Source organism: Streptomyces sp. NPDC032472, assembly GCF_040636955.1.
GTDB lineage: Bacteria > Actinomycetota > Actinomycetes > Streptomycetales > Streptomycetaceae > Streptomyces.
The window spans coordinates 1-55,465 of sequence record NZ_JBEZVK010000040.1; the positions used below are offsets into that span (position 1 = coordinate 1).

Sequence of the window (55,465 nt, forward strand, 5' to 3'; positions counted from 1 at the left end):
AAGCCCTCCGGGCAGGTGAGAGGGGGTTTCCCGGCGACCCGGGGACCTACTATCCGGGCGCGAATGTGACGTACGCCCTGTGGGCCGCCTCACCGGCCAGGGGCCCGAATGTCACCTTCCGTGCCCGCTTGTACCCTTTTCGGGCTGTGTCCCAGGCCACTTCCGACCCCCGAATCGAAGGAAACCGGGGCGTCGAACGCCGCTTTCCGCGTCGCCCGGCGCAGCGCCTTGAGCAGCGTGCCGCCGAGCGCGAGGGTCAGGACCACCGTCAGCACGGCCCGGCCCAGGTCCCAGCCCAGCGAGGTCGCCAGGCAGTACGCGGCGAACCGCGCCAAGTTGGCCCCGACCGGGTCCCCGGGATGGAAGGAGACGCCCTGCCCCATGCCCTGGAGCAGCACCCAGCCCTGGAGGTTCATGACCGTCCCGTACGCGAACGAGCCCGCGCACCCGTACGCCGCCAGCATCAGCAGCTCCGCCCGCCCCCGGATCCGCTCCGGGCCGGGCAGCAGCCCGGCGCCCAGTGCGAACCAGCCCAGGGCCAGCATCTGGAACGGCATCCACGGCCCGACCCCGCCCGTCAGCAGGGCGGAGGCGAACATCGTGACCGAGCCGAGGACGAAGCCGAAGCCCGGCCCGAGGACGCGGCCGCTGAGCACCATCAGGAAGAACATCGGCTCCAGGCCGGCCGTCCCCGCGCCCAGTGGCCGCAAGGCCGCCCCGACCGCGGCGAGCACGCCGAGCATCGCCACCGCCTTGGCGTCCATGCCCTGGTCGGCGATGGTCGCGACGACGACGGCCACCAGCAGCGGCAGCAGGGCCGCGAAGAGCCAGGGGGCGTCCTGGGAGTGGGCGAGCCCGGACTGCCGGTCGGCCAGCAGCGGCCAGCCGAACGCGGCGATGCCGATGAGGGTGACGAGGACCATGGCGGCCGCGGCTCGCGGACCGATCCGCAGCGGGCGGCCCGACGCGCGGCTCATGACGAGGCCGCCGGCCGCAGCGCGCGGGCGACCTGGGACACGGTGAGCCAGTGGTCCGGCGCCAGGACCTTGGCCACCTGCGGGGCGAAGGCCGGCGAGGACACCACGACCTCGGCGGTCGGGCCGTCCGCGACGACCTCCCCGCCCGCCAGGATGACGACCCGGTGCGCCAGTTCCGCGGCCAGCTCCACGTCGTGCGTGGCCAGGACGATCGCATGCCCCTCGGCGGCCAGCGCGCGCAGCACCTCGATCAGCCGGGCCTTGGCCGCGTAGTCCAGGCCGCGCGTCGGCTCGTCGAGCAGCAGCAGGCCCGGCCGGCCGGTGAGCACCAGCGCCAGGGCGAGGGCCAGGCGCTGCCCCTCGGAGAGGTCGCGCGGGTGGGTGCCGTCGGCCACCTCGGGCAGCAGCGTCGAGACCAGGGTCCGGCAGCTGCCCGGCTCCGCCCCGGCATCGGCGTCGGCCGCCGCGCACTCGGCGGCGACCGTGTCCGCGTACAGCAGGTCGCGCGGCTCCTGCGGGACGAGGCCGACGCGGCGCACCATCTCCTGCGGCGGGGTGCGGTGCGGGGCCCGGCCGCCGACGCAGACCTCGCCGGCGGTGGGGGCGAGCGTGCCGACGAGGGAGGCGAGCAGGGTGGACTTGCCGGCGCCGTTGCGGCCCATCAGCGCGACGGTCTCGCCGGCCGCCACCGTCAGGTCGATGCCGTGCAGCACCTCGACGCGGCCGCGCCGCACCGACAGGCCGCGGACCAGCGCCACCGGACCGCCGACGGCGTCGGCCGGTGCGGCGGAGCCGCCGCCGCGGACCGCCGGCCCGGTCCGCCGTAGCAGCCGCGCCAGCAGCCCGCGCCGGGCAGGGTCTGCGGGCGGCCCGGCGGCCGGCACCTGCCCGGAGCCGGATGCCGGGCCGGGGACCGCGCCGGCCGGCGGGCCCGCGGCGGGGGCTGCAGGGCCGGAGCCGCCGTTCGGGATCCCGGCCCGGCCCTGCGCGGGGACCGTCGGTTCCGCGCAGGCCCCGGCCAGGCGGGTACGGAGCGGCGGGGCCAGGCGGCGGGCGTCGCGCACCGAGAGCGGAAGGGGGGACCAGCCCGCGAGCCGGCCCAGGGAGACCACCGGGGGATGGACCGGCGACAGGGACATGACCTCGGCCGGGGAACCCAGGACCGCGGGCGAGCCCGGCGCCGGCAGCAGCAGCACCCGGTCGGCGTACTGGACCACCCGCTCCAACCGGTGCTCCGCCATCAGCACGGTGGTCCCCAGGTCGTGGACCAGGCGCTGGAGCACCGCGAGGACCTCCTCGGCGGCCGCCGGGTCCAGTGCGGAGGTCGGCTCGTCCAGGACCAGCACCTTGGGATGCGTGGTCAGGACCGAGCCGATGGCCACCCGCTGCTGCTGGCCGCCCGACAGGGAGGCGAGGGGCCGGTCGCGCAGCCCGTTCAGGCCCAGCAGGTCCAGGGTCTCCTCCACGCGGCGGCGCATCACGGCGGGGGCGAGGCCCAGGGACTCCATCCCGAACGCCAGCTCGTCCTCCACGACGTCCGTCACGAAGTGGGCGACGGGGTCCTGGCCCACCGTCCCGACGACGTCGGCGAGCTCGCGGGGCCGGTGGGTGCGGGTGTCGCGGCCCGCGACCGTGACCCGGCCGTGCAGGGTGCCGCCCGTGAAGTGCGGGACCAGCCCGGACACCGTCCCGAGCAGCGTGGACTTGCCCACGCCCGACGGGCCGACCAGCAGCGTGAGCTCCCCCTCGGGGACGACCAGGTCGACGCCGTGCAGCGCGGGCCGGCCGGCACCGGCGTACGTGACCGACATCTGCTCGAAGCGGATCACTGCGGGGACTCCTCGGTCGGTACGGGTGCCACGAAGGCGGGGAGCAGGCCGACGAGGACGGCCGCCGCCGCCCCCGGCGGGAACGCCGGCGGTACGAGCGGCACGACCCCGGGCCGCAGGGCCTCCGGATCGGCGCCGGAGGCGTAGACCAGCGCGGCGGCGACGACCGCGCCCGAGCCGGCGACCAGCCAGGCGCGCACCCCCCAGCGATCGGGCCGGTACCGGGTCCGGACGCTGCGCCGCCCACCGAGTCGCAGGCCCGCGAGGGCCAGGGCGAGCCCGATGAGCAGCACGGGCAGGCCGTACGCGGCCCCCTCGGCGGCGAGCAGCCCGTACGTGCCGGCGCAACAGCCGAGCAGGCCGCCGAGGGTGAGGGCGTTGGTGGTGTGCCGCACGGCCGGCGGGACCTGCGCCGTACGGCCGTAGCCGCGCGCGTCCATCGAGGCGGCGACGGCCACGGAGCGTTCGAGGGCGCCCTCCAGGACCGGCAGGCCGATCTGGAGGATCGCCTTCACCCCGCCGGTGGGGCGACCGCGCAGCCGGCGGGCGGTCCGCAGCCGAGCCACGTCCGCGACCATGTTCGGGGCGAACGTCATCGCGACGACCACGGCCACACCGGCCTCGTAGAGCGCGGCCGGGAGCGACTTCAGCAGCCGGGCCGGGTTGGCGAGGGCGTTGGCGGCGCCGACGCACACCAGCAGCGCGGCCAGCTTGGCCCCGTCGTAGAAGGCGAAGACGAGTTGCTCGGCGGTGACGCGGCCGCCGAGGCGGATGCCCTGCGCCCAGGCGGGCAGCGGGACCTCCGGGAGGGCGAACAGGACGTGCGAGCCGGGGATCGGGGAGCCCAGAAGCACGGAGAACAGCAGCCGCAGGCCGATGACGAAGAGGCCCAGCTTCAGGAACGCCCCGTACGAACGGGCCCACGGGGCGGTGGTCCGGCGCGCGGTGACGACGTAGCCCGCGACGGCGACGATCAGCGCGAGGAGGAGGGGGTTGGTGGTCCGGGAGGCGGCGGTGGCCAGCCCGAGCGCCCACAGCCACCACGCCCCGGCGTGCACCGCATTGCCCCGCCGGGCCTGCGGTGCGGCGTACCGGCGCTGCGGGCGCGGATGCGCCGCACCCGGCGTGGTGGCGGGGGCGGGCGTCATCGGGAGCGGCGGCGGGACTGCCAGACGATGGCCGCCCCGACGCCCGCGAGGACGGCCAGGCCGACCAGGGCCCCCGTCCAGTCGGTCCCGCTGTCTCCATCTTTCTTGTCCTCAGCGGACTTCTCGTCCTCAGCCGACCCGGATGCGGGCGCGGATGCGGGCGCAGAGGCGGCCGCGGAAGCGGATCCGCCGTCCGTGATCTGCTCGCCGCAGCCCTGCTTCGGGTAGCCCGAGATCGCGCACAGCAGGGCCGCGCTGTTGTACCGCAGCGGCTTGGCCACCTCCGCCAGGGCCTCCGCGGCCGTGGCGTCCGGCGCCACCTGGGCACAGGCCGTACGCGGGGCTTCCTGCGGCGGGGCGTCGCCCGCCGGGGCGTCCGCCGGGACGCCGAAGTCGACCACGACGGCGATCCGCTTGCGGCCCGGCACCGCCGGGGTGGCGGAGCAGACGGCCTCGAAGTCGGCCGCCGCCCTCGGCCGGGCGGCCTCGGCCGCCGCGTCCTTGCTGACCGCGAAGCGGAACCCCTGCACGGAGCCGTCGGCCGGGCGGGCGGTCGAGGGGCCCTGGGTGGCGTACGCCCACTGGCCGCCCGCACCGTCCCAGAACGACCAGTACCGGTAGCCGGCCGCCGCCGCCGGGAAGGCGGCGAGCAGGGTCAGCAGGAGGCCGGCGACGAGTGCCGCCGAGGCCGGACCGCGGCGCATCACAGCTGGTTCTTCTTGCGGCGTCCGCTCAGCAGGAAGCCGATGCCCATGCCGGCCGCCGCGCCCGCGCCGAGCATCCACCAGATGTCCTGGTCGTCCTTGTCTTCCTTCTTCTCGTCCTTCTCGTTCGCGGAGTCGGCCTTCGCCTCGGCCGCCTGCGGGGCGGGCCCGGTCGCGTTCAGGGCCGCGACCAGGTCCGTGCCGCCGAACGCCTTCGGGTCGGTGCCCGTGGCGTGCGCGGCCAGGACCAGCGTGCCGAGCGCCGCCGGGCTGCCCTTGGCCCACTCGGCCGAGTTGGCCTTCAGCCACTCCAGGGCGCCCGCCGCCGACTGCCGGTGCCCGGCCGTGGCCAGGGCGATCACCGCGTCGGCGGTGTTGCCGGTGTCCGCGGTCGGCTGGTCCGCACCCGGGGTGACGGCCATGAGGTGGCCGTCCTTCTTCAGCGCCTCCGCCAGGTGGCCGGCCGCGGCCTGGGCGGCGGCCGCAGGGTCGCCCGCCGTCGCGGCGCAGCCCGGTGCGGCCGCGGGGGTGTCCGCGCCGCCGGGGGCGGCGACCGCGCCCTTGCCCAGCCCGGCCAGGACCGCCGCGGCCGTCGCGTCGCCGTTGGCGGCCAGCTTGCCGTCGGTCGGCTGGTACGCGAACGCGCCCCGGTCGGCGGCCGGCTCGGCGGTGCAGCCCAGCTGGAAGGCGAGCAGGCCCTCGTACGCGGACTTGCCGGCCTTCGACTTCACCTCGGCCGGCTTCTCGCCGGCCACCGCCAGCGCGCTGATCACCACGGCCGTGGAGTTGGCGTCGCTGGGGGAGCCGGGGACGAAGGACCAGCCACCGTCCTCGTTCTGCACGGACTTCAGCCAGTCCACGCTCTTCTTCACCGCGGCGTCCTGGCCGCCCACGGCCTTCAGGGCCTGCACGGCCATCGCGGTGGCGTTCGTGTCGAGCATCGTCGTCGCGTCGCAGGCCGCGCCCGCGTCCGCACGGAAGGAGGCGAAGGCGCCGTTCGCGCAGCTCTGCCCGGTCAGCCAGCCGACGGCCTCCTTGGCGGGCTGAACGCCGACCGTGCGCTGGGCGAGCAGGGCGACCGACTGCCGCCACACGCCGTCGTACGTCGGGTCCTTCTTGCCGTACAGCCCGGACGGGGTCACGGGCGGCGTCGAGGCGGCGGGGGAAGGCGCGGCGAGGGCCGCGGGGGCGGCGCCGACGCAGAGCACGGCGGAGGCGGCGAGCGCGGCGGCGCTGCGGCGGACGTTCATGGGGGCGGTTGCCTCTCCTGCTGGGGAGCAGGAGGCAGGCGCGCGCTGGCACCGGGCTCCGGCTCCGTTGACCTCGACGGTGCCGGCCGCCGGGGGCTCCCGGCGGCACGAGCTGCGCCCTTTGCCGGTACGGGGCGATCCGGCTGGCGCCCGGCGGGGCCGGGCGGGACACGGTTGCGGGTCAGCGCCGGAATCGCACCGGCTTCCCCCCGTACGGAAGGGTGGACGACGGCCCACACTGTACCGGCCGGTACGCGGCGGCCGGGTGGCGCCGCCGCCCTGCGCCCCTTACCCCCGCCGCCAGCGCCCCGTACCGCCGCCGCCCAGCGCCCCGTACCGCCGTCACACCGCCCGGTACGCGACCGGGTCGCTGCCCGGTACCGGCTCGGCCCGGCCCTGCTTCACCAGGCGCCGCAGATGCGCCTCCGCCTCCGAGACGGCGATGTTGCGGGAGCCGTACGGGATCTGCTCCCAGGGCCGGTTCCACTGCATCCGCTCCGCCAGCCCCCACGGCGTCAGCGGCTCGGCGGCCAGCAGCTCCCGCAGCCCGGCCAGCCGCTCCTCGTGGTGGAGCAGCAGCGCGCGGACCCGGGCCGGGGCGTCGGTGAAGGCGTGCTGGTGGGCCGGGAGCACCTCCGCCGGCTCCAGGCGGCCGATGCGTTCGAGGGAGTCGAGGTAGTCGCCGAGGGGGTCGGCGGCGCGGGTGTCCTCGGGATCCTCGTACAGGCCGATGTGCGGGGAGATACCGGGCAGGAGGTGGTCCCCGGAGAAGAGGCGGCCGTTGCCCGGGAGGTTCGCCGGGTGCCGCTCCTCCAGGTGGAGGCAGACGTGGCCGGGAGTGTGGCCGGGGGTCCACACCGCGCGGAGCCTGCGGCCGGCCAGCGGCAGCAGCTCCCCGGGGACGATCTCGCGGTCGGGGACGGCGGCGCGCAGGCCCGGCAGGGTCCGCATCCGGCCGCCGGCCCGGGCCGCCCGCAGCGGGGCGATGTGCTCCTCGGGGGCGCCGGCGGCGGCGAGCTTGCCGCTCATGTAGTCGAGCCAGACGGCGGGCTCGGCGGAGCGGGTGCGCAGCACGACCTCGGTGTCGGCGGCGTGCATGGCGATCCAGGCGCCGGAGGCCTCGCGGACCTTGCCGGACAGGCCGTGGTGGTCGGGGTGGTGGTGGGTGATGACCACGCCGTGGACCTCGCCGACCGCGGTGCCGAGGGCCGACAGGCCGGCCGTGAGGGCGTCCCAGGACTGCGGGTCGTCCCAGCCGGTGTCGATGAGGACGGGGCCGCGGTCGGTGGCGAGGACGTGGACGAGGGTGTGGCCGAGGGGGTTGTCCGGGATGGGGACCTTGATGCCCCGGACGCCGCCGCCGTGGTCGGTGACCTCGGGTGCGGGCGGCCGTACCGCGTCGGGGGTGTCCTGTGGCATGGGGACTCCTGTCTCCTGCGACGGTCCGCCTGTCTGCTGTCCGCGTCAGCTGCGTGCGGCCGTCAGCGAGAACATGTTCCAGTGGTAGCCCAAGTCGACCATTTCCCGGACCTTCTGGCTAGTCGTTGGATCTTCCGAGTGTTCCGTCCCGGCCGTGGACTCCTGGAACTAGAACTGGTATCAGTTCCGGAAAGCCGAGCCGCAGGAGGCATCAGCCATGACCGAGCGCGTGGATCACGGACAGCTGTTCATCGGCGGGGAGTGGACGGATCCGCTGGGCACCGACACCATCGAGATCGTCTCGCCCCATACCGAGCAGGTCATCGGCAGCGTCCCGCACGCCTCGCGCGCCGACGTGGACCGCGCCGTCGCCGCCGCCCGCCGGGCCTTCGGCGCGGGCCCCTGGCCCCGGATGTCCCTGGACGAGCGGATCGCGGTCGTCACCCGGATCAAGGACGCGATCGCCGTCCGGCACGAGGAGATCGCCCGCTCGATCAGCTCGCAGAACGGCTCCCCCTACTCCTGGAGCATCCTCGCCCAGGCCCTCGGCCCGATGATGGTCTACGACGCCGCGATCCAGGTCGCGCGCGCCTATCCGTACGAGGAGCACCGCCAGGGCGTGCTCGGCCCCATCCTGGTGCGGCGGGAGCCGGTGGGCGTGGTCGCGGCCGTCATCCCGTGGAACGTGCCGCAGTTCGTGGCCGCCGCGAAGCTCGCGCCCGCGCTGCTCACCGGGTCCGCGGTCATCCTGAAGCCGTCCCCCGAGTCGCCGCTGGACTCGTACATCCTCGCCGACATCGCCCGGGAGGCCGGGCTGCCCGAGGGCGTGCTGTCCGTCCTGCCCGCCGACCGCGAGGTGAGCGAGTACCTGGTCGGCCATCCCGGCGTCGACAAGGTCGCCTTCACCGGCTCGGTCGCGGCCGGCCGGCGCGTGATGGAGGTGGCCGCGCGGAACCTGACCCGGGTCACCCTCGAACTCGGAGGCAAGTCCGCCGCCGTCGTGCTGCCCGACGCCGACCTGGAGGCCTCCGTCGCCGGAATCGTCCCGGCCGCCTGGATGAACAACGGCCAGGCGTGCGTGGCGCAGACCCGCATCCTCGCGCCGCGCAGCCGCTACGGCGAGGTGGCCGAGGCGCTCGCGGCCGCGGCCGGGGCGCTCGTGGTCGGCGACCCGCTCGACCCGGCGACCCAGCTCGGCCCGTTGGTGGCGAAGCGGCAGCAGCAGCGGTCGCTGGACTACATCCGGATCGGGCAGGAGGAGGGCGCGAAGGTCCTGGCGGGCGGCGGCCGCCCGGCCGCACCGGAGCGCGGCTGGTACGTGGAGCCGACGCTCTTCGGCGACGTGGACAACGGGATGCGGATCGCGCGCGAGGAGATCTTCGGCCCGGTGGTGTGCCTGATCCCGTACGGGGACGAGGAGGAGGCGCTGCGGATCGCGAACGACTCCGAGTTCGGGCTGAGCGGGAGCGTCTGGACGGCGGACGTGGAGCACGGCATCGACTTCGCCCGGCAGGTGCGGACCGGCACCTTCAACGTGAACACCTTCAGCCTGGACATGCTGGGGCCGTTCGGCGGCTACAAGAACAGCGGCCTGGGGCGCGAGTTCGGGCCCGAGGGGCTGGGCGAGTACCTGGAGCACAAGATGATCCACCTGCCGGCCGGGTACGGGGCGGGTGCCTGAGCCATGGGCGACCGGTGGCAGGTGGAGGTGGACCGGGGGGTCTGCATCGGCTCCGGGATGTGCGTGAACCACGCGCCGGAGGGGTTCGTCCTGGACTCGGCGCGCCAGTCGCACCCGCGGGAGCCGCAGACGGACGCGAACGAGCCGGTCCTCACGGCGGCGGAGGGCTGCCCGGTGGAGGCCATCATGATCACGCTGGCGGGCACCGGGGAGGCGGTGTTCCCGCCGGAGGAGTAGCGCCGGCCGCTGCCCGGCCCTGCCGAGGCGGGGCGGGGCAGCGTCGGCAGCGGCGGGATCAGGCCTTTTCCGGAGACGGCGTGGCCGTCAGGTCGATCAGCCGGCACACCGTCTCGATGTCGATCTTGACCTGGGCGATCGAGGCGCGGCCCGACAGCCAGGTGATCAGCGCCGAGTGCCAGGTGTGCTCGATGACCCGCACCGCCGACAGCTGCTCCGCCGTCGGCGGGGCCGTCAGGCCCATCGCGTCCAGGATGATCGCCGTCGTCAGCCGGGAGACCGTGTCCACCTCGGGGCTCACGCTGCGGTCCGCGAAGGTCAGGGCGCGCACCATCGCATCGGCGAGGTGCGGCTCGCGCTGCAGGGCGCGGAAGGCGCGCATCAGGGTCTCCGCGACGCGGGCCGCCGGGTCCTCGGAGGCCGGGGGCCGCTTGCGCAGCGTCGTGTGCATGTGCTGGAGCTGGTCCTGCATCGTCGCGACGAGCAGGTGCACCTTGGAGGGGAAATAGCGGTACAGGGTGCCGAGGGCGACACCGGCCGCCTCGGCGACCTCCCGCATCTGGACGGCGTCGAAGCCGCCGCGGCCGGCCAGCTGTGCGCTGGCGTGCAGGATCCGGCGGCGCCGCGCCTCCTGGCGCTCCGTCAGGGGAGAGGATGCCGATGTGCCGACGGCCTTCGCTTCCGCTGTCATGTGCCCCGTTCCGTGGTGTGGCCGCTGCTGTTTCCGGGCTGGTGCGGGCCCAGCATGGCAGGCGCTCCGTCCGTGGCGCGAATCACCTGCTCCGCCTCTTACGGTGTGGTTTCCGGCCGGTAGATTCAATGGCCTGACGGATCAAGTCTGAAACTTGTTCTACATTATCCGAGCGGTTACGCTCCGGCGAACGTTGCAGGGAGAAGGGGGCCGAGAGTGACCGCTGAGGCCATGGTGACGAGCCCTTTCGCAGGGTCCGTGACGGATGGTGACCGGCCGTTGCGCATTGCGCTCCTCACCTACAAGGGGAACCCGTTCTGCGGGGGCCAGGGCGTCTACGTACGGCACCTCTCCCGCGAGCTCGTCGCGCTCGGGCACTCCGTCGAGGTGATCGGCGCGCAGCCGTACCCGGTGCTCGACACCGGAGCCACCCTCACCGAACTGCCGAGCCTCGACCTCTACCGCCAGCCCGACCCGTTCCGCACGCCGAAGCGCGAGGAGTACCGGGACTGGATCGACGCCCTCGAGGTCGCCACCATGTGGACCGGCGGCTTCCCCGAGCCGCTCACCTTCTCGCTGCGGGCCCGGCGCCACCTGGCCGCCCGCGCCGGCGACTTCGACGTCATCCACGACAACCAGACCCTCGGCTACGGGCTCCTGGCCGACCTCGGCGCGCCGCTGGTCACCACCATCCACCACCCCATCACCGTCGACCGGCAGCTCGAACTGGACGCCGCCAAGGACCGCAAGAAGCGGGCCTCCGTGCGGCGCTGGTACGCCTTCACGCGCATGCAGGGCCGGGTCGCCCGGCGGCTGCCGTCCGTCCTGACCGTGTCCGGGTCCTCCAAGCAGGAGATCGCCGAGCACCTGGGCGTGCAGGGCGAGCGCATCCACGTCGTCCACATCGGCGCCGACACCGAGCTGTGGTCGCCCGACCCGTCGGTGGCCGAGGTGCCCGGGCGGATCGTGACCACCTCCAGCGCAGACGTCCCGCTGAAGGGGCTCGTCCACCTCGTCGAGGCGCTCGCCAAGCTGCGCACCGAGCAGCCCGACGCCCACCTGGTCGTCGTCGGCAAGCGCGCCGAGGAGGGCCCGGTGGCCAAGGCGATCGAGTCGTACGGGCTCCGGGACGCGGTCCGCTTCGTCAAGGGCATCACCGACGCCGAACTCGTCGACCTGGTGCGCAGCGCACAGATCGCCTGCGTGCCCTCCCTGTACGAGGGCTTCTCGCTGCCCGCCGCCGAGGCCATGGCCACCGGCACCCCCCTCGTCGCCACCACCGGCGGTGCCATCCCCGAGGTCGCCGGACCCGACGGCGAGACCTGCCTCGCGGTGCCGCCCGGGGACGCGGGCGCGCTGGCCGCCGCCCTGGGCCGGCTCCTGGACGACCCGCAGCTGCGGGCCCGCCTCGGCGCCGCCGGGCGCGAGCGCGTGCTGTCCCGCTTCACCTGGGCCAAGGCCGCCGAGGGCACCGCCGCGCACTACCGGGCCGCCATCGAGCAGGCCCGCCGCAGCCGCCGAGCCGGGTGACCTCCCGGACCGCCCGCAAGCCCGTACCGACCCCGCCCCCGTACGCCCCCCGTACGTCCCCGTTGATGTCCCGTCCCCACCCCCGCGACTGCGAAGGCAGGATCCCGTGCTGACCGTCGATTTCTCCCGGTTCCCGCTCGCCGCAGGCGACCGCGTGCTCGATCTGGGCTGCGGCGCAGGCCGGCACGCCTTCGAGTGCTACCGGCGCGGCGCCCAGGTCGTGGCGGTCGACCGCAACGGCGAGGAGATCCGCGAGGTCGCCAAGTGGTTCGCCGCCATGAAGGAGGCCGGCGAGGCCCCGGCCGGCGCCACCGCCACCGCGATGGAGGGCGACGCGCTCGCGCTGCCCTTCCCCGACGAGTCCTTCGACGTCGTCATCATCTCCGAGGTCATGGAGCACATCCCCGACGACAAGGGCGTGCTCGCCGAGATGGTCCGCGTGCTGAAGCCGGGCGGCCGCATCGCCGTCACCGTGCCGCGCTACGGCCCGGAGAAGGTCTGCTGGGCGCTGAGCGACGCCTACCACGAGGTCGAGGGCGGCCACATCCGCATCTACAAGGCCGACGAGCTGCTGGGCAAGATGCAGGCTGCGGGCCTCAAGCCGTACGGCACCCACCACGCCCACGGGCTGCACTCGCCGTACTGGTGGCTCAAGTGCGCCTTCGGCGTCGACAACGACAAGGCACTGCCGGTGCGCGCGTACCACAAGCTGCTGGTCTGGGACATCATGAAGAAGCCGCTCGCCACGCGGCTGATGGAGCAGGCGCTCAATCCGGTCATCGGCAAGAGCTTCGTGGTGTACGCGACCAAGCCGCACCTGCCCGTCGGCGCGGCCCAGTGAGCTCCACCGGGCGCACCGAACGCCTGGCCCTGGAGGGTGTGCTGACGGCCGCGCAGGCCGCCGACACGGTGGCCGGCATCCTCGCCGCACAGCGCTCCGACGGGGCCATACCGTGGTTCCGCGGACACCACCTCGACCCCTGGGACCACACCGAGGCCGCGATGGCCCTCGACGCCGCGGGCGAGCACGAGGCCGCCCGCCGCGCCTACGAGTGGCTCGCCCGGCACCAGAACGCCGACGGCTCCTGGTACGCGGCGTACGCCGACCGGCCCGACGGCGTGGACACCGCCGAGCCGCAGGACGCGAGCCGGGAGAGCAACTTCGTCGCGTACATCGCCGTCGGCGTCTGGCACCACTACCTGGCCACCGGCGACGACCCGTTCCTGGACCGGATGTGGCCCGCCGTGTACGCGGCCGTGCAGTTCGTCCTCGACCTGCAGCAGCCGGGCGGCGAGATCGGCTGGAAGCGCGAGGCCGACGGGACCCCCGTCACGGACGCCCTGCTGACCGGCTCCTCCTCCATCCACCAGGCCCTGCGCTGCGCGCTGGCCATCGCCGACCACCGCGAGGACCCGCAGCCGGACTGGGAGCTGGCGGCGGGCGCGCTGGGCCACGCGATACGCCGGCACCCGGAGCGGTTCCTGGACAAGTCCCGGTACTCGATGGACTGGTACTACCCGGTGCTCGGCGGGGCGCTCACGGGCGGGGACGCGAAGACCCGGATCGAGGAGCGGTGGGACGAGTTCGTCGTCCCCGGCCTCGGTGTCCGGTGCGTGCTGCCGAATCCGTGGGTGACCGGCGGCGAGTCCTGCGAACTCGCCCTCACCCTGTGGGCGATGGGCGAGTCGGACCGGGCCCTGGAGATCCTGCGCTCGATCACCCACTTGCGCGCCGACAACGGCATGTACTGGACGGGGTACGTCTTCGAGGACGAGGCGGTCTGGCCCGTCGAGCAGACCACCTGGACGGCCGGGTCGCTGCTGCTGGCCGTCGCCGCGCTCGGCGGGGACGAGGCCACCACGGCCGTGTTCGGCGGGCTCGAACTGCCCTCGGGCCTGGAGCCGGACTGCTGCCGCCACGGCGCGTGAGTGAAACTGCCCGCGAGCTCCTGAGCGCGTGAGCGGATGATGCGGGCGGGGCGGGCGCCCCGCCACCCGGGCGGCCCGAACGGGTGGCTCGGGTGGCGGGGCCCTGTCCCCCGGGTGACGCTGCGGGGGACACCTCGACTCCCCCGGAGGCCACCGTGTCCCGAACCGGAAACCTGCGCGTCCGCCGCGGCGTGACCGCGCTGCTCCTGTCCACCGCACTGCTCGCCGGGGCCGCCGGATGCGGCGGCGGTGGCGGCGCCCGGGTCGCGGGCGCCGCCACCCCGCTGTCCGCCCTCGCAGCCGCGCAGGAGCAGGCCCGGGCCGAGCAGATCGAAGCCGTGCAGGCGCAGGCCGCGCAGGCGGAGGTCGCGCAGCTCGCGGCCGCCGTCGAGGCGGAGCCCACACCGACCACCACGCAGGAGCGCCAGAAGTTCGCCAAGACGCGCTTCGTCGCCAACGCCGGACTCGCGGCCGGGGCGACGTACCAGTGGATCATCAAGCCGTACCGCGCGGGCAAGTTCCAGAAGGGCGCAAGCGGCCGCACCTTCGCGCTGATCAAGGCGGGCCTCGCGGGCGCCTTCGCGTACAACCGGCTGAAGGCGGCCCTGCAGAACGCCAAGGGCGATCCGCTGCTGTCGAAGGCGCTGGCCCCGCTGACGGCGGGCATCGAGTCCCTCAAGGGGCTGGGCACCAAACTGCGCAAGGGCGACGCCGGCGACGCCGACATCAGCTCCTTCGAGAACGTCATCGGCGGCGTCAAGGACGCCGGCAAGAGCGCCGGCGCCCCCGTGACCGACAAGGTCCCCAGCGTCTCCGAGCTGAGCGGCGGATAGCCCGGCCGGCGGTCCGCGCGGTCCCTTCGGTCCGTTCGTTCCGTTCTGCCTGGTTCAATGACCGGATGATCGAGCTCGCCGCCATCCTCGCCGGGGCCGCCGGAGCCGGCTGGCTGCTCCGCCGCGCGCACCTGCGGCGGGTGGCAGCCGGTCCCGCCGCCGGTATCCCGTGCATGGCGCGAACCCCGGCCGGCCAGGGTCGCTGGCGCGTCGGCCGGGTGTTGGCCGGCCCCGGCGGGGCGCAGTGGGTGCCCCGCCGCGGCGAGCCGGTGGACCTCACCGGCGGCCGGGCGACCGGGGTGCGGGCGCCCTCGGTGAGGGAGGGGATGTCCATCAACCCCGGATCGCGGATCGTGGCCTGTGCGTACGGGGGCGGCGGGAGCATCGAGATCGCCGTCATGCCGCCGGACCTGGGCGAGCTGCTCGGGTCCCTGCCGCAGGCCGAGGCCCCGCAGGCGCCCTGAGGCTCAGGCCGGCCGTCAGCCGTTGAGCTCGGCCAGGACGCGCAGGGTGTGCGGGTCCGGTGCCGTGACCAGCAGGTCCGTGACGGGGCCGGCGCGCCACAGCTCAAGGCGTTCGGCGATCCGCTCGGGCGGCCCCACCAGGGAGATCTCGTCCGCGAAGGCGTCGGGGACGGCGAGGACCGCCTCCTCCTTGCGCCCGGCGAGGAACAGCTCCTGGATGCGGCGGGCCTCCTCGGCGTAGCCCATGCGCGCCATCAGGTCGGCGTGGAAGTTGCGGGCCGCGTGGCCCATGCCGCCGATGTAGAACCCGAGCATCGCCTTGACCGGCAGGAGCCCCTCGGCGACGTCGTCGCAGACCTTCGCACGGGCCATCGGGGCGATCACGAAACCGTCGGGGAGGTCCGCCAGCGAGGCCCGGTGGACGTCGGGGCGGGTCGGCGACCAGTACAGGGGGAGCCAGCCGTCCGCGATCCGGGTGGTCTGGGCGATGTTCTTCGGCCCCTCCGCGCCGAGCAGCACGGGCAGGTCGGCGCGCAGCGGGTGGGTGATGGGCTTCAGCGCCTTGCCCAGGCCGGTGGCGCCGTCGCCCCGGTACGGGTGGCTGTGGAAGCGGCCGTCGAGGGCGACGGGCGCCTTGCGGCGCAGCACCTGGCGGACGACGTCGACGTACTCGCGGGTCGCGGTGAGCGGGCTCGACGGGAAGGGGCGCCCGTACCAGCCCTCGACGACCTGCGGGCCGGACAGGCCCAGGCCGAGCATCATCCGGCCGCCGGAGAGGTGGTCGAGGGTGAGCGCGTGCATGGCGGTGGCGGTGGGGGTGCGGGCGGCCATCTGCGCGATGGCCGTGCCGAGGCGGATCCGCGAGGTGTGCGCGGCGATCCAGGTGAGGGGGGTGAAGGCGTCCGAACCCCAGGCCTCGGCGGTCCACACCGAGTGGTAGCCGAGGTCCTCGGCCTCGGTGACGAGGCGGAGGTGGGCCGGGTCGGGGCCGCGGCCCCAGTAGCCGAGTGCGAGTCCGAGGCGCATGTACGGTTCCCTCCGCCCACGTGGTTCGATCTGACGGTGCGTCAGGTGACTGTAGGGCAACGGCCCCCCGCCCGGAAGGGCGGGGGGCCGTCGAGGAGCGTGCGGTGCGTACGCCGCCTGCGTCCGGGCGCCGTGTCAGCCGCGCTGGATGCCGGAGGTGTCGTTCAGGACACCGCGGCGGCCGTCCTGGGTCTGCGCGATGAGCGTCGACGGACCGCGCTGGTCCACCGCCAGGTACCAGGTGCCCGGGGCGAGTTCGGCGATCGGGCTCGGCGAGCCGTCCTCGGCGTAGAGGGGGCGGGCCACCGGGACCGCGAACCAGAACGGGGTGAAGTCCGCCGCCGGGGCGGGCGCCGCGTCCTGCGGGCCCGCGTTCGGCGTGCCGCCGTACGGCGGGGCCGGCTGCGGGGTGGCGCCGTACTCCTGCGGCTGCTGGCCGCCCGGGTAGCCGTACCCGGTGCCGGGCTGCGGCTGCCCGCCGAACGGCGTCGGCGCGGCGGGGCGCGACTCCGGCACCAGCGGTCCGGCCAGCGCCGGGATCTTCGCGCCGGCGAGGGCGACACCGGCCAGCACCAGGGTGGCGAGGAAGGCGATGATGCAGCCGGGGCCCAGGTCGGCGCCGCTCGGGCAGGTGATCAGGGACCACAGCGAGGACCAGGCCGCCGCGACCGAGAGCACGGTGCCCCAGGCCGACAGAGGAAGGCCCGCCAGCTGACGGGACTGCGGCAGGAAACGGCCCCCGACCAGCAGGCCGGCCGCGATGAAGCCGAGCAGGAAGATCGTGGGAAGCGCCAGGCGGTAGACGTCGGTGTCCCACGCGCTCGGCGCATCGATGCCGGTCGCGGAGTAGAAATCGAGGAACGAGGCGATGAACAGCAACGCCGCTGCTCCGATCACCACGCCGTCGCCTCGAGTGAGGGAGCGGATATTCACGTCTCAGGTGTCCTTCTCGGTCTCGGTCGTCTCGTGGTGCCGCGGTCGCGCATCCGTGAGCGGGGGCGGGCTGGACCATGGTACGGAGGTTTCCCGCTGCCGAGAGGATCGGGGGCGGCAGGCTGTCCCGGTGGGACTACCCGCCGAGGAAGCCGACGATGCCGTCCGCGATGCCCTGGGCCGCCTTCTGCCGCCAGTCCGGATTCGTCAGCAGCGCCGCGTCCTTGCTGTCACGCATGTTGCCGCATTCGACGAACACCTTGGGCCGGGTCGAGAGATTGAGGCCACCCAGATCGTCGCGGACGACCAACCCCGTACCGCCGCCAAGGTAGTTGGCGGGCGAGGTGCCGGTGGTCCGGGCGAAGTTCGCGGCGATCTTCTCGCCGAGGCTCCGGGAGGGGCCGACGATCGCCGCGGTGTCCGCGGCGCCGCCCTTGACCTTGGCCGGCAGGATGACGTGGTAGCCGCGGTTGCCCTCGGATTCGCCGTCCGCGTGGACGGAGACCACGGCGTCGGCGTTCGCCTGGTTGCCGATGCGGGCTCGCTCGTCGATGCAGGGGCCCCAGGCGCGCTCGCCGTCGTGCGTGAACACCACTTTCAGGCCCCGGGCTTGGAGGATGGTACGCAGGCGGCGCGAGACGTCGAGGGTGAACGCCGCTTCTTTGTAACCGGCGTTGGTGGTGGTGCCGGTGGCGTCGCACTCCTTGAGGTTGGTGCCGATATCGACCTTCTTGTTGATCTCGGCGGTGTGGTTGAAGTTGCCGGTGTTGTGGCCGGGGTCGACGACGACGGTCTTGCCGGCGAGCTGGTTCTGCGCCGCCGTGTCGGGGGAGCTGCCGGGCGAGCCGCTGGGGGCGGGTGCCGGGGCGGCGCCCGGGTCCCCGCTCGCGGAGGCGGCCGGGGGCGGGGTGAGCGAGGCGTCGGTGCCGGACGCCGCCGGCATCACGATCCGCGGCGGCCGGGCGTCGTCCGCGCCCGCGCCGGTGCTGACCTGGACCAGGACCCAACCCGCCAGGCAGGTCGGGGCGAGGACGGCCGCCCCGACGGCGAGGGCGGAGCGGCGCGCGAACCACCGGCGGTCGGGGCCGGCCGCGGCGGCGGTCTCGGCGGGCGTTGCGGAGTCGGCGAGCCGGGCGGAGTCCGCGGGCAGGGCGGAGTCGGCCGGCGGGACGGAGTCGGCCGGCCGACCGGAGCCGGGCGGCGGGGCGGACTCGGGAGGCGGGGGGCTGTCGTCGTAGGGCACGTCGCGATGCTAGTCCGGGGGCCCGCCGGGAGGCCGGGACTGAGCCGTTCGAGGGCGTGTGCGCTTATATCCCGATATGCCTAATGCTCCGCTCGCTCGTGTCCCGGCTGGTTGCGTCCTCCTGGCTCCCGCCCCGCTCGCACTGCGGGCCTTGGGCTACAGGCCGGGGGCGATACGGCGCAGCACGCGCAGGGAGTCGGTCACCGAGACCTCCTCGAACGCGCCGGAGGCCAGGGCGCGCTGGTAGATCCGGTACGGGGCCTGCCCGCCGTCGGCCGGGTCCGGGAAGACGTCGTGGATGACGAGCGTGCCGCCCTCGGCGAGGTGCGGGACCCAGCCCTCGTAGTCGCCGGTGGCGTGCTCGTCGGTGTGGCCGCCGTCGATGAAGACGAGGCCGAGGCTGCCGCCCCAGGCCGCAGCGACCTGCGGGGACCGGCCCACGATCGCGATGACGTGCTCCTCCAGGCCGGCCCGGTGCAGGGTGCGGCGGAAGGTGGGGAGGGTGTCCATCAGCCCGACCTGCGGGTCCACCACGGACGGGTCGTGGTACTCCCAACCGGGCTGCTGCTCCTCGCTGCCGCGGTGGTGGTCGACCGTGATCGCGCTCACTCCGGCCTCGCGGGCGGCGTCGGCCAGCAGGATCGTCGAGCGGCCGCAGTACGTGCCCACCTCCAGCAGCGGCAGGCCCAGCGCCGCGGCTCCGGCCGCGGCCTCGTACAGGGCGAGGCCCTCGGTGACGGGCATGAACCCCTTGGCGGCCTCGAAGGCGGCGAGGGTCTCCGGCTTGGGGGTGGCGGCGGCCATGGGTTCCTCCTGAACTGCGCGTGAGCGGCCCATGCTGCCCTACTGGCAGGTAGGACGCCATGGCCGGGTGGCCCGGGGAGGTCCCGGAGCGGAGTCCGGCGGTCCGCGGAGCGGAGCACGGCAGTCCCGGAGTGCGGTCCGGGAGTACGCCACGGCATGCGGTCGGCGGCGTAGGGACTACACCGTCACCGGGGCGAGCGGAACCGGGGCCGGCTGGAGGAGCATCGGGGAGGCCTGCTCCACGAGATGCCGTAGCACCGGCAGGTACTGCTCGTCGCCGCCCAGTACGCCGAGGAGGCGATGGGCCTCGGCGCGGAACGCCTGCAGATCCGCGCGGTAGCGCCGCAGGACGGACGGTTCGAGCAGTGCACTCGCGAGTTCCGTGCGCGCGGCGCCGGAATCCCGGGCGGCGGAGCACAGGGTGAGGAGGTGCTCCCGGGCCGCGGCCGAGGGGGATTCCTCCAGGGCGCACGTGAGCAGATAGGTCACGGTTCCGTTGTGGAGGTCCTCGTTGCGGCCGGAGAGGATGTCCTCCTGGTCGTTGAATATCTGCCAGAGTATTCCGAAGACGTAGCCGAACTCGCGCCAGAGCTCGGTTCTCCCTTCGTCGGCTCCGGACAACAGGGCCGCCATTGCGGTGATCATGGAGAAGGGGCCGCCGGACTTTCCGCGGTAGGCCGTGATGACCGAGTGTGCCGTGGCGGCGGCCGGGTCGCCGCCGATGTCGCGCAGCTGCCCCTCGACCCCGACCGCCCAGCCGGTGGCCATCTCGGCCGCGAGGCGGCCGCGTATGCACTCCGGCGCGGGCAGGGAGTGGATGATCCGGATCGGAAGCACCGTTCCGGCGAGGACGGAGGCCATGAGGGCCTCGTTCCGCCCGATGCCCTCGGACGCGGCGGGCGCGCGGTGCGCGTCGGCGAGGTCGTCGAGATAGCAGGCGGAGGTCCACCACAGCACGTGCAGTGCGGAGAGCGGGACGGCCGGGGTGGGATTTCCCGTTTCGGCGCCGTGTACCAGCATGGGCAGCACGGACAGGGGATGCCTCAGTTTCTGGTGCCGCAGGAGGGCGGTGACGGCTTTTCTGGCCGCGCTCGTGTGCGAGGCGGGGTCGAGATTTCTTATGGCGGATTCCAATTCCGCTTCGATGTCCAAGGATACCTGCCGGTGCAGATCCACATACGAGACGCAATTCACGGGTGATTCCCTTCCCTGGTGAATTGGGGCTGGCGTGAACGCCCCAGATTTGATCATTCGGGGCGGAGGGGATCTAGAGCGATTTTCGGACATGGCCGGTTCGGTATGGGTCCTCGTGACGCGCGGCATCTGACCTTCCGTCAGAATGGAACGTGTTCTACTCTGACCGCCGATCAGGGGACCGCGACCGGGGACCGCCCGGCGCCGGCCGGGTACGTCGGAGAGGCGGCAGGGATCCGTATGGGCATCGCCATCACGCAGGAGCAGCGCGACCTGGCCGACGCCGTGCGCGGCTGGGCGGCGCGCACCATGCCTCCCGAAGAGGTGCGCAAACTGCTCGACAGCCCGCCCCGGACCGGGGTGCGGCCCGGCTACTGGGACGCGCTCGCGGGCAGCGGACTCCTCGCTCCGCACCTGGAGGGCGGCACGCTCCTCGACCTCGCCACCGCCGTGGAGGAGGCCGCCCGGGCCGCCCTGCCCGGACCGTACCTGCCCAGCGCCCTGGCCTCCGTCCTGCTCCACCGGGCGGGGGCCGCCGGGCTCGCCGCGGCCCTGGCCGACGGGACCCGGATCGGGGCCGTCGCCCTCGGGCCCGGCACCCTGGCCGTCACCGCCGGCGCGGAGGGGGAGCACCTCCTCGACGGGCTCGCGCCGCCGGTGCTCGGCGCCGGCGAGGCCGACCTGGTCCTGCTCGCCGCCCGGGCCGGCGGCGCGGACGGCGCTGACGGCGCGGATGACGCCGATGGCGTCGACGGCGTGCGCTGGTTCGCGGTCGACGCGGCCGCGCTGGAGATCCGTACGCACGCCTGCGCCGACCCGACCCGGCCCACCGCCGAGGTCCGGGCGCGCGGGGTGGCCGTCGGCCCGGGCCGGCTGCTCGACCTCGAAGAGGACCTGGTCCGCGACCTCGCCTGCGTGCTGTTCGCCGCCGATGCCTGCGGCACCGCCGCGTGGGCGGTCGAGACGGCCGCCGGGTACGCCAAGGTGCGCGAGCAGTTCGGCCGTCCCATCGGGCAGTTCCAGGGGGTCAAGCACCTGTGCGCCGACATGCTCGTCCGCCTGGAGCAGGCCCGGGCCCTGGCCTGGGACGCCGCCCGGGCGGCGGAGGGGCCGGGCGGGCGCCGGGGGGAGGCGGAGGTGGAGGCGCAGCCGCGCTCGCTCGTGGCCGCGCTGGCCGCCGGGACCGCCCTGGACGCCGCGTACGGGTGCGCCAAGGACTGCATCCAGGTGCTCGGCGGGATCGGCTTCACCTGGGAGCACGACGCGCACCTCCACCTGCGGCGGGCCATCGTCGCCCGGCAGCTCCTCGGTCCCGGCGACGCCCACCGCGCGCGGGCCGTGGAGCTCGCCGCGGACGGCGCCCGGCGCACCCTCGGCATCGACCTGCCGCCGCAGGCCGAGGCGTACCGGGCCGCCGCCCGCACCGCGATCGCCGCGGCCCGCGGCCTCGACCCGGCCGCCGCCCGCCGGGTCCTCGCCGCCACCGGCCATGCGGCACCGCACCTGCCGCCGCCGTACGGGCTCGGCGCCGGACCCGTCGAACAGCTCGTCGTCCAGCAGGAGCTGGCCGCCGCCGGGGTCCGGCTCGCCGACCTCGGGATCGCCACCTGGGTCGTACCGTCCCTGATCGCGTACGGGACGCCCGAGCAGAAGGAAAGGCTCCTGCTGCCGACCCTGCGCGGCGACCTGACCTGGTGCCAGCTCTTCTCCGAGCCCGGCGCCGGCTCCGACCTCGCGGGCCTGCGGACCAGGGCCGAGCGGGTCGAGGTCGACGGCTCCTGGCGGATCAACGGACAGAAGGTGTGGACGAGTTCCGCCCACACCGCCGACTTCGGGATCCTGCTGGCCCGTACCGACCCCGACGCCCCCAAGCACAAGGGGCTCGGCTACTTCGTCGTCGACATGCGCCACACCCCCGGCATCACCGTGCGGCCCCTGAAAGAGATCACCGGCGAGGCCCTGTTCAACGAGGTCTGGTTCGACGACGCCCCGCTGCCCGCGGACGCCCTCGTCGGCGCCGCCGACGCCGGATGGCAGGTCGCGCGCCACACCCTCGGCAACGAGCGCGTCCACATGGCCGACCGGATGACCTTCGACACCGGCCTGGAGGCGCTGCTCGCCCGCGCCCCCGGCCTCGACGGGGCCCACCGCGCCCGGATCGGCGTACTGCTGGCCGAGGCGCACGCCCTGGCCTGCATCGGGCTGCGCACCACGCTCCAGCAGGTGTCCGGGCTGGAGCCGGGCGCCGGTGCATCCGTACGCAAGCTCGTCCAGACCCCGCACCAGCAGCGGACCGCCGAACTCGCCCTCGAACTGCTCGGCCCGGACGGCGCGGTGTGCGAGGGGGCGGGGGAGCGGGCGGTGCACGGGGTGCTCATGTCCCGCTGCCTGACCATCGCCGGGGGCACCACGCAGGTCCAGCTCAACGTCGTCGCCGAGCGGATCCTCGGCCTTCCCAGGGACTGAGGGATCAAGGCACCAAGAGACCAAGGGACTAGGAGTCAGCGCAGATGAAGCCGTCGAAGTCGTACATCGTGGGCGTCGGCATGACGCGGTTCGAGAAGCCCGAATCGCGGGACTGGCAGTTTTGGGACATGGCGAAGGAGGCCGGGACCGCCGCGCTCGCCGACGCGGGCATCGGCTACGAGCTGGTCGAACACGTCCCGGCGGGGTACTGCTTCCAGGCCTCCACCGCCGGGCAGCGGGCGGCGTACGAGCTGGGGCTGACCGGGGTCCCCGTCTACAACGTGAACAACAACTGCGCGACCGGATCGACGGCGCTGATGATGGCCCGGCAGCTCGTGGCGGGCGGCCTCGCCGACTGCGTCCTGGCGCTCGGCTTCGAGAAGATGAAGAAGGGCGCCCTGGGCGACGGGGCCGACGGCGGGGACTTCAAGACCTCGCCCGTGGCCCGCCACTACGGGATCATGGCCGCACGGCACGGTTTCGAGATGTCGCCGCCGACCGCCCAGATCTTCGGCAACGCAGCGCGCGAGCACATGGAGCGGTACGGGACCACCGCGGCGCAGCTCGCGGCGGTGGGGGCGAAGAACCACCGGCACTCGGCGGACAACCCCAACGCCCAGTTCCGGGACGTGTACACGGTGGAGGAGGTCCTGGCGGCGAAGGAGATCCACCGGCCGCTGACCAAGCTGCAGTGCTCGCCGACCTCGGACGGGGCCGCGGCGGCGGTGGTGGTCTCGGAGCGGTTCCTCGTCCGGCACGGGCTGCACGGAAAGGCGGTGGAGATCGCCGCCCAGGCGATGACCACGGACACGCCGGCCTCGTTCTCCTCCGGCTCCTGCATCGACGTGGTGGGCAAGCCGATGACCGCGGCGGCGGCCCGGCAGGTGTACGAGAGCTCCGGGCTCGGCATCGAGGACGTGGACGTGGTGGAGCTGCACGACTGCTTCTCCATCAACGAGCTTCTGACGTACGAGGCGCTCGGGATGTGCGAGGACGGGGCGTCGGGGAAGCTCGTCGAGTCGGGCGCGACCACGTACGGCGGGCGCTGGGTGGTCAACCCCTCCGGCGGGCTGATCTCCAAGGGGCATCCGCTCGGGGCGACGGGCCTGGCGCAGGCGGCCGAGCTGGTGTGGCAGCTGCGCGGGGAGGCCGGGGCCCGGCAGGTGGCGGGGGCCGGGGTCGGCCTGGCGCACAACATCGGACTGGGCGGGGCGGCGGTGGTGACCATGCTGCGGCGGCCGTAGGGCTTCGAGCCTTGTGCGTGCCTTGTCCGCGCCTTGTCCGCGCCTTGTCCGTGTCTGCCCGCGTCTCGTCCGTGTCTTTGTCCGTGTCTTGTCCGTGGGGCCCGTTCCCGGCTTTGGCCGGGGGCGGGCCGTTCGGCGTGGGGAGGCGGGGCAACGGTTCGGGAGGCTCGTGGACTCTGAAGAGGTAGGAGGTGTGTCATGGGGGGACGGAAGCAGGCCTTGGACGAGGAGTTCCAGGGCTTCATGACCAGCAGGTGGCCGCGGTTGATGCGGACCGCATATCTGCTGACGGGCGAGCAGTACGCGGCGGAGGACCTGGTCCAGGCGTCGATGGAGAAGGTGTACGCGTCCTGGCGCAAGGTGAGCCAGGCGGATGATCCGGATGCGTACGTGCGGCGGGTGCTGGCCAATACGCATGCCCGGCGGTTCCGCCGGGGGCTCAAGGAGGATCTGGCGCCCCCGGGCGTGGACGGGCCATCGGCCACGTTGGCCGACCGGCCGGAGAAGGGCGACCGGATCGCCCAGGCGGATGACCGCGCGGCCCTGATGCGCGGGCTGGCCGAGCTGCCGCTGCGGCAGCGGCAGGCGGTGGTGCTGCGGTACTGGGAGGACCTGAGCGAGGCGCAGGCGGCCGAGGCGATGGGCTGCTCGGTCGGCGCGGTGAAGAGCAATGCGGCCAAGGGGATCGCCAAGCTGCGGGCCATACCCGCACTGGTGGGGGTGACCGGGTGATGAGTGGGGGAGAGGGGAGCACGATGCAGACGGCGACCGGCCTTGAGGACGAGGTGGCTGCGCGCCTGGCCGAGGCCGCGGACGGCTTGGCGGTGGGTCCGGCACCCGTGGGTGCGGTGATGCGGGGCGGCCGCCGCCGGCGGACCCGGCGCCTCGTCCTGACGGCCGCTCTGGCCGCGGCCCTGGTGATACCGCTGGGCGGGGTGGCGGTGTCGGCCTTGGCCGATGGCCGGGAAGGACAGCAGGCGGCGTCGCACAAGAAGGTCATTCCGGACGAGGAGGAGAAGGTCTCCACCGAGATCGGTTCGGTGGAGGTCGACGGAAAGACCTACCGGGCTGTGGTCACCATGCATCGAGGCCCCAAGGGGGTCATCAGCGTTGATGACGAGACGCGGGTCCCACCCGAATACATCGGGCCGGCCGGGCCCGGCCCCTGGCCGTGGGGACGGGTCTCGGTCGAACCGGGAGGCAGGCAGGGGGCCGGGTTCCCGATCACCCCCGCCGAGGTGGGAGGGACGACGAGCGGGTACTTCCGTATGGTCCGGCCGGACGTGAACCCGAGACCCCTGCTCTACGTGGGCAGTTTCGGTCCGGGGGTGCAGCGTGTGGTCGTCGGTTGGAAGGACGGGACCACGAGTGAGCCGAAGCTGGGCCGTGCCGAGCGGTCGGAGATGCAGTGGGCGCTCATCGGATCCCGGGTGGACAACCTCCTCGCCTACTGGGACGTGTACGACACCGCCGGGGAGCGGAAGCGGGTGATGGCCCCGTAGTGCGTAGCCCGGGCCGGGTTACGGGCGGAGCGCCGGGTCGATGACGGTTTCGCCCATGGAGGCGTCGCGCAGGGAGCGGGCCAGGTCCTCGACGGGGACGTCGCGCAGGACCAGGCCCGCCGCGCCGGCGGCGAGTGCGGCCTCCAGTAGGCCGGGGTGGGCCGAGCCCGTCATCACCAGGGTCCGGCAGTCGGGATCCTCTGCGAGCAGCGCAGCCACGGCTTCCACGGAGTCGGCCAGGGCGACCTGGGGCCGGGAGTAGAGCGAGGGCACGACCTCGATGTCGGGCTGGAGGCCGAGCAGGACGGCGAGGGCCGGGTCGGGCGGGGTGATGAGGACCCGGAGGGACTTGGCGGGAGGGAGGTCCCGTGGCATTTCGTCCACCCCGCCAGGGTAGGGGTGGCGCGTCCCCGCCACCACTTCTGACACGGCGTCAGGAGTCTTCACAACTCCACAGGGGTGCGTTATACATTTCCCTCACCGGAAGAGATAGAACGCGTTCTAGAACGCGTCGGAGCCGGTCCGCATACGACCCCGGTGCGGCCGACGGTGCGGACGGCCGCGCCGGGGTCTTCCAAAAGGAACAAGGAGCAGCATCTTCATGCCGATCGATGCCGCCAAGGCCCTGGCCGCCGAACCTCGCCGCAGCGAGATCGCGTGGGACCACAAGGACATCCAGCTCTACCACCTGGGGCTGGGAGCCGGACGCCCCGCCACCGACCCGGACGAACTGCGCTACACCCTCGAATCCAAGCTGCACGTCCTGCCCAGCTTCGCCACCGTGGCCGGCGCCGGGATGGCCATGCTCGGCGGACTCGGGGCGCCCGGGATCGAGGTCAACCTGGCCGCCGTGCTGCACGGCGGGCACTCCATCGAGCTGCACCGCCCCATCCCGGTGAAGGGCAGTGCCACCTCCCGCTCCAAGGTCGCCGCCGTCTACGACAAGGGCAAGGCCGCCGTCATCGTGCTGCGCTCCGAGGTCGCCGACGCCGACGGGCCGCTGTGGACCTCCGACGCGCAGATCTTCGTCCGCGGGGAGGGCGGCTTCGGCGGCGAGCGCGGGCCTTCGGAGCGGATGGGGCTGCCCGAGCGGGAGCCCGACCGGACCGAGGAGCGGCCGATCCGCGAGGAGCAGGCGCTGCTGTACCGGCTCTCCGGGGACTGGAACCCGCTGCACGCGGACCCGGAGTTCGCCAAGCTGGCCGGCTTCGACCGGCCGATCCTGCACGGCCTGTGCTCGTACGGGATGACCCTCAAGGCCGTCGTCGACACCGTGCTCGGCGGGGACGTGTCCCGGGTCCGCTCCTACCGCACGCGCTTCGCCGGGATCGTCTTCCCCGGGGAGACGCTGCGGATCCGGATGTGGCAGGAGCCCGGCCGCGTCCAGGTCGCGGTGAGCGCGGTCGAACGGGACGACGCGCCGGTCCTCGCGGACACCGTCGTCGAGCACGCGTAAGGACACCCCAGCCCCACCGATCCTAGGAGCCGCACCGTGCGCGCAGCGCTGCAGAGCGAGATAGGCCAGGACAAGCTCGAGGTCGTCGAGGACATGGAGGCCGCCGGCTTCGGGCCCGGCAAGGTGCGGATCCGGATCAAGGCCACCGGCCTGTGCCACTCCGACCTCTCCGCGATGAGCGGTGTACTGCCGCAGCCCGCGCCCTTCGTCCCCGGCCACGAGGGCTCGGGCGAGGTGGTCGACGTCGGCGACGGGGTCACCAGCCATGCGGTCGGCGACCGTGTCCTGGTCTGCTGGCTGCCGCCGTGCGGGCACTGTCCGGCCTGCAAGCGGGGTCAGGGCCACCTGTGCCTGGAGTCGTTCGGGAACGTGGCCGTCCCGAACTTCCGGCGCGCGGGCGGCGGGGAGGTGTTCGGCTTCGCCGGGACCGGCACCTTCGCCGAGGAGATGGTCGTGCCCGCCGCGTGCGCGGTGAAGATCCCCGACGACCTGCCCTACGACATCGCCGCACTGATCGGCTGCGGCGTCACCACCGGGCTCGGTGCGGCCATCAACACCGCGAAGGTGGAGGCCGGTTCCTCGGTCGCGGTCATCGGCTGCGGCGGCGTCGGCATCTCCGTCATCCAGGGCGCCAAGGTGCAGGGTGCGGCGCAGGTCGTCGCCGTGGACCCGGTGGCCTCGCGGCGCGAGGCGGCGCTGCGGTTCGGGGCGACGGAGGCGGTCGCGCCCGAGGCCCTCGGCGACGCCAAGAACCGGATCACCGCGGGCGAGGGCTTCGACTACGTCTTCGAGGTCGTCGGCAAGTCCGCCACAACGAAGACCGCGTACGACGCCACCCGGCGCGGCGGCTCGGTCGTCGTGGTGGGAGCCGGCGCCCTCGACGACAACTACTCGGTCAACATGTTCTCCCTGTTCTTCGACGAGAAGAAGATCCTGCCGTCGATGTACGGGGGCGGCGACGTGCTGCGGTCGTACGAGCGCACCATCGCGCTGTGGCGGGCCGGCCGCGTGGACCTGGCGGGCCTGATCACCCACCGGGTCAGGCTCGGGGAGATCAACGACGCCCTGGACCAGATGCGCACGGGCGTGGCCCTGCGCACCTGCATCGAGATCTGAGAGGAACCCCGCACATGTCGCTACCGCTTGAGGGACTGTCCGCCATCGTCACCGGCGCCGGCCGGGGGCTCGGCCGGGCCGAGGCGGTCGAGCTGGCCCGGCTCGGCGCGAGCGTGATCGTCAACGACTTCGGCCAGCCCGGCCGCGACGGCTCCGGGGAGGCCTCGGCCGCCCCCGCCGAGGAGGTCGCCGCGGAGATCCGCGCGGCGGGCGGCCGGGCGGAGGCGCACCTCGGGGACGTGGCCGACTTCGAGCAGGCGCGCGAGCTGGTCGAGCTGGCGGTGGACCGGTTCGGAAAGCTCGACATCCTGGTCAACAACGCGGGTATCCTGCGCGACCGGATGGTCTTCTCGATGTCCGAGGAGGAATGGGACTCGGTGATCCGGGTCCATCTCAAGGGCCACTTCAACACCACGCACTTCGCCTCCGCGCATTGGCGCGAGCGCTCGAAGGCGGCGGGCGGCCCGGTCTACGGCCGGATCGTCAACACCTCCTCCGAGGCCTTCCTCGCGGGCTCGGCCGGCCAGCCGAACTATGCGGCGGCCAAGGGCGGCATCGTGGGCCTGACGACCTCGACCGCGCTCGCCCTCGCCAAGTACGGGGTGACGGCCAACGCGATATGCCCGCGGGCCCGCACCCGGATGACGGAGGACGTCTTCGCCGGCTTCCAGGTGCCCGAGGAGGGCAAGCTCGACCCGCTGGCCCCCGAGCACGTGGCGCCGCTGGTCGGCTGGCTGGCCTCGCCGGCCTCGGCGCAGGCCAACGGCCAGCTGTTCGTCGTGCACGGCGGGATCGTGGTGGTGATGGACCGGCCGAAGGTGGCGGCGAAGTTCAACACCGCCAAGGAGGTCTTCTCCTACGAGGAACTGGACGGCCTCCTCGCCCCGCACTACGCGGCCCGCCCGGCGAACGAGACGTTCGCCGCGGCGGAGGTCCTCGGCCTCAAGCACGACTAGAGCCTGTCTCTTGGAAGTGCGGTGTGATCGATCCGCTCCACGGCTGAATCCACGGCGGAGGCGGCCGGGGCGGCGGGCGTGGCGTAGGGATTTGTGCGGGTTGTCGGTGATGATGGCGCAGTGCGACTTGATCACGTGTCCTATGCGGTGGCCCGCGACAGCTTCGTCTCGACCGTCCAGTGGATCGGATCGGCCCTCGGCGCCGGGTTCGTCGACGGGGGCGTGCACCCGCGGTTCGGCACCCGCAATTTCATCCTTCCGCTGAGCGGCGGCACCTACGTCGAGGTCGTCACCACACTCGACCACCCCGCCGCCGACCGCGCACCCTTCGGCCAGGCCGTCGCGCGCCGCGCCGCCGAGGGCGGCGGCTGGCTCGGTTGGGTGGTCTCCGTCGACGACATCGCCCCGGTCGAGGCCCGCCTCGGCCGCACCTCGGCCGAGGGCCACCGCGTCCGCCCCGACGGGTTCGACCTGAGGTGGAAGCAGATCGGCCTGCTGGAACTGCTGGAGGACCCGCAACTGCCCTACTTCCTCCAGTGGCTGGTCCCCATCGAGGAGCGCCCGAGCGCCGACCCGCGCACCTCCACCACCATCCACGGGGTCTCCATCGCCGGCGACGCCGCCTCCATCGCCGAATTCCTCGGCGAACCGGCCGACCACCCCCTCGACCAGATCGACGTCACCTGGGTCGAGGACGAGGAACCGGGCCTGGTCTCGGTCGAGTTCGCCACCGCCCACGGCCCGGTCACGATCTGACCAGGACCCGACTGCCAGCCGTCCGACCAGCCGTCCGACCAGATCGGCCACCGCCTGCGGCGAAGACGCCGAGGCGGCCGCCCGCCCGGCTTCGACGCCGAGATCTACAAGCAGCGGAACAGCGTCGAACGCTGCATTGACCGCCTCGCCAGGCGGCACTCCACCTCGCCGCCACCCTCATCTGGGCGCCACGCTGACCGAAGAGACAGAACCCAGGGCCTGCGCGGCCGGGCGGGTGGGCCGGCGGGTGTGTCACCCGCCGGGTCCCGGCCCGGCCGGCCTCAGTCCTGCCCGGCCCGGTGGAGAGGGGCCTGCTGCAGGGGTACGGGGCGGGGCGCGGAGGCCGGCGGGTCGAGGCGGACCGGGGGCGGCGGGGCCACCGGCATGCTCAGCGCGGCGATCCCGCAGGGCGCCTCGGCGGTGGAGTACGGCAGCCGCAGCCGGCCCTCGGCGCTCCACAGGCCGGTGCCGTGCCAGCCGGCGGGCGCGCCGAGGCGGAACACGTGCCGGTCGGAGGGGCGCCACAGGCCGATGCCGCCGTCCTGAAGCCGGAGCGCGACCGCGCAGGACTCGGGCATCAGGGCCTGGCCCGGCTGGACCGCGAACGGGGTGGCGGCCTCGCCGCGCAGGCATTCGGGGAAGCGGACCGGCCGGGTGCTGCCCAGCACCCCCCAGCCCAGCCGCGGCTCGCCCGGGGCGTCCGAGCGGATCAGCAGCAGCCCGCTGTCGAAGTCGGCCAAGAGCAGCCGGTCGTCGCTGTCCTCCGTGATCTGGAGCAGCGGCGAGACCCCGCCGCCGCGGCCGAGGTCCACCGCGACGGCCTTGACCGTGCCCTCCAGCTCGCGGTCCAGGGCCAGTATCCGCCCGCCGCGGTCCAGCCAGACGCCGCCGGAGCAGCGGCCCGGGATGCGGGCCACCTGCGCGAAGGTGCCGCCGGCCACCTGCCAGACGGTGGTCTCGGCCTCGCCGGCGGCCAGGGCGAAGGCGCCGTACCCGTCCGGCGACGGGGGCAGCAGGGACACCCGTACGCCCTCGGCCTCCGGCTCGATCGCGCCGAGCGGGAGCTCACCGGTGCGCGGACCGGCCGCGGCGCCGCCGGTCGGGTACAGCAGAGCGAAGGCGTGCCGCTGCGCGACCCGCCGGTGGATCAGGACCCGCCCGTCGGCCAGGGCCAGCACCTCGCTGTCGGCCTCCTCGGGCTGGGCCAGCGGCAGCGGCACCGCGTACGGCTCGGGCCCGGCCAGGGTCCAGCGCTCCGGGTAGCGTGCCTCGCCGTTCCCGGCCAGCCGGGCGGCGTACGAGCCGTCCGCGGCGATGGTGAAGGGGGCAGCCGTCGTGATCTCGATGGCACAGACAGTCATCCGTGCGTCACCTCCGGTGAGGAAGCTAGTTTTCGCACTCCACCCGAACAACACGACCACCAGTGCTTCACACATACGGGTGGCCGCCCGGCGGTTCGCCTGTGATGGACGGGGTGGTTGTGCTCCCCGGTGTCCGGCGTGGGAGTGGGCCGGGTGTGGGGTCGAGCCGGCTCGCCGCCGGGGCCGGTGACGCGCTGCTGCCGCGCACGTCCCCGTACGGCGCCGGGGCCGGGACGGGAGGCCCGCGCGGACCCTCGCCCTCCCGTACGGACGGTAGCCTTGGCCTGTGCCACGTCTCTCTGAAGTCATCGCCGCGCTGGACGCTCTCTGGCCCCCCTCGCGGGCCGAGGAGTGGGACGCGGTCGGAACCGTCTGCGGCGACCCCGACGCCGAGGTCTCCCGGGTCCTGTTCGCGGTCGACCCCGTACAGGAGGTCGCCGACGAGGCCGTGAAGCTGGGCGCCGACCTCCTGGTCACCCACCACCCCCTCTACCTGCGCGGGACCACCACCGTCTCGGCCGGCACCTTCAAGGGCCGCGTCGTGCACACGCTGATCAAGAACGACATCGCGCTGCACGTCGCCCACACCAACGCCGACACCGCCGACCCCGGCGTCTCCGACGCCCTCGCCGGCGCCCTCGACCTGCGCATCACCGGCCCGCTGGTGCCCGACCCCACCGACCCCGAGGGCCGCCGCGGCCTCGGCCGGATCTGCGAGCTCGACCACCCGGAGACCCTGCGCGAGTTCGCCGCCCGCGCCGCCGCCCGGCTGCCGCGCACCGCGCAGGGCATCCGCGTCGCCGGTGACCCCGAGATGACGGTCCGCACCGTCGCGGTCAGCGGCGGCTCCGGCGACAGCCTGTTCGCGCAGGTCAGGGCCGCCGGCGTGGACGCCTACCTGACCGCCGACCTGCGCCACCACCCGGTGTCCGAGGCCCGCGAGCAGAGCCGGCTCGCCCTCGTCGACGCCGCCCACTGGGCCACCGAGTGGCCCTGGTGCGAGCAGGCCGCGGCCCAGCTCGACGCCGTATCCGAGCGCCACGGCTGGGGACTGCGTACCCATGTCTCGCGCACGGTCACCGACCCCTGGACGGCGCACGCGCCGTCCGCCACCGCCCCTACCACCTCTGGAGCCCCCAACTGAACGCCGAGCCCGCCGACCAGATCCGACTCCTCGACGTCCAGGCCCTGGACGTCCGGCTGTCCCAGCTCGCCCACAAGCGCTCGTCGCTGCCGGAGCACGCGGAGGTCGACTCCCTGACCAAGGACCTGAGTCAGCAGCGCGACCTGCTCGTGGCGGCCCAGACCCAGGCGAGCGACGCCGCCCGCGAGCAGACCAAGGCGGAGCAGGACGTCGACCAGGTCCGCCAGCGCGCGGCCCGCGACCAGCAGCGCCTGGACTCCGGCGTCGGCATCTCCGCCCGCGACCTGGCCAACCTGCAGAGCGAAATCGTCTCCCTCGCCAAGCGCCAGGCCGACCTGGAGGACGTCGTCCTCGAGGTGATGGAGCGTCTGGAAGCCGCGCAGGAGCGGGTCACCGAGCTCACCGAGCGCGTCTCGGCCCTGGAGGCCAAGCTGGCCGACGCCACCGCCCGCCGGGACGCGGCCGCCGGCGAGCTCGATGCCGAGACGGCCAGGGTCACCAAGGACCGCGAGATCGTCGTCGCGTCCCTGCCGGCCGACCTGATGGCCCTGTACGAGAAGATCCGCCTGAAGCAGGGCGGCGTCGGCGCGGCCCGCCTGTACCAGCGCCGCTGCGAGGGCTGCCGCCTGGAGCTCGACATGGCCGAGGTCAACGAGATCAAGGCCGCGGCCCCGAACCAGGTCGTCCGCCACGACAACTGCGGCCGCATCCTGGTGCGTACGGCGGAGTCGGGCATCTGATGCGTCTGGTGGTCGAGGCGGACGGGGGCTCCCGGGGCAACCCGGGGCCCGCGGGCTACGGCGCGGTCGTCCTCGACCCGGTGACGGGGGAGACCCTGGCGGAGCGCGCCGAGTACATCGGTGTCGCGACGAACAACGTGGCCGAGTACAAGGGCTTGATCGCGGGTCTGAAGGCGGCCCGCGAGCTGTCGCCCGACGCGGTGGTCGAGGTCCGCATGGACTCCAAGCTCGTCGTCGAGCAGATGTCGGGCCGCTGGAAGATCAAGCACCCCGACATGAAGCCGCTCGCGGCGGAGGCGGCGACGGTCCTGCCCCGCACGCAGGTGACCTACGTGTGGATCCCGCGCGAGCAGAACCGGCACGCGGACCGGCTCGCCAACGAGGCGATGGACGCCGGGCGGCTCGGTCGGCAGTGGGAGCCCTCCGCCTCCAGCGCCGCGCTGGACACTTCGGCGGCGCGCGCCCTGGCGACCCCGCCGCCGTCCGGTCCGCCCGGGGACGCCACGGCCGGAGCGGCGGCGGTCCGCGCGGCGCTGGCCGCGTCGCCGTCCGCACCGGTCCCGGCACCGGCGGCCCCGGCCCAGCTCCCGAGCGCGGCAGAGGCTTCCGCCCCCAAGGCGGGCCAGGGCCAGGGCTGGGGCCCGGACATGGGCCCCCCGGCCACCTTCGTCCTCCTCCGCCACGGCGAGACGGCCCTCACCCCGCAGAAGCGGTTCTCCGGCAGCGGCGGCAGCGACCCCGAGCTCTCCCCGGCCGGCCGCCGGCAGGCCTTCGCGGTCGCCGAGGCCCTGGCCGCCCGCGGCACCATCCAGACGGTCATCAGCTCCCCCCTGCAGCGCTGCCGCGAGACCGCGCAGACCGTGGCGGACCGCCTCGGGCTGGAAGTGACGGTCGAACAAGGCCTGCGCGAGGTCGACTTCGGCGCCTGGGAGGGCCTGACCTTCGCCGAGGTACGGGAGCGCTTCCCCGCCGACCTCCAGGCGTGGCTGGACTCCCCGAAGGCGGCCCCGACCGGCGGCGGCGAGAGCTTCACCGCGGCCACCCGTCGGATCTCCGCGACCCGCGACCGGCTCCTGGCCGCCCACGCGGGCCGCACGGTCCTGCTGGTCACCCACGTGACCCCGGTCAAGATCCTCGTACGCCTGGCCCTGGGGGCCCCGCCGGAATCCCTGTTCCGCATGGAGCTCTCCGCGGCATCCCTGTCGGCGGTGGCGTACTACGCCGACGGCAACGCCTCGCTGCGCCTCCTGAACGACACGTCCCACCTCCGCTGATCTCACGGGGTGGGGAAGGGGCAGACGAGCCGGCCTGTACGCCGGGTTCTGTCACCCGGGGACCTCGCGGTCCCCGGGGAGACGGCCATCCATCTAGGACCGGCGTTGCCGCCGGCCTCGTGCGGTCTACCCGCGAACTCGGGCGGGCAGCCCTCGAACGTCCGCGCAGGTCCGGATCGTCCGAAGACGTCGGACCCTTTTGACCTTGCTCCGAGTGGGGTTTACCTAGCCGCCTGGGTCACCCCAGGCGCTGGTGGTCTCTTACACCACCGTTTCACCCTTACCGGGGGCCGAAGCCTCCGGCGGTCTGTTTTCTGTGGCACTGTCCCGCGGGTCACCCCGGGTGGGCGTTACCCACCACCCTGCCCTGTGGAGCCCGGACGTTCCTCGGCGGGATCCGGGGATCCCGACGCGGCCGTCCGGCCGACTCGTCTGCCGTGCCGACCATGGTACCGGCTGCGTCCGCGCCGCTTGACCTCGCCGCAGCGCGGGGGCCGCGCCGCGGCGACCCGCACCCCCGTGGCGGGCCGCCGCAGCCCGGCGTACGGCGAGCGTGCCCGGCGGGTCGCGGTCCCGTCTTGTCAAAAACGGCAGGCTCCCGGCGCCTCCCCGGGCGGGAGCAGCACGCTGGTGATCCGGCCCGGCAGCCGGTCCAGCGCCGACCCGGGCGGCAGGCCGCCGCGCAGGACCGCGAACCGGGAGGGCGACAGCCCGGTCATGGCCTTCACCTCCCGGCCCAGGTGGGCCTGGTCGTGGTAGCCGCAGGCCGCCGCGACCCGGGCCGGCGGCATCCCGGCGGCCAGCAGCCGCAGCGCGTGCTGGAGCCGGAACACCCGGGCCACGCCCTTGGGCGACAGCCCGACCTGTTCGCGGAACCGGGCGCGCAGCGTACGGGCGCTCCAGCCGGTCCCGGCGGCCGCCCGGGCCAGGGAGCCGCTGTCGGCCCACAGCCGGGCCAGGGCCTCGCGGACCTCGGGCGCGGCGGCCGGGCCACGGTCGAGGCGGGCGGTGAACACCGCGTCGAGGAGGTCGAAGCGCTCGGCCCAGGAGCCGAGTCCGTACAGCCGCTCGGCGAGGTACCGCCCGCCGGGACCGAGCAGCTCGGCCGGATCGGGGGCCGCCCGCCCCGGCCCCAGGTGCGTCATCGGCAGGCCGAACAGCCGGCGGGCGCCGAGCGGGGTCATGTTCACCTCCAGCCCGTGCACCGCGCCCGCGTGCACCCCGATCGCCCAGCCGGTGCGCGGCCCGGCGACCACGGCCCCGGCGGCGGGCCGCAGCCGGACCGGGGCGGGGGCCGCACGACCGCCTTCGGCGCGCGACACCCACAGCCCCTCCTCGAAGGCGAAGACGAGCGTGACGTGCCCCGTGGGCAGCTCAAGCCGTCGCCGGGGCGCGCCGAACCGGGTACGGAAGCCGGTGTAGTTGACGATGTGCGGCCGCAGCGCCGCAGCGGGCCTCCTGCGGTAGGCACCCCACGTCCCCGGAGCAGGCCCCTCCGGCCCCGCATCCAAACCGCCCGCGCCGTCCGCCGCATCCGCCGCATCCGCCGCATCCGCCGCCGCGGGCATCTCGACCGTGCCCATCGCCGGGCCTCCCCACCTGCTGCGCGGCCGCGTCAGGCCGCGCCGTGCGCGCATGATGGCAGGCCGCGCCCCGCAGGGGCCATAGCCGGGGCGTGACGCTACGCCGGAGCGAACAGCACCTTCGCCCGCCCGGGGTCCGCCGCCGCCAGCCGCACCCGGATCCGGTCGCCCAGCGGCAGGTGCCCGGTGTGCGACTCCACGCGGCCGACCACGGCCGGCTCTTCCAGGTGGACCGTGCCGACCTGCGGATCCTGCTCCTTGACGTCGATCACCGTGCCGTCGAAGGTCTCGCCCACGCGGTCCTTGAGCACGGCCGCCTCGACGAGGTCGACGCACTCGCGTTCGGCCGCGTTGGCCAGCCGGCTGCCGTCCGCCATCTCCCGCGGCAGCGCCTCCAGCGCGTCCGTCGCCCACTGCGGCGGCTCCGCCCCCGCGACCGCCGCCACGCACAGCTCGCCGGCGTACCGGTCGACGAGCCGCCGCAGCGGCGCGGTGCAGTGCGCGTACGGGGCCGCCACCGCGGCGTGCAGGACCGGATCCGGGGTGTGGCCGCCCGTGAAGACGGCGTACCCGGCGCCGCGCAGCAGGGTCGTGCACTCCTGGAGGAACGCGGCATGGGCCGGGCGCCGCGGATCGAGGGAGCGGACGAGCTCGGCGTACGGGACGTGGTGCGGCCAGTCGATCCGCAGGGCCTTCGCCGCCCGCCGCAGCCGGCCGACCGCCCCGTCGGGGGCGGTGGGGAGCGTGCGCAGGATGCCGGCTCCGGCGGCGAGCATCAGCTCGGCGGCGGCCATGCCGGTCATCAGGGAGATCTGCGCGTTCCAGCCGTCCGCCGGCAGCGGGGCCCGGTAGGCCAGGGCGTACGAGCCGTTCTGCGCGACGATCTCCTGCTCGGGCACGTTCAGCGAAATGCCGCCGCGCTCCTGTTCCAGCCTCTCGCGCAGCGCGCCGACGGTCTTCAGCAGGGCGAGGGAGTCGTCGGCGGTGCCGGCGTCGACGGCCTGCTGGACCCAGGCGTAGTCGAGGCGGGCCCGGCTGCGCACCAGGGCCCGGCGGACGTCGGCGGCCTCCACCCGGCCCTCGGCGTCCAGGTCGAACTGCCACAGCAGGGCCGGGCAGGCCTGGCCGGCCAGCAGGCTGGCGGCGCCCTCGGAGAGGACGGGCGGGTGCAGCGGGACCTTGCCGTCGGGGAAGTAGAGCGTGGTGACCCGTCGGTGGGCCTCGGTGTCCAGGGCCCCGCCCGGCGTGACGAACGCCGCGACGTCGGCGATGGCGTAGTGCACGCGGTAGCCGCCGGCGGTGCGTCTGCTCAGGTACATGGCCTGGTCCAGGTCCCGGGAGCCGGGCGGGTCGATCGTGACCAGCGGGACGTCGGTCGCGTCGAGCGCCGGCAGGCGGGGGCTGCGCACGGCTTCCTCGGCCTCGGCCAGGACCGCGGCCGGGAACTCCCCCGGCACCTTCAGCTCCGTGCGCAGGTCGCGCAGCGCGGCCCGCAGGGCAGCCCCGTCTGCGCCGGTCATGTGCAGATGACGGCGTGGCATGGGTCGAGCGTAGGGCGGGCGGGCGGTCACGGCACGGCGAGCCGTCTACCCTGGCTCGGGGGCCGCACCCCCTGCGCCGTGTCGTACCGAAGGAGAACCACCGTGCTCGTGCTGCTGCCGCCCTCCGAGGGAAAGGCCGCCGGCGGCTCCGGCGCGCCCCTGGAGCCGGGGACGCTGTCGCTGCCGGGGCTGGCCGGGGCGCGGGCGGCCGTGCTGGAGGAGCTGGTCGAGCTGTGCGCGGGGGACGAGGCGAAGGCGCGCGAGGTGCTCGGGCTGAGCGAGGGGCTGCGCGGCGAGGTCGCCAAGAACGCCGGACTGCGGACGGCTGCCGCCCGGCCGGCCGGGGAGGTCTACACCGGCGTGCTGTACGACGCCCTCGGCCTGGCGGAGCTTCCGGCGCCGGCCCGGGCGCTCGCGGAGCGGTCGCTGCTGGTCTTCTCCGGGCTGTGGGGCGCGGTCCGGGTGACGGACCGGATTCCCTCCTACCGGTGCTCGATGGGCGTCAAGCTGCCCGGGCTGGGGGCGCTGGGCGCGTACTGGCGGGGGCCGATGGCCGAGGTGATGCCGGAGGCGGCCGGTGACGGGCTGGTGCTGGACCTGCGGTCGGCGGCGTACGGGGCCGCCTGGAAGCCGAAGGGGGAGGTGGCCGGGAGGACGGCCACGGTGCGGGTGCTGCATGCGCAGGTGGTGGACGGGGTGGAGAAGCGGTCCGTGGTGAGCCACTTCAACAAGGCGACGAAGGGGCGGCTGGTGCGGGACCTGCTGGTCGCGGGTGTGGAGCCCGCGGCCCCCGCGGAGCTCGTCGCGGCCCTCCGGGACCTGGGCTACACGGTCGAGGCGGAGCCGCCGGCCAAGTCGGCGAAGCCGTGGGCACTGGACGTGGTGGTCACGCGGATCCACTGACCGCTGCCCCCGTCTGCGGCCCACCCGACCCCGCTGCGCGGAGCCGTCCCCACCCCACCCGTTCGCCGTATCCCGTGACTCCGCCCGGTGCGTTCGAATGCCGCGTGTGAAATCCAGCCCCGCCGGCGTTTGAGGCGCGGGGTCCGGGGCGGAGCCCCGGGATACGGCGAAAGGGTGGGGCGGGGACGGCTCCGCGCAGCGGGGGCGGGCCTGGGCCGACGACCCCGAGGGGGTGACCGGGCCGGGTCAGCGGCACGGGAGCAGGCGGCCGGGGCCGGGTTAGTGGCTCGGCCAGGCTGCCCGGGCCGGGGTTTGGGGGGAGGAGCCCGCGTGGGCGGCGCAGGCGTCCGTCAGGGACTCCAGGAGGGTGAGGGGGTCCGGGAGCGGGTGCTCCATGCCCCGGATCCAGGTGACCGCGTGGTCCCCCGGGAGGGCAGCCGGCGGCACCAGGACGTAGCTGCCCCGGCAGTGCCACCGCAGCCCGGGATGCTCATCCATCGTTTCGGGATGGCAGTCCAGCTCGCACGGCCACCACTCGTCCTCGTCCTCGGGCGTCCCCCGCGTAGCCGTGAAGAAGAGCATCCGCGCCTGGTCGCCCGTCCCGCCCGACTCGGCGACCGGGCCGACCTCGACACCGGCCGCGAGCAGCCGCTCCAGGGCGCGGATCCCGGCCTCCAGCGGGACGTCGAGCACATCGTGGACCATGCCGGTCGCGGTGACGAAGTTGGCCTGGGGCTGGCTGCGGGCCCAACGCTCGACCTGCGCGCGGTCGGTGGTCGACTGGGTCTGCCAGGCGAAGGAGAGCGGGTGCCGCGCGGGGGTGGGACAGCCGATGCGGTCGCACGAACACCGGTAGCCGGCGGGGTGGGCGGCGGGGGCGAGCGGGAGGCCCGCGGCGGTCACGGACAGCAGCAGGGCCTCGCGTACCCGCCCGGGGTCCTCGGGCGAGGGTTTCGACCGCCGGCGCAGCCATTGCGAAATCCTGCTCTGCTCGCCGCGTTTGACGCGGCCGGACTCAGACCCCATCTATCCCCTCACAACGACCTCGGCCCCGGCAGACCCTCACATCGTCCCACCATCCTGCGGCCCGGGTGACCGCTCTCCCCAACCGGGGGGTGGGGGTGACACGCGTGCGAGGGTCGCTCCGGTGCCGGGAAATTCGTCATCAAAGGACCCAAAGAGGGGCATTGGGTTGGGGGGTTGCCCCTTCTGAGGGGCTCGGTGACGTTCGCCACCCCGGTGCCACCCCGGTGCCACCTCGATGCAACCCCCGCCCGCCTCAGCTCGCGGCGCCCGCCAGCACCCGGTCCACCAGCGCGTCCGCGTACGCGTGCGTCAGCGGGGCCGTGCGCATCAGCCAGCGGTACGTGAGCGGCCCGACCAGCATCTCCACGGTCAGCCGCAGGTCCGCGCCGGGCGGGAGCTGCCCGGCCTCCCGGGCCGCGCGCAACCGGGCCTCGTACAGGGCGAGCTGCGGCTCCAGCAGCTTCTCGGTGAAGCGGGCGCCCAGTTCGGGGTCGGTGGCCCCGGCCGCGGTCAGGGCGCGGGCGGGGGCCGCGTACTTCTCGTCGTTGAACTCGTCCACGGTGGCCCGCAGCACCTGCTTGAGGTCGGCGGCCAGGTCCCCGGTGTCGGGGAAGCCGGACCAGCCGCCCTCCGCCTCCGCGTCCCCGGCGAGGGCGAGCGAGGCGTCGAGGAGCACCGCGGCCTTCGACGGCCACCACCGGTAGATCGTCTGCTTGCCGACCCCGGCGCGGGCGGCGATGGCCTCGATGGTCAGCCTGTTGTAGCCGACCTCCCCGACCAGGGCGAGCGCCGCGTCGAGGATGGCCTGCCGCGACCGCTCGCTGCGGCGGCTGGCGTCGGGGGCCTTCGCGTCAGGGTTGCTCCTGGTCATTCGGACAAATTACCAATCGTACGTCTCGTCTTTGAGTCATTCCGTAAACCACCCGGTCAGTTCACTGCGCGGTCCCCTTTGAGGAGGGACGATTCTCTCCACATGTCACGTGAGTCGTGAGGAGCCTTCTTTGCGCAGAGACGCCACACCCCGGCGCTACTTGATGTGCCCACCGGCACACTTCAGGGTCACGTACTCCATCAACCCGTGGATGGACCCCACGAAACCGGTGGACCTGCCCCTCGCCCACGCCCAGTGGGAGGACCTGCGGGACCGCTACCGCTCCCTCGGCCACACCGTCGAGACGCTCGTACCGGACCCCGAGCTGCCGGACATGGTCTTCGCGGCCAACGGCGCCCTCGTGATCGACGGCCGGGTGCTCGGCGCCCGGTTCGCCTATCCGGAGCGGGCCGCCGAGGCGGAGATCCACCTCGAGTGGTTCCGGTCCCGCGGCTTCCGGGACGTCCACGAGCCGTCCCATGTCAACGAGGGCGAGGGCGACTTCGCCGTCACGGCCAGCTGGATCCTGGCCGGCCGGGGCTTCCGCTCGAGCCCCCTCTCGCACGACGAGGCCCAGGAGTTCTTCGGCCGCCCGGTCATCGGCCTGGACCTGGTGGACCCGCGGTACTACCACCTGGACACCGCGCTGTCCGTCCTCGACGGCGACGAGGTCATGTACTACCCGCCCGCGTTCTCGCCCGGCAGCCAGGCCGTGCTGCGGCGGCTGTTCCCGGACGCGCTGATCGCCGGCGACGAGGACGCCGAGGCCCTCGGCCTGAACGCGGTCTGCGACGGCCGGCACGTCCTGCTGCCGCAGGCCGCGACCGGGCTGCTCGCCCCGCTGCGCGAGCGGGGCTTCGAGCCGATCCCGATGGACCTGGGTGAGCTGCTCAAGGGCGGCGGCAGCGTGAAGTGCTGCACCCAGGAGCTGCGGATGTAGCGGCGCCGTCAGTCGGCGGTGTCCTCGGCCGGGGGCGGCCACTGCTCGCCCCACTCGGCGTCCCGCGCCGCCTTGTACAGGTCGCCGTGGCGCTTGGTCACGGTCGACCGGGTCAGCCCCTCGCCCTCGGGACCGCACAGGTCCAGCAGGACGAGCCCCTTCCGGATCTGCGGCTTGCGCGTGATCCGGGAGGGGACCGGCTCCACCGGGAAACGGGTCGCGGCGACGTAGCTGAACTTCTCGTCCTCGTACGGGAGCGAGCCGCCCTTGACCTGCCGGTGCAGCGAGGAGCGGCTGACCCGCGCCGCGAAGTGGCACCAGTCCCGCCCGACCTCGATCGGGCAGGTGCCGTCGTGCGGGCAGGGGGCGGCGACGTGCAGCCCGGCCTCGATCAGCTGGTCGCGGGCCTCGCGGATGCGCAGGTACCCCTCGGGCGTGCCCGGCTCGATCAGCACCACCGCCTGTCCGGCGCGGGCCGCCTCGGCGACCACGGCCCGGCGGGCCTCGGGGGTCAGCTCGCCCAGGACGTACGACACCGTCACCAGGTCGGCCTCGGGCAGGGCGAGCCCGGAGCCGATGACGGCCCGCCGCCACTCGGCCGAGCGCAGCACCGGCGAGGCGGAGGCCCCGGCCAGCTCCCGGCCCAGGGCGAGCGCGGGCTCGGCCCAGTCCAGGACGGTGGTCGTGCGCGGGCCGTCCCAGGTCGCGTCCACCGCCCAGGTCGCCGCGCCCGTGCCGCCGCCGACGTCCACGTGCGAGCCCGGCGTCCACTGCGGGGCGGCCTCGGCGAGGCCGGCCAGGGCGGACCGTACGGCCTCGAAGGTGGCCGGCATCCGGTACGCCGCGTACGCCGCGACGTCGGAGCGGTCGCGCAGGACGGGCGCGTCGGTGGGCGTGCGCCCCCGGTAGTTGGCGATCAGCCGCTCGACGGCGGCCGCGGCCTGCTTCGGCGGGAGCCCGTCGAGCAGACCGGCCAGCGCGGACCGGAGGGCTTCGGCGGTGGTGGGGGCGGAGACGTTCACCTGCGAAGTTTACGGCGCCCGGGCCGCCCGGCCCACGCCCGGGCCGCCCGGTCCGGGGCCCGGGCCCGGCTCACGCCGCGGCCGGCGCCGCCTCCCGGTCGCGCCACGGGCGGCACATGCCGAGGAAGCAGCCCGACGCGAGCAGCGCGCACGCCAGCTGGACCACGGCCATCGGCACCGCCGTGTCCTCGCCCGCGATCCCGACCAGCGGCGAGGCGACCGCCCCCACGAGGAAGGAGGCGGTCCCGAGCAGCGCGGAGGCCGAGCCGGCCGCGTGCGGGGTGCGCATCAGGGCGAGCGCGTTCGTGTTCGGCAGGACGAAGCCCATCGCCGACATCAGCACGAACAGCCCGGCCGCGACCGGCACCAGGCCGACCTCCCCGAACACCCCGGTCGTCATCAGCAGCAGCGCCGCCGCGGCGGTCGCGACGACGGCGAGCCCGCCCGCCAGCACCTTGTCCAGGCTGACCCGGCCGACCAGCAGCTTGCCGTTGACCTGCCCGGCGACGATCAGGCCGATGGAGTTCAGGCCGAACAGCAGGCTGAAGGTCTGGGCGGAGGCCCCGTAGATCTCCTGCACCACGAACGGCGAGGCGGATATGTACGAGAACAGCGTCGCGAAGGCGAAGCCGCCGGCCAGGGTGTAGCCGGCGAAGACGCGGTCGCCGAGCAGCCCGCGCACCGTCCGCAGCGCCGCGCCGACCCCGCCGGTCTGCCGCTGCGCGGGCGGCAGCGTCTCGCCGAGGCTGCGCCACACCACCAGGGTGAGGGCGAGGCCCACGGCGGCGAGGACCACGAAGACCCCGCGCCAGTCGGCGAAGCGGAGCACCTGGGCGCCGATGAGCGGCGCGACGATGGGGGCCACGCCGGAGATGAGCATCAGGGTGGAGAAGAAGCGGGCCATCTCCACGCCGTCGTAGAGGTCGCGCACGACGGCGCGGGCGATGACGATCCCGGCCGATCCGGCGAGGCCCTGGAGCAGGCGGAAGCCGATGAGCAGCTCGGCGCTCGGGGCGAGGGCGCAGACGGCGGTGGCGAGGACGTAGAGGACCATGCCGGCCAGCAGGGGCCGGCGGCGTCCCCACTTGTCGCTCATCGGGCCGACGACGAGTTGGCCCAGCGCCATGCCGGCGAGGCAGGCGGTGAGGGTGAGTTGGACGGTGGCGGCCGGGCTGTGCAGGGCCGTGGTGACCTCCGGCAGGGCCGGCAGGTACATGTCCATCGACAGCGGGGGGAGGGCGCTGAGCCCGCCGAGGACGACGGTGACGAGCAGCCCGGTGCGCCGGGCGGCAGTGGTCTTGGGGGCGGAGGCGGGGGGTCGGGCGGAGAGCGTCTCGGGCGACGGCTGCTCGTGCGAAGGGGCCGTCGCAGGGCCTGTCTCCGACATGCGGAACTCCAGTCTTTTCGTCGTCTTTTCACACCCCTGGCCGACCCATGCTCTCAGCAAATGGAACGTCCGCGGACGGATGCGACATGTGACGTACCCTGCGGCCCCATGAGCTCACGTGGGAAGAAGATCGCCGTCGTCACCGGAGCGGGCTCCGGCATCGGCCGCTCCGTCGCCCTCGCCCTGGCCGGCGCCGGCTGGTCGGTCGCCGTCGCCGGCCGCCGGCCCGAACCGCTGGAGGAGACCGCACGGGCCGCCGGCCCCGAGGCGGACGTGCTGTGCGTCCGCGCGGACGTCAGCGACCCGGACGACGTGACCGCCCTGTTCGCGGCGGTCCGCGCACGGTACGGCCGACTCGACCTGCTGTTCAACAACGCCGGCACCTTCGGCCCCGGCGGCGTCCCGCTGGAGGACATCACCTACGAGGCCTGGTGCTCGGTGGTCGACGTCAACCTCACCGGGGCCTTCCTGTGCGCCCAGGCGGCCTTCCGGCAGATGAAGGAACAGGACCCGCAGGGCGGCCGGATCATCAACAACGGATCCATCTCCGCGCACGTGCCCCGCCCGAACTCGATCGCCTACACCGCCACCAAGCACGCCATGACGGGCCTGACCAAGTCGCTGTCGCTGGACGGGCGCCCGTACCGGATCGCGTGCGGGCAGATCGACATCGGCAACGCGGCCACCGAGATGACCGAGCGCATGCAGACCGGGATCCTCCAGGCCAACGGGCAGCTGGCGGTGGAGCCGGTGATGGACGCCGCCGACGTCGCGCGCACCGTGCTGCACATGGCGGAGCTGCCGCTGGAGGCGAACGTGCAGTTCGCGACGGTGATGGCGACGGCGATGCCGTACATCGGGCGCGGCTGAACCGGCTGAACCGGCTGAACCGGCTGACCCGCGGGTCGCGGCCGGTTCCGGGAATGCACGGCGGCGGGCGGCAGTTGGCCCGATCATGACGACCGATGCGACCGATGTACTGCGCTACACCGCCTTCTCCGCCGACCCCGCCGGCGGCAACCCCGCCGGGGTCGTGCTCGACGCGAGCGGCCTGGACGACGCCGGCATGCTGGAGATCGCCGCCCGGCTCGGCTACAGCGAGACGGCCTTCCTGACCGGCCCGCCGGCCGGCCTCGGCGGCGAGCCCGGGCGGGCCTTCACCCTGCGGTTCTTCAGCCCGAAGGCGGAGGTGTCCTTCTGCGGGCACGCCACCGTGGCCGCCTCCGTGGCGCTGGCCGAGCGGATCGGTCCGGGCGAGCTCCTCTTCGCGACTCCGGCGGGCACGGTGCCCGTCTCGGTCACCGCGTCCGAGGACGGCCTGCGGGCCGTCCTGACCAGCGTCGAGCCGCACGTCGAGGAGGTCGAGGCCGCCGACCTCGCCGAGGCGCTGGCCGCGCTGGACTGGCCGGAGGCCGACCTGGACCCGGCGATCCCGCCCCGGATCGCCTACGCCGGGGCCCGCCACCTGGTGCTCGGCGCCGCCACCCGGGCCCGGCTCGCCGAGCTCGACTACGACTTCGCCCGGCTGGAGGCGCTGATGCGGCGCCTGGACCTGACCACGGTCCAGCTGGTGCACCGCTCCGGCCCGGCCGAGTTCCACGTGCGCGACCCGTTCCCGGTCGGCGGCGTCGTCGAGGACCCGGCCACGGGCGCCGCCGCCGCGGCCTTCGGGGCGTACGCGCGCGAGCTCGGCCTGGTCCCGGCGGAGGCGGTGCTCACCCTCCACCAGGGCGAGGACATGGGCCGCCCTGGCGTCCTCACCGTGGAGCTGCGGGACGGGGACCCGCGGGTGCGGGTGGGCGGCGAGGGCGTCCGGATCCCCGGATGACCGTCGTCTCGTACGCGGAGGCAGAACTGCCGGCGGAGCTCGCGGCCCAGGTCGCCGCGCTGGAGGCGCAGGCCTGGCCGGGCGCCGGTGCCGGGCATGATCCGGCGCTCGAGCCACGGGTGATGCTGCTGCGGGACGGGGCCGGGGAGGTCGTGGCCTCGCTGGCGCTGCTGTACAAGCCGGTCCGGCACGCGGGGCGCACGTACCGGGCAGCGGGGCTCAGCGCGGTGGTGGTGCGGGAGTCGGCGCGCGGGCGCGGGTACGGCGGCCGGCTGGTGGCGGCGGCCCGTGCGGCGCTGGTCGCGGATCCGGGGGTCGACGTGGTGCTGTTCAGCTGCGATCGGCCGCTGGCCGGGTTCTACGAGGCGGCCGGCTTCACGCGGCTGCCTGGGGCCGTGCTGGTCGGGGGTACGCCGGAGGAGCCGCTGGCCACGGATGCGGCCGGCTTCGACAAGGAGGTGCTCGGCGACTTCCCGGGGCTCGGGCCGCAGGCCGCCGCCGCCTTCGCGGGCAGCCGCATCGCCCTGTACCCGGGCCTGGTCGACCGCCTCTGGTGACCGTGGCCGAGTGGGGGCTCGGTGACCTTTGCCGCTGCGCGGAGCCTTCTCCCCGCCCCGCCCTTTCTCCGTATCCCGGGGCGGAGCCCCGGGGAGCAAGGCGGGGCCCGGCGGCCGGACCCCGCGGCAGCGGAACGGCATACGGGAAGGGGGCCCGGATCGCCTCGATCCGGGCCCCCTTCGGGCGTGCGGGGTGCCTTACGCGTCCGCGGTGGCGGCCGGGGCAGGGGCCGGGCGGCCGGAGCTCTGCTGCTTCAGGAAGAGCAGCAGCGTGGGGGCCAGGTACAGGACCCACACGCCGACCTGGAGCCAGGTCGGGTCCGGCTGGAAGTTGAACGTGCCCTTGAGCAGGGTCCCGTACCAGCTGTCCGGCGGGATCGCGGCGCTGACGTCGAAGGCCTTGTTCATCAGGCCGGGCAGGAACTCGGCCTCCTGGAGGTCGTGGACGCCGTACGCGAGGACACCCGCGGCGACGACGACCAGCATGCCGCCGGTCCAGGTGAAGAACTTCGAGAGGTTGATCTTCAGCGCGCCGCGGTAGAACAGCCAGCCCAGCACGATCGACGAGCCGATGCCGAGCAGGACGCCCACGAGCGGACCGGCGCCGTTGCCGGCCGCGTGGACCGAGCGCCACACGAACAGCGAGGTCTCCAGGCCCTCCCGGCCGACGGCCAGGAACGCCGTGGTCACCAGCGCGCCGGTGCCCATCGCGAGGGCTGCGTCGAGCTTGTCCTGCAGCTCGGACTTCAGGTGCCGGGCGGTCTTCTTCATCCAGAAGACCATCCACGTCACGAGGCCGACCGAGACGATCGACAGGCTGCCGCCGATCGCCTCCTGCGCCTGGAACGTCAGCTCCGAGGTGCCGAACTCCAGGGCCGCGCCGAAGGCCAGGCTCAGCGCGGCCGCGAGGCCGACCCCGAGCCACAGCGGCCCCAGCTTGTCCTTGTTCCCGGTCTTCACCAGGTACGCGATGAGGATGCAGACGACCAGACTGGCCTCGAGTCCCTCACGCAGGCCGATCAGATAGTTGCTGAACACGCCGGTTCTCCCCTTCCCTGCGACCTACGCGAACAGCGTCCGGCCCCACCAGTCGTCCTTGTCGCGGACGCCCGGCGGGACGGCGAAGATCGCCGAACCCACGTGCTGGATGTACTCGTTGAGCCCGTCGGACTTGGCCAGGTTGCGCTGGATCGGGATGAAGCCCTTGCGGACGTCGCGCTGGTAGGCCAGGAAGAACAGGCCCGCGTCGAGGCGGCCCAGCCCGTCCGAGCCGTCCGTGAAGGAGTAGCCGCGGCGCAGGATCGTCGCCCCGTTGTTGGAGTCGGGGTGCGCGAGGCGGACGTGCGCCTCCGGCTTCATCGCCTTCAGGAACGGCTCGTCGCGCTCCTTGGACTTGCCCACCGGCGCACCCTCGCCCTTGTTGCGGCCGAAGATGTCCTCCTGCTCCTGCAGGGGGGTGCGGTCCCAGATCTCGATGTTCATCCGGATGCGGCGCGCCACCAGGTACGAGCCGCCGGTCATCCAGGCGCTGCCGTCGTTCTCGCCGACCCACACGTGCTTGTCGAGGCCGGCCTTGTCGTTCCCGGCGATGTTCCGGGTGCCGTCCTTGAAGCCCATCATGTTGCGCGGCGTCTGCTCGTCCGGGGTGGTCGAGGAGGTCTTGCCGAAGCCGAGCTGCGACCAGCGCACCGCGACCTTGCCGAAGCCGATGCGGGCGAGCTGGCGGATGGCGTGCACCGCGACCTGCGGGTCGTCGGCGCAGGCCTGGACGCACAGGTCGCCGCCGGAGCGGGCCGGGTCGAGGTTGTCGCCGGGGAACAGCTCCAGGTCCACCAGGGCCTCGGGGCGCTTGTCCTCCAGGCCGAAGCGGTCCTTGGCGAACAGGCCGGGGCCGAAGCCGATGGTGAGGGTCAGGCGGGACGGCTTGAGGCCGAAGGCCTCGCCGGTGTCGGTGGGCGGGGCCTCCGGGGAGCCCTCGTAGACGTCGCCGACGGGCCGGCCGGCCGTCATCAGGCGGGCCGCCTCGGTCCACTCCTTGAGCATCTTGACCAGCTCGGCGCGGTCCTTCGTCTTCACGTCGAAGGCGGCGAAGTGCAGGCGGTCCTGGACGGCGCTGGCGATACCGGCCTGGTGCTCGCCGTGGAAGGGAACGGCCCCGCCGGCGGAGGCCACCGGCGCGATGTCCGAGCCGGAGCTCAGGGCCGCGGCCGCGCCGCCGGCCGCGGCGGCGCCGAGCGCCAGCCCGGCCCCGCCCCCGCCGAGGAGGGAGCGCCGCGAGGGGCCGCCCGCCGCCTGGCCGGCGTCGCCGCCGGCGGCCTGCCCGGCCTGCCCGGCCTCGTCCGCGGACGCCGCGTCCGCCTGCGGAGCCGATACAGATTCAGTCATTCCGGATTCTCCCGCCTGCTTTTCTCTCTACCGGTTACCGGAATTACTTCGCGACCGCGGCGGCCAGCTTCGACAGCGGCTCGCCCAGTGCGCTCACGGCGTCCGAGAGCTCCTTGCGCTCCGGGGCGCCGACCTTGTCGTAGGAGGTGAACTCGTAGGTGTTCTTGTCCGCGCGGTACTTGTCCAGCAGGGTGTTCATCGCGGCGAACTGGGTGTCCAGCTGCTTGGCGAGCTCCGCGTCGTTCTTCGCGGCGACCGGCTTGAGCAGCTCGTACGCCTTCTGCGCGCCCTCGACGTTGGCCTTGAAGTCGACCAGGTCGGTGTGGCTGTAGCGCTCCTCCTCGCCGGTGACCTTGCCGGTGGCGACCTCGTCCAGCAGCTCCTTGGCGCCGTTGGCCATGGAGGTCGGGGTGATCTCGGCGCTGCCGATCTTCTTCTGCCACTCGGCGATGTCGGTCGACAGCTGGTCGGCGAGCTTCTTCTCCTCGTCGCCGATCTTGCCGTCGGCCCACAGGGCCTTCTCCAGGCGGTGCCAGCCGGTCCAGTCCTTCGCCGGGTCCTGGCCGGCCTCCAGGCCGTCCTCGCGCACGTCGATCTTCGGGTCGATGTCGCCGAAGGACTCGGCGACCGGCTCGGTGCGCTCCCAGCCGATGCGGGAGGTGGCGTACGCCTTCTTCGCGGCCTCCAGGTCACCGGCCTTGACGGCGTCCACGAACGCCTTGACGGTCGGGGTGGTCTCGTCGGCCTGGGCCTGCACGTACTTGCGGTACTCGGCGACGGCCGCGTCCAGCTCGGGGCTGCGCTTCTCGGCGCCGCCGCCGGTGGCCTTGACCTTCTGGCGGATGCCGTCGCCCTTCATGCCGGGCTTGCAGGCGATCTCGTACTCGCCGGCCTTGACCTCGGCGGTGATGGCGGCCTTGGTGCCGGGGCCGATGTTCTCGCGCTCGGCGACGATGCGGCCGTCCGGGAAGTAGACGTAGACCTCGGTGACCTTCGAGCCCTTGTTCTCGACGTCCAGGGCCACCTTGCCGGCGGGGAACTCGGTCTTCGAGACCTCGCACGCGCTGTCCGAGGCGGCCACCTTGATCGCCGCGTCGCCCGCGTCGCTCTTCTCGGCGCAGCCGGTGACGGCCGTGAGCGCAGCCACGGCAGCGGCCGTGGTGAGGGCGGTGAGGCGGGCGGGGCGCATGTGGGCTCCTGGGCTGTCTGGCGTCGGCAGACGGCCGCCCCGATCAGGTGGGACGGCCGGTGAGGCGGACCTAACTTAACCGAGGCTTACCTGACCCCTACCCGGCCGTCCAGTGATTCAGCCCACATCTACGCTCTCCGGACACGACGCCGTCACGGCACCTCCAAGGAAATCCCATGGGAGGGTCAAGCGGAGGTCAAACCGCGGTGACTGTTCCGTACTGCGGAACGGGCTTACCTGCGGACAGGCAGAACAAGCGGAATCCCGGTGCGCGGATGCGGCAGCACCTCGACCGGCTGCCGGTAGACCCGGCTCAGCAGCTCCGCGCCGAACACCGCGGCCGGCTCCCCGTCCGCCGCGATCCGCCCGCCGTGCAGCACGGCGACGCGGTCGGCGTACGCGGCGGCCAGGCCCAGGTCGTGCAGGACGACCACCACCGCGTCCCCGGCCGCGGCCCGCTCCCGGCAGATCCGCAGCACCAGCTCCTGATGGCGCAGGTCGAGGGCGGCGGTCGGCTCGTCCAGGAGCACCAGTGGCGCCCGCTGCGCCAGCACCCGGGCCAGCGCGACCCGGGCCCGCTCGCCGCCGGACAGCGCCGGGAACGGGCGGGCGGCGAAGCCGGCCACCTCCGTGGCGGCCATGGCGGCGGCCACCGCCTCCTCGTCGGCCCCGGCGAGCGCTGTCCCGGCCCAGGGCGCGCGGCCCATCCGGACGACGTCCGCCACCGGGAAGGGGAAGGACATCGCCGCCGACTGCGGGAGCACGGACCGCCGCAGCGCCAGCTCCGCGGCGCTCCACTCCTGCGCCGGCCGCCCGTCGATCCGTACGGTGCCCGCGGCGGCGGGCAGATCGGCGGCCAGGGCGGCGAGCAGCGTGGACTTCCCGGCGCCGTTGGGACCGACCAGGGCCAGCACCTCGCCCGCCCGGGCCGCCAGGTCGATCCCGGCGAGCACCTCCCGGCCACCGAGGCGGACGTGCAGGCCCGCGGCCTGCACCAGCGCGGTGCCGGCGGGGCGGCGCCCGGGGATCCGGCGCCCGCCCCGCCGGAAGAACGGCCCGGTCATGCCCAGCCTCCCTGCCGGCGGCGGGTGCGGCGCAGCAGCCAGAAGAAGAAGGGACTGCCCACCAGCGCGGTCAGCACCCCGAGCGGCAGCTCCGCCGGCCGGGCCGCGGTCCGCGCGGCGAGGTCGCCCGCGAGCAGCACCGCCGCACCGGCCAGCGCACTGCCCGGGACCAGGAAGCGGTGGCCCGGCCCGTTCGCCATGCGCAGCAGGTGCGGCACGAGCAGCCCGACGAAGGTGATGACACCGGCCACGGCGACGGCGGCCGCGGTCAGCAGCGCGACGACCACGATGAGCGCGAGCCGCAGCCGCTCCACGTCCACCCCCAGGTGGCGGGCGGGCCCTTCGCCGAGCGCGAGGAGGTCCAGCCGGCGGGCGTACCAGGGGGCGGCCAGCAGGCCCGCGGCGGCGCAGGGCAGGACGGCGAGCACCTTGGGCCAGGTGGCCTGGGCGAGGGAGCCGAGCTGCCAGAAGGTGATCTGGCTGACCTGGCCGCTGTCGGCGAAGAAGACGAACAGGCCGATGAGGGCCCCGGCGAAGGCGTTGACGGCGATCCCGGTGAGCACGAGCGTGACCACCTCGGTGCGGCCGCCGGTGCGGGAGAGCAGGTAGACGGCGCCCACGGTGACGAGCCCGGCCGTGAACGCACAGGCGGCGACGGTCCAGTTGCCGAGGAATCCCAGGCCCAGCGCAATGGCGCCGACCGCGCCGACGGCCGCGCCCGCCGAGATCCCGATGACGCCGGGCTCCGCGAGCGGATTTCCGAACACCCCCTGCATCAGCGCGCCCGCGCAGCCCAGGCTCGCGCCGACGAGCAGCGCGAGCACGACCCGGGGGAGGCGTACGTTCCACAGCACGCTCTCGCCGACCCGGTCGAGCGGGGCTCCGCCGAGGCCGATGCGGTGCTGCACCGAGCCGAGGACCTCCCCGGCCGGGATCGCGTACGCCCCCGCGCCGGCGGAGACGAGTGCGAGCAGCAGGAGCACGGCGACGAGCCCGCAGACGAGCCGGGCGCCGCGGCGCGGGGGTCCGGCGGGGGCGGCGTCCGCCGCGCAGGCCGGGCCTGCCGCCTCGGCGGTCTCCCGGGAGGCGGCCTGCGACGCGGGTGCCTGCGCGTTGCGGGTGCCCACCTCAGGCGGCCTTCCCGTACAGCTGGGTGATCAGTGAGCTCAGCACCTGGTCCGTGCGGGGGCCGTAGCTCAGCAGCACGCCGTCGTCGACGGCGATCACGCGGCGGTCCATGCCCGCCGGGGTCTGGGCGACGCCGGGGATCTTCACCAGGCCCTCCGTACCGCCCACGGACTCCAGTCCCTTGGACATCACCAGGATCGCGTCCGGCGCGGCCGCCGCGAGGGCCTCGCTGGTGATCGGCGTGAAGTCCTTGCCGAGCCCGGACTCCTTGCCCGTGTCGACGGCCCCGGCCGCCTCCAGCAGCGGGGCCGCGCCCGACTCGGAGCCGCCCATCAGGTAGACCGAGGCCGTACCGCGCAGGTAGAGGAAGGCGACCCGCGGCTTCCTCCCCGCGGCCGCGCTCGCGGGAATGCCCGTACGGGCGGCGGCGATCCGCCCGTCGGTGCGTTCCTTCAACCGCGTCCCGGCCTCCTTGACGCCGAGTGCGCCGGCCACGGTGTCGATCCGCCGCGGTACGTCGTCCAGGGACCTGGCCGGGGCCACCACCAGCAGCGGCACGCCTGCGTCGCGGATCTGCGCGAGGGCCTCGGCCGGCCCGGAGGCGGTCTCGGCCAGTACCAGCGTCGGGCGCAGCGAGAGCACGCTCTCGGCGGAGACCTCGTGACCCCGTGTCACCACGGGGAGCCGGGCCGCCTGTTCGAAGGTGGCGGTGATGTCGCGGGCGACGACCTGCGGGCCGAGTCCGAGGGTCTGGACGAGCTCGTTGAGGCTGCCGGACAGCGGGACGATCCGGTCCGCGGAGGCCACGGTGACCGTGCGGCCGTCCGCCGAGGGAACGGTCGCGGGGAGGGCCGGGACGGGGGCGGGGGAGAGCGGCTCCACCCGGTCGGGCAGAGCGGGCGCCGCGTGCGCCGACGGGCCTGCGGCGCCGGGGTCCGCGCCCGCGCAGCCGGTCGCGGCGCCCAGGGCCAGCGCGCAGAAGGCGAGCGCGAGGGCAAGGGTGCGGCGGGGAGGGCGGGTTGACACGGCGGGCGTGGGCACGGAGGCACCGTCCTGATCGTGCGGCTGGGGCTGGGGCTGGGGTGGGCGAGGGGGAAGCAGGAAGCGGCAGGTGGTAAGTGGCCAAGTGCGGACAAACGGTGGCGCGTTCGAGAGTTTCGCCTACACCCGCCAGTAGCTTAGGTTAGCCTAACCTTATCTACCAGGTCCTGGAAGGGGACTTCATGTCCGCACGGCCCGTCCGCCCGTACGCAGTCGCCCTGTTGGCGACGCTGGCGGCCCTTCTGTGTGCACTGCTCCCCGCCGCCGGCGCCCAGGCGGCGAGCCGTACCGTGCAAGGCGGCCGGCTCGACTGGGGGATCAAGTCCTCCTTCCAGAGTTACGTCACCGGGCCCGTGGCGAAAGGCGGTTTCCAGCTGAAGAACGGCGCCGCCACGGTCGGCGGCAGCCTGTTCCGCTTCCACTCCGCCACCGGCTCCTACGACCCCGCCACCGGCGCCTTCGAGGCCGCGTTCAGCGGCGGAGTCGCCTTTCAGGGCCACCGGAAGCCCGACGGCTCGTACGAGCTCGACCTGACCGTCAGCCGTCCCACCGTCAGGATCCAGGGCGGCAGCGGCACCCTCTACGCGGACGTCGTCGGCAAGGCCAAGGACACCGGCGCCGTCACCACCCGCACCCAGGTCCCCTTCGCCACCCTCGGCCTCGCCGGCATCGAGATGAAGGGAGGCGGCAGCCCCCTCGCCCTCACCCGTATCCCGGCCACCCTCACCGAACAGGGCGCCCAGGCCTTCTCCGGCTACTACGCCGCCGGGACCCCGCTCGACCCCCTCACGCTCTCCGTCGACGTCAAGTCCGCCCCGGCCGCAGCGCCTTCGCCGTCCCCGAGCGCTGCGGCCGGGGCCTCGCAGGACCCGGGGGCGGCCGCCGGCGGCGCGTTCGCCGACGCCGCCGTCGACTGGGGCGTACGGCGCACCTTCCGCGAGTACGTCACCGGGCCGGTCGGCCAGGGGAAGTGGACCCTCGGCGAGGGTGCCCGGGACGGCGGCGCGCTCTTCCGCTTCCCGCAGGGCAAGGGCACGTACGACGCACGGACCGGCACGCTGGAGGCCGTCTTCGCCGGCAGCGTCCGCTTCACCGGAGCCCACCTCGACCTCACGCTCGCCAAGGTGGGCGTCAAGGTGGCCGACGGCAAGGGCGTCCTGACCGCCGACGTCACCACCGGCGGTGACGCCACCACCGGCGCCGCCCCCGGGACCGCGCCCGCCGTCCCGCTCGTCGAGTTCGACGCCAAGGCGCTGAGGACCGATGGCGCCCTCGCCACCCTCACCGAGGCCCCGGCCGCACTCACCGAGGGGGGCGCCCGGGCCTTCAACGCGATGTACAAGGCCGGGACCGAGATGGACCCCGTCTCACTCGCCGTCGCCCTGGACGCCACCGCGCAGCTGCCCGCCCTGCCCGACCTGGGCTCCACGCCCGCGCCCGCCGCGCAGGCCCCCTCCCCGGCCGCCGCGGCCGGCCCCGCCGCGCAGGCCGCCACCGCCTCGGACTCCGGGCTGTACGCCGCCCTCGGCGTGGCCGTCCTCGTCCTCGCCGGCGGCGCCGCCTTCCTCGTCGTGCGCGGACGCCGTACGGCAGCGGCCGCGGCAGCCGCCGACCCCGGGTCCGCCGACGCGCACCCGCGGTCCTGAGCCCGCCGGCCCCGCCCACCGACCATCCGCCACCACGCAAGCCACCCCCGTTGCCCCAGGAGAGCCCACCCATGTCGTCGCCCCTCCTCCGCCGCCGCCCGCTCGCCCTGGCGGCGGCCGTCGCCACGGCCGCCGCGCTCGGCGCCACCGCCTTCGCCCTGCCCGCGACGGCGGCCGGCAGCGGCCCGGCCGTCCCGCCCGCCGCGGGCGCCTCCGCGCCGATACCGATCGTGAACGGCACCCTCGACTGGGGCATCCTGGCGAGCTACCGCACGTACGTCCTGGCCATGGCGCAGGGCACCATCACCCCGGCGGACGGCGCCGCCCTGAACGCGGACGGCACCTTCCGCTTCACCTCGGCGACCGGCTCGTACGACAAGGACGGCAGCCACACGGCGACCGCCGCCTTCAAGGGCAGCGTGACCTTCGAATCGGCCGCCCACGGCTTCAAGGTGGTCCTGTCGAACGTCCGCATCGACACCGGCACGAAGAAGCTGACCGCCGACGTCGTCAAGAACGGCACCCTCACCCGCGACGTCCCGCTCGCGGACGTGGCCTTCACCGGCCCGGCCATGGAGAAGCTCGGGACCACCCTCACCAAGGAGGCCGCGGACCAGCTCGGATCGCCCAAGTACACGGGCCTGACCGGCGACCCGCTCACCGCCGCCCTGGAGTACGGCACGCCCACGGCCCCCTCGCCGTCCGCCCCGAGCCCGTCGGCGCCCGGCCCTTCCGCCCCGAGCCCCTCCGCACCGTCGCCCTCCGCGCCGAGCCCCTCTGCACCGGCTCCGACCGGCGCCCAGCGGCTGCTCGCCGGCCGGCTGACCTGGGGCGTGAAGGAGTCGTTCCGTACGTACGTCGCTGACGGCGGCGGCAGCGTCACCCCGGCGGGCGGCGCCGTCGCCGACGGCCGCACCTACTCCTTCTCCTTCGGTACGGGCGAACTCGACGCGGCGAAGAAGAAGCTGACCGCCTCCTTCGCGGGCAGCCTGCGCTTCCAGCGGCCCGACCACGGCATCGACATGACCTTCGGCAACCTGCGCGTCAACGCCGAGGGCGCGAAGGGCACCCTGGTGCTGGACGTGAAGACGCCCTCCTCCACCAAGGCCGACGTCCCCTTCGCCACCCTCGACCTGTCCAAGGCCGACTACCGCACCACCGGCGGCGTGCTCGCCCTGAACGGAGTCCCGGCGGTCTTCACCGCCGAGGGTGCGGCCGCCATCGGGGCCCCGAGCGGGGACTACGCCGAGGGCAAGCCGACCGACCCGGTCACCCTCACGGTGAGCGCAGACAAGGACGCCCCGCTGCCGAGCGCCTCCCCGTCCCCGACGCAGTCCGGCGGGGCCTCGTCGGGCAGCACCGGCGGCAGCGCGGGCGGCGCCGGCACGGTCGGCGGCGGTACGGGCGGTACGGGCGGCACGGGCGGCAGCGCGGGCGGAAGCCTCGC

The 55,465-nt window shown here is 74.3% G+C and carries 51 protein-coding genes, 1 other RNA gene and 1 pseudogene (1 of these 53 cut by a window edge); 26 read left to right on the forward strand and 27 right to left on the reverse strand.

All coding sequences use genetic code 11. From position 1 onward, the window contains the following. Positions 1-89: 89 nt before the first annotated feature. From AB0F11_RS25005 to AB0F11_RS25030, 6 genes are all read right to left on the reverse strand, one after another. Positions 90-977, reverse strand: coding sequence for an ECF transporter S component (locus tag AB0F11_RS25005; protein ID WP_362177767.1), 888 nt, complete (start codon positions 975-977; stop codon positions 90-92). Next, positions 974-2,806: an ATP-binding cassette domain-containing protein gene (locus AB0F11_RS25010; RefSeq protein ID WP_362177768.1), complete on the reverse strand. Its 1,833-nt coding sequence runs from the start codon at positions 2,804-2,806 to the stop codon at positions 974-976. The genes AB0F11_RS25005 and AB0F11_RS25010 overlap by 4 nt, the downstream gene beginning before the upstream one ends. After that, positions 2,803-3,954: an energy-coupling factor transporter transmembrane protein EcfT gene (locus AB0F11_RS25015; protein ID WP_362177771.1), complete on the reverse strand. Its 1,152-nt coding sequence runs from the start codon at positions 3,952-3,954 to the stop codon at positions 2,803-2,805. Before AB0F11_RS25015 ends, AB0F11_RS25010 begins: the two co-directional genes overlap by 4 nt. Then, positions 3,951-4,658, reverse strand: coding sequence for an SCO2322 family protein (locus AB0F11_RS25020; protein ID WP_362177774.1), 708 nt, complete (start codon positions 4,656-4,658; stop codon positions 3,951-3,953). Before AB0F11_RS25020 ends, AB0F11_RS25015 begins: the two co-directional genes overlap by 4 nt. After that, positions 4,658-5,908, reverse strand: a complete 1,251-nt coding sequence (locus AB0F11_RS25025; protein ID WP_362177777.1) for a prenyltransferase/squalene oxidase repeat-containing protein — start codon at positions 5,906-5,908, stop codon at positions 4,658-4,660. Before AB0F11_RS25025 ends, AB0F11_RS25020 begins: the two co-directional genes overlap by 1 nt. Positions 5,909-6,250: 342 nt before the next feature. Then, a complete protein-coding gene (locus AB0F11_RS25030; RefSeq protein ID WP_362177779.1) occupies positions 6,251-7,327 on the reverse strand; it encodes an MBL fold metallo-hydrolase in 1,077 nt (358 codons plus the stop codon). Between the two features lie 217 nt (positions 7,328-7,544). Here AB0F11_RS25030 and AB0F11_RS25035 point away from each other — a divergent pair, with 217 nt between their 5' ends. Together AB0F11_RS25035 and AB0F11_RS25040 are read left to right on the forward strand one after the other, a co-directional pair. Further along, complete coding sequence (locus AB0F11_RS25035; RefSeq protein ID WP_362177782.1) at positions 7,545-9,008, forward strand: aldehyde dehydrogenase; 1,464 nt, start codon at positions 7,545-7,547, stop codon at positions 9,006-9,008. Between the two features lie 3 nt (positions 9,009-9,011). After that, positions 9,012-9,245, forward strand: a complete 234-nt coding sequence (locus tag AB0F11_RS25040) for a ferredoxin (protein WP_362177785.1) — start codon at positions 9,012-9,014, stop codon at positions 9,243-9,245. A 58-nt stretch (positions 9,246-9,303) separates the two neighbouring features. Here AB0F11_RS25040 and AB0F11_RS25045 read toward each other — a convergent pair whose 3' ends face one another. After that, a complete protein-coding gene (locus AB0F11_RS25045) occupies positions 9,304-9,936 on the reverse strand; it encodes a TetR family transcriptional regulator (protein ID WP_362177788.1) in 633 nt (210 codons plus the stop codon). Between the two features lie 216 nt (positions 9,937-10,152). On the opposite strand from AB0F11_RS25045, the gene AB0F11_RS25050 reads away from it, so the two are divergent. From AB0F11_RS25050 to AB0F11_RS25070, 5 genes are all read left to right on the forward strand, one after another. Next, positions 10,153-11,466: a glycosyltransferase family 4 protein gene (locus tag AB0F11_RS25050; RefSeq protein WP_362177791.1), complete on the forward strand. Its 1,314-nt coding sequence runs from the start codon at positions 10,153-10,155 to the stop codon at positions 11,464-11,466. Between the two features lie 106 nt (positions 11,467-11,572). Then, complete coding sequence (locus AB0F11_RS25055) at positions 11,573-12,307, forward strand: class I SAM-dependent methyltransferase (protein WP_361915312.1); 735 nt, start codon at positions 11,573-11,575, stop codon at positions 12,305-12,307. After that, positions 12,304-13,395: a prenyltransferase gene (locus tag AB0F11_RS25060; protein ID WP_362177795.1), complete on the forward strand. Its 1,092-nt coding sequence runs from the start codon at positions 12,304-12,306 to the stop codon at positions 13,393-13,395. Before AB0F11_RS25055 ends, AB0F11_RS25060 begins: the two co-directional genes overlap by 4 nt. A gap of 338 nt (positions 13,396-13,733) precedes the next feature. After that, positions 13,734-14,228: a hypothetical protein gene (locus AB0F11_RS25065; protein ID WP_362177934.1), complete on the forward strand. Its 495-nt coding sequence runs from the start codon at positions 13,734-13,736 to the stop codon at positions 14,226-14,228. A 65-nt stretch (positions 14,229-14,293) separates the two neighbouring features. Then, positions 14,294-14,692, forward strand: coding sequence for a hypothetical protein (locus tag AB0F11_RS25070; protein ID WP_362177797.1), 399 nt, complete (start codon positions 14,294-14,296; stop codon positions 14,690-14,692). Between the two features lie 15 nt (positions 14,693-14,707). Here the strand turns inward: AB0F11_RS25070 and AB0F11_RS25075 are convergent, their stop codons facing one another. The 5 genes from AB0F11_RS25075 to AB0F11_RS25095 form a co-directional block, all read right to left on the reverse strand. Continuing rightward, entirely contained in the window at positions 14,708-15,718 is a 1,011-nt protein-coding gene (locus tag AB0F11_RS25075) for an LLM class F420-dependent oxidoreductase (protein ID WP_362177800.1), read from the reverse strand. Positions 15,719-15,853: 135 nt separating this feature from the next. After that, positions 15,854-16,651 carry a DUF5336 domain-containing protein gene (locus tag AB0F11_RS25080; RefSeq protein ID WP_362177803.1) on the reverse strand — a complete coding sequence of 266 codons (798 nt, stop codon included), beginning with the start codon at positions 16,649-16,651 and terminating at the stop codon, positions 15,854-15,856. A gap of 136 nt (positions 16,652-16,787) precedes the next feature. Continuing rightward, a complete protein-coding gene (locus tag AB0F11_RS25085; RefSeq protein WP_362177806.1) occupies positions 16,788-17,894 on the reverse strand; it encodes an N-acetylmuramoyl-L-alanine amidase in 1,107 nt (368 codons plus the stop codon). Between the two features lie 156 nt (positions 17,895-18,050). Next, complete coding sequence (locus tag AB0F11_RS25090) at positions 18,051-18,698, reverse strand: class I SAM-dependent methyltransferase (protein WP_362177809.1); 648 nt, start codon at positions 18,696-18,698, stop codon at positions 18,051-18,053. 177 nt (positions 18,699-18,875) lie between these two features. Further along, a complete protein-coding gene (locus tag AB0F11_RS25095) occupies positions 18,876-19,850 on the reverse strand; it encodes a polyprenyl synthetase family protein (protein WP_362177812.1) in 975 nt (324 codons plus the stop codon). Between the two features lie 282 nt (positions 19,851-20,132). Here AB0F11_RS25095 and AB0F11_RS25100 point away from each other — a divergent pair, with 282 nt between their 5' ends. The 4 genes from AB0F11_RS25100 to AB0F11_RS25115 all read left to right on the forward strand — a co-directional run bounded on the left by AB0F11_RS25100 (position 20,133) and on the right by AB0F11_RS25115 (position 25,104). Next, a complete protein-coding gene (locus AB0F11_RS25100; RefSeq protein WP_362177815.1) occupies positions 20,133-22,358 on the forward strand; it encodes an acyl-CoA dehydrogenase in 2,226 nt (741 codons plus the stop codon). A 44-nt stretch (positions 22,359-22,402) separates the two neighbouring features. Then, positions 22,403-23,602: a lipid-transfer protein gene (locus AB0F11_RS25105; RefSeq protein WP_362177817.1), complete on the forward strand. Its 1,200-nt coding sequence runs from the start codon at positions 22,403-22,405 to the stop codon at positions 23,600-23,602. Positions 23,603-23,800: 198 nt separating this feature from the next. Continuing rightward, entirely contained in the window at positions 23,801-24,334 is a 534-nt protein-coding gene (locus AB0F11_RS25110) for a SigE family RNA polymerase sigma factor (protein ID WP_362177819.1), read from the forward strand. 23 nt (positions 24,335-24,357) lie between these two features. Next, on the forward strand, positions 24,358-25,104 hold the full coding sequence (locus tag AB0F11_RS25115; RefSeq protein WP_362177822.1) for a hypothetical protein: 747 nt from the start codon (positions 24,358-24,360) through the stop codon (positions 25,102-25,104). 18 nt (positions 25,105-25,122) lie between these two features. Here AB0F11_RS25115 and AB0F11_RS25120 read toward each other — a convergent pair whose 3' ends face one another. Beyond that, complete coding sequence (locus AB0F11_RS25120) at positions 25,123-25,479, reverse strand: DNA-binding response regulator (RefSeq protein WP_362177937.1); 357 nt, start codon at positions 25,477-25,479, stop codon at positions 25,123-25,125. 226 nt (positions 25,480-25,705) lie between these two features. Here AB0F11_RS25120 and AB0F11_RS25125 point away from each other — a divergent pair, with 226 nt between their 5' ends. From AB0F11_RS25125 to AB0F11_RS25145, 5 genes and pseudogenes are all read left to right on the forward strand, one after another. Then, positions 25,706-26,560 (forward strand): MaoC/PaaZ C-terminal domain-containing protein, encoded by an 855-nt coding sequence (locus tag AB0F11_RS25125; RefSeq protein ID WP_362177825.1) that lies wholly within the window; start codon positions 25,706-25,708, stop codon positions 26,558-26,560. A gap of 36 nt (positions 26,561-26,596) precedes the next feature. Then, positions 26,597-27,676 (forward strand): Zn-dependent alcohol dehydrogenase, encoded by a 1,080-nt coding sequence (locus AB0F11_RS25130; RefSeq protein ID WP_362177827.1) that lies wholly within the window; start codon positions 26,597-26,599, stop codon positions 27,674-27,676. A gap of 14 nt (positions 27,677-27,690) precedes the next feature. Continuing rightward, the gene (locus AB0F11_RS25135) at positions 27,691-28,632 is read left to right on the forward strand and encodes a 3-oxoacyl-ACP reductase (protein WP_362177830.1); all 942 of its coding nucleotides are present in this window, start codon (positions 27,691-27,693) and stop codon (positions 28,630-28,632) included. A gap of 120 nt (positions 28,633-28,752) precedes the next feature. Beyond that, positions 28,753-29,388, forward strand: coding sequence for a VOC family protein (locus AB0F11_RS25140; protein WP_214939799.1), 636 nt, complete (start codon positions 28,753-28,755; stop codon positions 29,386-29,388). 51 nt (positions 29,389-29,439) lie between these two features. Then, positions 29,440-29,535, forward strand: a pseudogene (locus tag AB0F11_RS25145) (IS5/IS1182 family transposase); the annotation flags it as partial. A gap of 134 nt (positions 29,536-29,669) precedes the next feature. On the opposite strand, the gene AB0F11_RS25150 reads toward AB0F11_RS25145, so the two are convergent. Then, entirely contained in the window at positions 29,670-30,749 is a 1,080-nt protein-coding gene (locus AB0F11_RS25150; protein WP_362177834.1) for a hypothetical protein, read from the reverse strand. A gap of 286 nt (positions 30,750-31,035) precedes the next feature. On the opposite strand from AB0F11_RS25150, the gene AB0F11_RS25155 reads away from it, so the two are divergent. From AB0F11_RS25155 to AB0F11_RS25165, 3 genes are read left to right on the forward strand one after another with little or no spacing between them, the layout of a single operon-like run. Beyond that, entirely contained in the window at positions 31,036-31,893 is an 858-nt protein-coding gene (locus AB0F11_RS25155) for a Nif3-like dinuclear metal center hexameric protein (protein WP_362177836.1), read from the forward strand. Next, positions 31,890-32,633, forward strand: a complete 744-nt coding sequence (locus AB0F11_RS25160; protein WP_362177940.1) for a C4-type zinc ribbon domain-containing protein — start codon at positions 31,890-31,892, stop codon at positions 32,631-32,633. Before AB0F11_RS25155 ends, AB0F11_RS25160 begins: the two co-directional genes overlap by 4 nt. Beyond that, positions 32,633-33,907: a bifunctional RNase H/acid phosphatase gene (locus AB0F11_RS25165; RefSeq protein ID WP_362177839.1), complete on the forward strand. Its 1,275-nt coding sequence runs from the start codon at positions 32,633-32,635 to the stop codon at positions 33,905-33,907. The genes AB0F11_RS25160 and AB0F11_RS25165 overlap by 1 nt, the downstream gene beginning before the upstream one ends. A gap of 21 nt (positions 33,908-33,928) precedes the next feature. Here the strand turns inward: AB0F11_RS25165 and rnpB are convergent. The 3 genes from rnpB to AB0F11_RS25180 form a co-directional block, all read right to left on the reverse strand. After that, positions 33,929-34,338, reverse strand: an RNA gene (gene rnpB / locus AB0F11_RS25170) — RNase P RNA component class A. 150 nt (positions 34,339-34,488) lie between these two features. Further along, a complete protein-coding gene (locus AB0F11_RS25175; RefSeq protein ID WP_362177842.1) occupies positions 34,489-35,490 on the reverse strand; it encodes a helix-turn-helix domain-containing protein in 1,002 nt (333 codons plus the stop codon). 98 nt (positions 35,491-35,588) lie between these two features. Next, complete coding sequence (locus tag AB0F11_RS25180) at positions 35,589-37,031, reverse strand: RNB domain-containing ribonuclease (protein ID WP_362177844.1); 1,443 nt, start codon at positions 37,029-37,031, stop codon at positions 35,589-35,591. A 102-nt stretch (positions 37,032-37,133) separates the two neighbouring features. Here AB0F11_RS25180 and yaaA point away from each other — a divergent pair, with 102 nt between their 5' ends. Beyond that, entirely contained in the window at positions 37,134-37,934 is an 801-nt protein-coding gene (yaaA, locus tag AB0F11_RS25185) for a peroxide stress protein YaaA (protein WP_362177847.1), read from the forward strand. Between the two features lie 279 nt (positions 37,935-38,213). On the opposite strand, the gene AB0F11_RS25190 is transcribed toward yaaA, so the two are convergent. Next, a complete protein-coding gene (locus AB0F11_RS25190; protein WP_362177850.1) occupies positions 38,214-38,960 on the reverse strand; it encodes a bifunctional DNA primase/polymerase in 747 nt (248 codons plus the stop codon). Positions 38,961-39,213: 253 nt separating this feature from the next. After that, positions 39,214-39,831, reverse strand: a complete 618-nt coding sequence (locus tag AB0F11_RS25195; RefSeq protein ID WP_362177852.1) for a TetR/AcrR family transcriptional regulator — start codon at positions 39,829-39,831, stop codon at positions 39,214-39,216. 109 nt (positions 39,832-39,940) lie between these two features. Between AB0F11_RS25195 and ddaH the strand changes: the two genes are divergently transcribed. Continuing rightward, the gene (ddaH, locus tag AB0F11_RS25200; RefSeq protein WP_362177855.1) at positions 39,941-40,771 is read left to right on the forward strand and encodes a dimethylargininase; all 831 of its coding nucleotides are present in this window, start codon (positions 39,941-39,943) and stop codon (positions 40,769-40,771) included. Between the two features lie 8 nt (positions 40,772-40,779). On the opposite strand, the gene AB0F11_RS25205 is transcribed toward ddaH, so the two are convergent. Together AB0F11_RS25205 and AB0F11_RS25210 are read right to left on the reverse strand one after the other, a co-directional pair. Beyond that, positions 40,780-41,793 carry a small ribosomal subunit Rsm22 family protein gene (locus AB0F11_RS25205; protein WP_362177856.1) on the reverse strand — a complete coding sequence of 338 codons (1,014 nt, stop codon included), beginning with the start codon at positions 41,791-41,793 and terminating at the stop codon, positions 40,780-40,782. Positions 41,794-41,863: 70 nt separating this feature from the next. Then, positions 41,864-43,180 carry a multidrug effflux MFS transporter gene (locus tag AB0F11_RS25210; protein WP_362177859.1) on the reverse strand — a complete coding sequence of 439 codons (1,317 nt, stop codon included), beginning with the start codon at positions 43,178-43,180 and terminating at the stop codon, positions 41,864-41,866. A gap of 108 nt (positions 43,181-43,288) precedes the next feature. Between AB0F11_RS25210 and AB0F11_RS25215 the strand changes: the two genes are divergently transcribed. The 3 genes from AB0F11_RS25215 (at position 43,289) to AB0F11_RS25225 (ending at position 45,565) form a co-directional block, all read left to right on the forward strand. After that, on the forward strand, positions 43,289-44,050 hold the full coding sequence (locus tag AB0F11_RS25215; RefSeq protein WP_362177862.1) for an SDR family oxidoreductase: 762 nt from the start codon (positions 43,289-43,291) through the stop codon (positions 44,048-44,050). An 85-nt stretch (positions 44,051-44,135) separates the two neighbouring features. Then, positions 44,136-45,008: a PhzF family phenazine biosynthesis isomerase gene (locus AB0F11_RS25220; RefSeq protein ID WP_362177865.1), complete on the forward strand. Its 873-nt coding sequence runs from the start codon at positions 44,136-44,138 to the stop codon at positions 45,006-45,008. Beyond that, a complete protein-coding gene (locus tag AB0F11_RS25225) occupies positions 45,005-45,565 on the forward strand; it encodes a GNAT family N-acetyltransferase (protein WP_362177869.1) in 561 nt (186 codons plus the stop codon). The genes AB0F11_RS25220 and AB0F11_RS25225 overlap by 4 nt, the downstream gene beginning before the upstream one ends. A gap of 198 nt (positions 45,566-45,763) precedes the next feature. On the opposite strand, the gene efeU is transcribed toward AB0F11_RS25225, so the two are convergent. From efeU to AB0F11_RS25255, 6 genes are all read right to left on the reverse strand, one after another. After that, positions 45,764-46,603: an iron uptake transporter permease EfeU gene (efeU, locus tag AB0F11_RS25230; RefSeq protein ID WP_362177872.1), complete on the reverse strand. Its 840-nt coding sequence runs from the start codon at positions 46,601-46,603 to the stop codon at positions 45,764-45,766. A 24-nt stretch (positions 46,604-46,627) separates the two neighbouring features. Then, on the reverse strand, positions 46,628-47,950 hold the full coding sequence (gene efeB, locus AB0F11_RS25235; protein ID WP_362177875.1) for an iron uptake transporter deferrochelatase/peroxidase subunit: 1,323 nt from the start codon (positions 47,948-47,950) through the stop codon (positions 46,628-46,630). A 43-nt stretch (positions 47,951-47,993) separates the two neighbouring features. Beyond that, positions 47,994-49,139 carry an iron uptake system protein EfeO gene (gene efeO / locus AB0F11_RS25240; protein ID WP_362177878.1) on the reverse strand — a complete coding sequence of 382 codons (1,146 nt, stop codon included), beginning with the start codon at positions 49,137-49,139 and terminating at the stop codon, positions 47,994-47,996. 233 nt (positions 49,140-49,372) lie between these two features. Next, positions 49,373-50,203 (reverse strand): heme ABC transporter ATP-binding protein, encoded by an 831-nt coding sequence (locus AB0F11_RS25245; protein ID WP_362177880.1) that lies wholly within the window; start codon positions 50,201-50,203, stop codon positions 49,373-49,375. Beyond that, a complete protein-coding gene (locus AB0F11_RS25250) occupies positions 50,200-51,330 on the reverse strand; it encodes an iron ABC transporter permease (RefSeq protein ID WP_362177883.1) in 1,131 nt (376 codons plus the stop codon). The genes AB0F11_RS25245 and AB0F11_RS25250 overlap by 4 nt, the downstream gene beginning before the upstream one ends. A gap of 1 nt (position 51,331) precedes the next feature. After that, positions 51,332-52,372 (reverse strand): ABC transporter substrate-binding protein, encoded by a 1,041-nt coding sequence (locus AB0F11_RS25255; RefSeq protein ID WP_362177886.1) that lies wholly within the window; start codon positions 52,370-52,372, stop codon positions 51,332-51,334. Positions 52,373-52,554: 182 nt separating this feature from the next. Between AB0F11_RS25255 and AB0F11_RS25260 the strand changes: the two genes are divergently transcribed. Both AB0F11_RS25260 and AB0F11_RS25265 read left to right on the forward strand, forming a co-directional pair. Further along, on the forward strand, positions 52,555-54,018 hold the full coding sequence (locus tag AB0F11_RS25260) for an HtaA domain-containing protein (RefSeq protein ID WP_362177889.1): 1,464 nt from the start codon (positions 52,555-52,557) through the stop codon (positions 54,016-54,018). Positions 54,019-54,089: 71 nt separating this feature from the next. Continuing rightward, positions 54,090-55,465 carry the 5' portion of an HtaA domain-containing protein gene (locus AB0F11_RS25265; protein WP_362177892.1) on the forward strand. The gene runs 115 nt beyond the window's last position, so only the first 1,376 of its 1,491 coding nucleotides appear in the window; the start codon lies at positions 54,090-54,092; the stop codon falls past the right edge of the window.

Excerpts from the sequence above, each read along its gene's own strand:
- AB0F11_RS25260 (WP_362177889.1), top strand. The coding sequence starts at position 52,555 with ATGTCCGCACGGCCCGTCCGCCCGTACGCAGTCGCCCTGTTGGCGACG.
- AB0F11_RS25075 (WP_362177800.1), bottom strand. The coding sequence starts at position 15,718 with ATGCGCCTCGGACTCGCACTCGGCTACTGGGGCCGCGGCCCCGACCCG.
- AB0F11_RS25190 (WP_362177850.1), bottom strand. The coding sequence starts at position 38,960 with ATGGGGTCTGAGTCCGGCCGCGTCAAACGCGGCGAGCAGAGCAGGATT.
- AB0F11_RS25030 (WP_362177779.1), bottom strand. The coding sequence starts at position 7,327 with ATGCCACAGGACACCCCCGACGCGGTACGGCCGCCCGCACCCGAGGTC.
- AB0F11_RS25165 (WP_362177839.1), top strand. The coding sequence starts at position 32,633 with ATGCGTCTGGTGGTCGAGGCGGACGGGGGCTCCCGGGGCAACCCGGGG.
- AB0F11_RS25015 (WP_362177771.1), bottom strand. The coding sequence starts at position 3,954 with ATGACGCCCGCCCCCGCCACCACGCCGGGTGCGGCGCATCCGCGCCCG.
- AB0F11_RS25245 (WP_362177880.1), bottom strand. The coding sequence starts at position 50,203 with ATGACCGGGCCGTTCTTCCGGCGGGGCGGGCGCCGGATCCCCGGGCGC.
- AB0F11_RS25070 (WP_362177797.1), top strand. The coding sequence starts at position 14,294 with ATGATCGAGCTCGCCGCCATCCTCGCCGGGGCCGCCGGAGCCGGCTGG.
- AB0F11_RS25150 (WP_362177834.1), bottom strand. The coding sequence starts at position 30,749 with ATGACTGTCTGTGCCATCGAGATCACGACGGCTGCCCCCTTCACCATC.
- AB0F11_RS25220 (WP_362177865.1), top strand. The coding sequence starts at position 44,136 with ATGACGACCGATGCGACCGATGTACTGCGCTACACCGCCTTCTCCGCC.
- AB0F11_RS25175 (WP_362177842.1), bottom strand. The coding sequence starts at position 35,490 with ATGGGCACGGTCGAGATGCCCGCGGCGGCGGATGCGGCGGATGCGGCG.
- AB0F11_RS25020 (WP_362177774.1), bottom strand. The coding sequence starts at position 4,658 with ATGCGCCGCGGTCCGGCCTCGGCGGCACTCGTCGCCGGCCTCCTGCTG.
- AB0F11_RS25035 (WP_362177782.1), top strand. The coding sequence starts at position 7,545 with ATGACCGAGCGCGTGGATCACGGACAGCTGTTCATCGGCGGGGAGTGG.
- AB0F11_RS25120 (WP_362177937.1), bottom strand. The coding sequence starts at position 25,479 with ATGCCACGGGACCTCCCTCCCGCCAAGTCCCTCCGGGTCCTCATCACC.
- AB0F11_RS25045 (WP_362177788.1), bottom strand. The coding sequence starts at position 9,936 with ATGACAGCGGAAGCGAAGGCCGTCGGCACATCGGCATCCTCTCCCCTG.
- AB0F11_RS25195 (WP_362177852.1), bottom strand. The coding sequence starts at position 39,831 with ATGACCAGGAGCAACCCTGACGCGAAGGCCCCCGACGCCAGCCGCCGC.
- AB0F11_RS25225 (WP_362177869.1), top strand. The coding sequence starts at position 45,005 with ATGACCGTCGTCTCGTACGCGGAGGCAGAACTGCCGGCGGAGCTCGCG.
- AB0F11_RS25125 (WP_362177825.1), top strand. The coding sequence starts at position 25,706 with ATGCCGATCGATGCCGCCAAGGCCCTGGCCGCCGAACCTCGCCGCAGC.
- AB0F11_RS25110 (WP_362177819.1), top strand. The coding sequence starts at position 23,801 with ATGGGGGGACGGAAGCAGGCCTTGGACGAGGAGTTCCAGGGCTTCATG.
- efeO (WP_362177878.1), bottom strand. The coding sequence starts at position 49,139 with ATGCGCCCCGCCCGCCTCACCGCCCTCACCACGGCCGCTGCCGTGGCT.
- AB0F11_RS25025 (WP_362177777.1), bottom strand. The coding sequence starts at position 5,908 with ATGAACGTCCGCCGCAGCGCCGCCGCGCTCGCCGCCTCCGCCGTGCTC.
- AB0F11_RS25100 (WP_362177815.1), top strand. The coding sequence starts at position 20,133 with ATGGGCATCGCCATCACGCAGGAGCAGCGCGACCTGGCCGACGCCGTG.
- AB0F11_RS25090 (WP_362177809.1), bottom strand. The coding sequence starts at position 18,698 with ATGGCCGCCGCCACCCCCAAGCCGGAGACCCTCGCCGCCTTCGAGGCC.
- AB0F11_RS25215 (WP_362177862.1), top strand. The coding sequence starts at position 43,289 with ATGAGCTCACGTGGGAAGAAGATCGCCGTCGTCACCGGAGCGGGCTCC.
- AB0F11_RS25210 (WP_362177859.1), bottom strand. The coding sequence starts at position 43,180 with ATGTCGGAGACAGGCCCTGCGACGGCCCCTTCGCACGAGCAGCCGTCG.
- AB0F11_RS25115 (WP_362177822.1), top strand. The coding sequence starts at position 24,358 with ATGCAGACGGCGACCGGCCTTGAGGACGAGGTGGCTGCGCGCCTGGCC.
- efeB (WP_362177875.1), bottom strand. The coding sequence starts at position 47,950 with ATGACTGAATCTGTATCGGCTCCGCAGGCGGACGCGGCGTCCGCGGAC.
- AB0F11_RS25180 (WP_362177844.1), bottom strand. The coding sequence starts at position 37,031 with ATGCCACGCCGTCATCTGCACATGACCGGCGCAGACGGGGCTGCCCTG.
- AB0F11_RS25105 (WP_362177817.1), top strand. The coding sequence starts at position 22,403 with ATGAAGCCGTCGAAGTCGTACATCGTGGGCGTCGGCATGACGCGGTTC.
- AB0F11_RS25135 (WP_362177830.1), top strand. The coding sequence starts at position 27,691 with ATGTCGCTACCGCTTGAGGGACTGTCCGCCATCGTCACCGGCGCCGGC.
- AB0F11_RS25040 (WP_362177785.1), top strand. The coding sequence starts at position 9,012 with ATGGGCGACCGGTGGCAGGTGGAGGTGGACCGGGGGGTCTGCATCGGC.
- AB0F11_RS25005 (WP_362177767.1), bottom strand. The coding sequence starts at position 977 with ATGAGCCGCGCGTCGGGCCGCCCGCTGCGGATCGGTCCGCGAGCCGCG.